Origin of the sequence: Enterococcus malodoratus ATCC 43197, assembly GCF_000407185.1 — a bacterium.
Lineage (GTDB): Bacteria > Bacillota > Bacilli > Lactobacillales > Enterococcaceae > Enterococcus_A > Enterococcus_A malodoratus.
Genome location: NZ_KE136481.1, coordinates 1911890 through 1969560, shown reverse-complemented (window position 1 = coordinate 1969560; position 57671 = coordinate 1911890). Strand labels below are relative to the sequence as shown.

Annotated in this window: 58 protein-coding genes (1 of these 58 cut by a window edge); 50 read left to right on the top strand and 8 right to left on the bottom strand. The window is 38.4% G+C overall.

Features of this window, described 5'->3' with window-relative positions; translation table 11 throughout:
- Nucleotides 1–161: 161 nt before the first annotated feature.
- From jag to rpmH, 4 genes are all read right to left on the bottom strand, one after another.
- Complete coding sequence (jag, locus tag I585_RS09675) at nt 162–908, bottom strand: RNA-binding cell elongation regulator Jag/EloR (RefSeq protein WP_010742551.1); 747 nt, start codon at nt 906–908, stop codon at nt 162–164.
- A 119-nt stretch (nt 909–1027) separates the two neighbouring features.
- Nucleotides 1028–1849, bottom strand: a complete 822-nt coding sequence (locus I585_RS09670; protein WP_010742552.1) for a YidC/Oxa1 family membrane protein insertase — start codon at nt 1847–1849, stop codon at nt 1028–1030.
- Nucleotides 1850–1866: 17 nt separating this feature from the next.
- The gene (gene rnpA / locus I585_RS09665) at nt 1867–2202 is read right to left on the bottom strand and encodes a ribonuclease P protein component (protein WP_010742553.1); all 336 of its coding nucleotides are present in this window, start codon (nt 2200–2202) and stop codon (nt 1867–1869) included.
- A gap of 137 nt (nt 2203–2339) precedes the next feature.
- Nucleotides 2340–2474 (bottom strand): 50S ribosomal protein L34, encoded by a 135-nt coding sequence (gene rpmH / locus I585_RS09660; RefSeq protein WP_010742554.1) that lies wholly within the window; start codon nt 2472–2474, stop codon nt 2340–2342.
- A 691-nt stretch (nt 2475–3165) separates the two neighbouring features.
- Here rpmH and dnaA point away from each other — a divergent pair.
- The 14 genes from dnaA (at nt 3166) to I585_RS09590 (ending at nt 19607) form a co-directional block, all read left to right on the top strand.
- Nucleotides 3166–4491, top strand: a complete 1326-nt coding sequence (gene dnaA, locus I585_RS09655) for a chromosomal replication initiator protein DnaA (protein WP_010742555.1) — start codon at nt 3166–3168, stop codon at nt 4489–4491.
- 159 nt (nt 4492–4650) lie between these two features.
- Nucleotides 4651–5781 carry a DNA polymerase III subunit beta gene (gene dnaN, locus I585_RS09650; protein WP_010742556.1) on the top strand — a complete coding sequence of 377 codons (1131 nt, stop codon included), beginning with the start codon at nt 4651–4653 and terminating at the stop codon, nt 5779–5781.
- A 233-nt stretch (nt 5782–6014) separates the two neighbouring features.
- Nucleotides 6015–6257: a S4 domain-containing protein YaaA gene (gene yaaA, locus I585_RS09645; RefSeq protein ID WP_010742557.1), complete on the top strand. Its 243-nt coding sequence runs from the start codon at nt 6015–6017 to the stop codon at nt 6255–6257.
- Nucleotides 6244–7365, top strand: coding sequence for a DNA replication/repair protein RecF (recF, locus tag I585_RS09640; protein WP_010742558.1), 1122 nt, complete (start codon nt 6244–6246; stop codon nt 7363–7365). Before yaaA ends, recF begins: the two co-directional genes overlap by 14 nt.
- Nucleotides 7362–9311, top strand: coding sequence for a DNA topoisomerase (ATP-hydrolyzing) subunit B (gene gyrB / locus I585_RS09635; RefSeq protein WP_010742559.1), 1950 nt, complete (start codon nt 7362–7364; stop codon nt 9309–9311). The genes recF and gyrB overlap by 4 nt, the downstream gene beginning before the upstream one ends.
- A gap of 14 nt (nt 9312–9325) precedes the next feature.
- Nucleotides 9326–11818 (top strand): DNA gyrase subunit A, encoded by a 2493-nt coding sequence (gyrA, locus tag I585_RS09630; RefSeq protein WP_010742560.1) that lies wholly within the window; start codon nt 9326–9328, stop codon nt 11816–11818.
- A gap of 183 nt (nt 11819–12001) precedes the next feature.
- Nucleotides 12002–12304, top strand: coding sequence for a 30S ribosomal protein S6 (rpsF, locus tag I585_RS09625; RefSeq protein WP_010742561.1), 303 nt, complete (start codon nt 12002–12004; stop codon nt 12302–12304).
- 44 nt (nt 12305–12348) lie between these two features.
- Entirely contained in the window at nt 12349–12855 is a 507-nt protein-coding gene (gene ssb, locus I585_RS09620) for a single-stranded DNA-binding protein (RefSeq protein ID WP_010742562.1), read from the top strand.
- A 23-nt stretch (nt 12856–12878) separates the two neighbouring features.
- A complete protein-coding gene (rpsR, locus tag I585_RS09615) occupies nt 12879–13112 on the top strand; it encodes a 30S ribosomal protein S18 (protein ID WP_010742563.1) in 234 nt (77 codons plus the stop codon).
- 187 nt (nt 13113–13299) lie between these two features.
- Nucleotides 13300–15264, top strand: coding sequence for a DHH family phosphoesterase (locus I585_RS09610; protein WP_010742564.1), 1965 nt, complete (start codon nt 13300–13302; stop codon nt 15262–15264).
- Complete coding sequence (gene rplI / locus I585_RS09605; protein WP_010742565.1) at nt 15261–15713, top strand: 50S ribosomal protein L9; 453 nt, start codon at nt 15261–15263, stop codon at nt 15711–15713. The genes I585_RS09610 and rplI overlap by 4 nt, the downstream gene beginning before the upstream one ends.
- A gap of 124 nt (nt 15714–15837) precedes the next feature.
- Nucleotides 15838–17199 (top strand): replicative DNA helicase, encoded by a 1362-nt coding sequence (gene dnaB / locus I585_RS09600; RefSeq protein ID WP_010742566.1) that lies wholly within the window; start codon nt 15838–15840, stop codon nt 17197–17199.
- Nucleotides 17200–17373: 174 nt separating this feature from the next.
- On the top strand, nt 17374–18666 hold the full coding sequence (locus tag I585_RS09595; RefSeq protein ID WP_010742567.1) for an adenylosuccinate synthase: 1293 nt from the start codon (nt 17374–17376) through the stop codon (nt 18664–18666).
- Nucleotides 18667–18740: 74 nt separating this feature from the next.
- A complete protein-coding gene (locus I585_RS09590) occupies nt 18741–19607 on the top strand; it encodes a DegV family protein (RefSeq protein WP_010742568.1) in 867 nt (288 codons plus the stop codon).
- A gap of 43 nt (nt 19608–19650) precedes the next feature.
- On the opposite strand, the gene I585_RS09585 is transcribed toward I585_RS09590, so the two are convergent.
- Nucleotides 19651–20544 carry a LysR family transcriptional regulator gene (locus I585_RS09585; RefSeq protein ID WP_010742569.1) on the bottom strand — a complete coding sequence of 298 codons (894 nt, stop codon included), beginning with the start codon at nt 20542–20544 and terminating at the stop codon, nt 19651–19653.
- Nucleotides 20545–20815: 271 nt separating this feature from the next.
- On the opposite strand from I585_RS09585, the gene I585_RS09580 reads away from it, so the two are divergent.
- Nucleotides 20816–21781, top strand: coding sequence for an AEC family transporter (locus I585_RS09580; protein WP_010742570.1), 966 nt, complete (start codon nt 20816–20818; stop codon nt 21779–21781).
- 85 nt (nt 21782–21866) lie between these two features.
- Here I585_RS09580 and I585_RS09575 read toward each other — a convergent pair whose 3' ends face one another.
- The gene (locus tag I585_RS09575) at nt 21867–23486 is read right to left on the bottom strand and encodes an ABC-F family ATP-binding cassette domain-containing protein (RefSeq protein WP_010742571.1); all 1620 of its coding nucleotides are present in this window, start codon (nt 23484–23486) and stop codon (nt 21867–21869) included.
- Nucleotides 23487–23626: 140 nt separating this feature from the next.
- On the opposite strand from I585_RS09575, the gene I585_RS09570 reads away from it, so the two are divergent.
- Nucleotides 23627–24004: a PTS sugar transporter subunit IIA gene (locus I585_RS09570; RefSeq protein WP_010742572.1), complete on the top strand. Its 378-nt coding sequence runs from the start codon at nt 23627–23629 to the stop codon at nt 24002–24004.
- Nucleotides 24005–24042: 38 nt separating this feature from the next.
- Here the strand turns inward: I585_RS09570 and spxB are convergent, their stop codons facing one another.
- Nucleotides 24043–25764, bottom strand: coding sequence for a pyruvate oxidase (gene spxB / locus I585_RS09565; RefSeq protein ID WP_010742573.1), 1722 nt, complete (start codon nt 25762–25764; stop codon nt 24043–24045).
- Between the two features lie 284 nt (nt 25765–26048).
- On the opposite strand from spxB, the gene I585_RS09560 reads away from it, so the two are divergent.
- Complete coding sequence (locus tag I585_RS09560; protein WP_010742574.1) at nt 26049–26867, top strand: ZIP family metal transporter; 819 nt, start codon at nt 26049–26051, stop codon at nt 26865–26867.
- Between the two features lie 48 nt (nt 26868–26915).
- Here the strand turns inward: I585_RS09560 and I585_RS09555 are convergent, their stop codons facing one another.
- On the bottom strand, nt 26916–27110 hold the full coding sequence (locus tag I585_RS09555) for a hypothetical protein (protein ID WP_010742575.1): 195 nt from the start codon (nt 27108–27110) through the stop codon (nt 26916–26918).
- A gap of 321 nt (nt 27111–27431) precedes the next feature.
- Here I585_RS09555 and I585_RS09550 point away from each other — a divergent pair, with 321 nt between their 5' ends.
- The 33 genes from I585_RS09550 to I585_RS09385 form a co-directional block, all read left to right on the top strand.
- The gene (locus tag I585_RS09550) at nt 27432–28004 is read left to right on the top strand and encodes a TMEM175 family protein (RefSeq protein ID WP_010742576.1); all 573 of its coding nucleotides are present in this window, start codon (nt 27432–27434) and stop codon (nt 28002–28004) included.
- 193 nt (nt 28005–28197) lie between these two features.
- On the top strand, nt 28198–28875 hold the full coding sequence (locus I585_RS09545; RefSeq protein WP_010742577.1) for an HAD family hydrolase: 678 nt from the start codon (nt 28198–28200) through the stop codon (nt 28873–28875).
- Entirely contained in the window at nt 28868–29269 is a 402-nt protein-coding gene (locus I585_RS09540) for a DUF4809 family protein (protein ID WP_010742578.1), read from the top strand. The genes I585_RS09545 and I585_RS09540 overlap by 8 nt, the downstream gene beginning before the upstream one ends.
- Nucleotides 29270–29719: 450 nt before the next feature.
- Complete coding sequence (locus tag I585_RS09535) at nt 29720–29953, top strand: hypothetical protein (protein WP_010742579.1); 234 nt, start codon at nt 29720–29722, stop codon at nt 29951–29953.
- A gap of 584 nt (nt 29954–30537) precedes the next feature.
- Entirely contained in the window at nt 30538–32613 is a 2076-nt protein-coding gene (locus tag I585_RS09525; protein ID WP_010742580.1) for a BglG family transcription antiterminator, read from the top strand.
- Entirely contained in the window at nt 32613–33086 is a 474-nt protein-coding gene (locus I585_RS09520) for a PTS sugar transporter subunit IIA (RefSeq protein ID WP_034708551.1), read from the top strand. The genes I585_RS09525 and I585_RS09520 overlap by 1 nt, the downstream gene beginning before the upstream one ends.
- Nucleotides 33087–33100: 14 nt before the next feature.
- Entirely contained in the window at nt 33101–33391 is a 291-nt protein-coding gene (locus tag I585_RS09515; protein ID WP_010742582.1) for a PTS sugar transporter subunit IIB, read from the top strand.
- A 27-nt stretch (nt 33392–33418) separates the two neighbouring features.
- The gene (locus I585_RS09510; RefSeq protein WP_010742583.1) at nt 33419–34687 is read left to right on the top strand and encodes a PTS galactitol transporter subunit IIC; all 1269 of its coding nucleotides are present in this window, start codon (nt 33419–33421) and stop codon (nt 34685–34687) included.
- Nucleotides 34688–34700: 13 nt separating this feature from the next.
- Nucleotides 34701–35759 carry a zinc-binding dehydrogenase gene (locus I585_RS09505; protein WP_010742584.1) on the top strand — a complete coding sequence of 353 codons (1059 nt, stop codon included), beginning with the start codon at nt 34701–34703 and terminating at the stop codon, nt 35757–35759.
- A gap of 237 nt (nt 35760–35996) precedes the next feature.
- Nucleotides 35997–38090 (top strand): BglG family transcription antiterminator, encoded by a 2094-nt coding sequence (locus I585_RS09500; RefSeq protein WP_010742585.1) that lies wholly within the window; start codon nt 35997–35999, stop codon nt 38088–38090.
- A gap of 226 nt (nt 38091–38316) precedes the next feature.
- Nucleotides 38317–38775, top strand: coding sequence for a PTS sugar transporter subunit IIA (locus I585_RS09495; protein ID WP_010742586.1), 459 nt, complete (start codon nt 38317–38319; stop codon nt 38773–38775).
- A gap of 26 nt (nt 38776–38801) precedes the next feature.
- The gene (locus I585_RS09490) at nt 38802–39104 is read left to right on the top strand and encodes a PTS sugar transporter subunit IIB (protein ID WP_010742587.1); all 303 of its coding nucleotides are present in this window, start codon (nt 38802–38804) and stop codon (nt 39102–39104) included.
- A gap of 122 nt (nt 39105–39226) precedes the next feature.
- Entirely contained in the window at nt 39227–40648 is a 1422-nt protein-coding gene (locus tag I585_RS09485; protein WP_010742588.1) for a PTS galactitol transporter subunit IIC, read from the top strand.
- Between the two features lie 21 nt (nt 40649–40669).
- Nucleotides 40670–41731 (top strand): galactitol-1-phosphate 5-dehydrogenase, encoded by a 1062-nt coding sequence (locus I585_RS09480; RefSeq protein WP_010742589.1) that lies wholly within the window; start codon nt 40670–40672, stop codon nt 41729–41731.
- Nucleotides 41732–41746: 15 nt separating this feature from the next.
- Complete coding sequence (locus tag I585_RS09475) at nt 41747–42442, top strand: L-ribulose-5-phosphate 4-epimerase (protein ID WP_010742590.1); 696 nt, start codon at nt 41747–41749, stop codon at nt 42440–42442.
- Nucleotides 42443–42464: 22 nt separating this feature from the next.
- Complete coding sequence (locus I585_RS09470) at nt 42465–42647, top strand: hypothetical protein (protein WP_010742591.1); 183 nt, start codon at nt 42465–42467, stop codon at nt 42645–42647.
- A gap of 27 nt (nt 42648–42674) precedes the next feature.
- Nucleotides 42675–43520, top strand: coding sequence for a rhamnulose-1-phosphate aldolase (gene rhaD, locus I585_RS09465; protein ID WP_010742592.1), 846 nt, complete (start codon nt 42675–42677; stop codon nt 43518–43520).
- On the top strand, nt 43513–44538 hold the full coding sequence (locus I585_RS09460; RefSeq protein ID WP_010742593.1) for an NAD(P)-dependent oxidoreductase: 1026 nt from the start codon (nt 43513–43515) through the stop codon (nt 44536–44538). The genes rhaD and I585_RS09460 overlap by 8 nt, the downstream gene beginning before the upstream one ends.
- Before the next feature lie 141 nt (nt 44539–44679).
- A complete protein-coding gene (locus I585_RS09455; protein WP_010742594.1) occupies nt 44680–45480 on the top strand; it encodes an SDR family oxidoreductase in 801 nt (266 codons plus the stop codon).
- An 18-nt stretch (nt 45481–45498) separates the two neighbouring features.
- Entirely contained in the window at nt 45499–47343 is a 1845-nt protein-coding gene (locus tag I585_RS09450) for a BglG family transcription antiterminator (protein ID WP_010742595.1), read from the top strand.
- 55 nt (nt 47344–47398) lie between these two features.
- Nucleotides 47399–47911 carry a transcriptional regulator GutM gene (locus I585_RS09445; RefSeq protein WP_010742596.1) on the top strand — a complete coding sequence of 171 codons (513 nt, stop codon included), beginning with the start codon at nt 47399–47401 and terminating at the stop codon, nt 47909–47911.
- Nucleotides 47912–47950: 39 nt separating this feature from the next.
- On the top strand, nt 47951–48511 hold the full coding sequence (srlA, locus tag I585_RS09440) for a PTS glucitol/sorbitol transporter subunit IIC (protein WP_010742597.1): 561 nt from the start codon (nt 47951–47953) through the stop codon (nt 48509–48511).
- A 20-nt stretch (nt 48512–48531) separates the two neighbouring features.
- A complete protein-coding gene (gene srlE, locus I585_RS09435) occupies nt 48532–49536 on the top strand; it encodes a PTS glucitol/sorbitol transporter subunit IIB (protein ID WP_010742598.1) in 1005 nt (334 codons plus the stop codon).
- Between the two features lie 21 nt (nt 49537–49557).
- Nucleotides 49558–49911 (top strand): PTS glucitol/sorbitol transporter subunit IIA, encoded by a 354-nt coding sequence (locus tag I585_RS09430; RefSeq protein WP_010742599.1) that lies wholly within the window; start codon nt 49558–49560, stop codon nt 49909–49911.
- A 97-nt stretch (nt 49912–50008) separates the two neighbouring features.
- On the top strand, nt 50009–51253 hold the full coding sequence (gene mtnK, locus I585_RS09425) for an S-methyl-5-thioribose kinase (RefSeq protein ID WP_010742600.1): 1245 nt from the start codon (nt 50009–50011) through the stop codon (nt 51251–51253).
- 69 nt (nt 51254–51322) lie between these two features.
- Complete coding sequence (locus I585_RS09420; RefSeq protein ID WP_010742601.1) at nt 51323–52378, top strand: s-methyl-5-thioribose-1-phosphate isomerase; 1056 nt, start codon at nt 51323–51325, stop codon at nt 52376–52378.
- A 12-nt stretch (nt 52379–52390) separates the two neighbouring features.
- Entirely contained in the window at nt 52391–53032 is a 642-nt protein-coding gene (locus I585_RS09415; RefSeq protein ID WP_010742602.1) for an L-fuculose-phosphate aldolase, read from the top strand.
- Nucleotides 53033–53560: 528 nt separating this feature from the next.
- Nucleotides 53561–54811 carry an NAD(P)H-dependent oxidoreductase gene (locus I585_RS09410; RefSeq protein WP_010742603.1) on the top strand — a complete coding sequence of 417 codons (1251 nt, stop codon included), beginning with the start codon at nt 53561–53563 and terminating at the stop codon, nt 54809–54811.
- Nucleotides 54812–54867: 56 nt separating this feature from the next.
- Nucleotides 54868–55245: a transcriptional regulator GutM gene (locus tag I585_RS09405; RefSeq protein ID WP_010742604.1), complete on the top strand. Its 378-nt coding sequence runs from the start codon at nt 54868–54870 to the stop codon at nt 55243–55245.
- An 18-nt stretch (nt 55246–55263) separates the two neighbouring features.
- The gene (gene srlA, locus I585_RS09400) at nt 55264–55797 is read left to right on the top strand and encodes a PTS glucitol/sorbitol transporter subunit IIC (RefSeq protein ID WP_010742605.1); all 534 of its coding nucleotides are present in this window, start codon (nt 55264–55266) and stop codon (nt 55795–55797) included.
- Nucleotides 55798–55810: 13 nt separating this feature from the next.
- On the top strand, nt 55811–56881 hold the full coding sequence (gene srlE, locus I585_RS09395) for a PTS glucitol/sorbitol transporter subunit IIB (RefSeq protein WP_010742606.1): 1071 nt from the start codon (nt 55811–55813) through the stop codon (nt 56879–56881).
- Between the two features lie 27 nt (nt 56882–56908).
- Nucleotides 56909–57262, top strand: a complete 354-nt coding sequence (locus I585_RS09390) for a PTS glucitol/sorbitol transporter subunit IIA (RefSeq protein ID WP_010742607.1) — start codon at nt 56909–56911, stop codon at nt 57260–57262.
- A 330-nt stretch (nt 57263–57592) separates the two neighbouring features.
- Nucleotides 57593–57671: the 5' end (the start) of a sugar-binding transcriptional regulator gene (locus I585_RS09385; protein ID WP_034708740.1), read on the top strand. It continues 884 nt past the right edge of the window; 79 of the gene's 963 nt are visible here — the first part of the coding sequence; its start codon is at nt 57593–57595; its stop codon lies off the right edge, out of view.

The window sequence follows — 57671 nt, the reverse complement described above, 5'->3', positions numbered from 1 at the left end:
ACAAAGGAGTAGATGAGCACTTTGACTGCTTTTTCTACAAAATTCTGGTGTAAGATTAGCATATTTTTTTTGACAATTCAAGCTTCCTTTTCGAAATAGCTGCATTTCTCAAGTTTTAGTAAAGAAAAAGCTACACCAAATCATTTGGCGCAGCTCTTTCACTAAAAATATTTTTTTGCCGGTTCAACAACCAGATAGCGATATGGATCCTCACCTTCAGAATGAGTTTTGATATACCCATCTTTACTTAAAGCAGAATGAATCATTTTACGCTCAAACGCGGGCATTGGTTCCAAAAAGACTGGTCGTCCCGTTTCTTTGACTTTTTCCGCAGTTCGTTGAGCTAAGCGCGTCAATACTTCTTCACGTTTTTGGCGATAATTACCAACATTCACAACCACAGATAGCTTTTCTTTTGCAACACGGTGTAAGAAAACTTGAGCCAAATATTGAAGGGCATTCAATATCTTACCATGTTTCCCAATCAACATTCCTTGTTTTCCAGTCTCTAAATTCATAACAATCATACCGTTAGACTCATGTTGAATCTTCACTAACGCTGGCACACCCATATCATTAGTAATGTTAGTCAAGTAAATAGCCAATTCTTTGACTGCTTCCTCTTCATCCAATTCAACTAAGTGACTGGTCAATTGAACTGATTCCCTAGGTTCCTGCACTTTAGATACTTGTTTAGACGAATGTTCTTCTGCTAGTTCAGTAGTATCTGCAGGTTCTTCAATAGTAACGGGTTCGATAGAGACACGAGCGTTCTTCTTCCCCATTCCGAGAAAACCTTTTTTTGCATCCGTTAAAATTTCAATATCAACGGCTTCTTTCTCTAATCCTAAAGCATGCAAGCCTTGCGCAATTGCTTCATCAATTGTTGGTCCTTCATAAACAGGCATTTTTTTAACCTCCTTATTTTTAAGTAATGTATTAATTTATCTCATAAAAATTTAAGTGGATTCAAATACCGTATACCCTTAATTAGACGGTAAAAAGTAATGAAAGACAATCTAAAAACCTATTTTTTGCGTTTTTTCTTAGGTCGTTTGGCCTTTTCAAGTGCCCGTTCTCTTTCTCGTATCTGACGCGCCACTTCTTCTCTTTCACGACGAATTTTGAATGGGTTATTAATCAATAATGTTTGAAGTACTTGGAAAGCATTTGAAATCACCCAATATAATGATAGCCCACTCGCCAAATTTAATGCCATCACAAAAATCATTACTGGCATGGCAAAGTTCATAATTTTTAATGATGCATTAGACTCAATTTGACTCATACTTGATAGATAACTACTTGCAAAAGTAAAAACAGCTGCAAGAATCGGTAAAATAAAGTATGGATCCGATTGACTCAAGTTCAACCACATAAAATGTCCTGATCGCAATTCAGGAATTCGTAAAATTGCTTGATACAAAGCCATCATAACCGGCATTTGAACTAACATTGGCAAGCATCCTGAGTAAGGGCTCACATTATTTTCTGCGTAAAGCTTTTTTGTTTCTGATTGTAATTTCTGTTGCGTTTCTTGGTCACGAGAGCTGTACTTCTCTTGCAACGCTTTTATTTTAGGTTGCAAGTCTTGCGTTTTTCGCATGCTCTTCGTTTGATAATGCATCAATGGTAACAAAATAATTCGAATGACTATTGTGAATAAAATGATACCGATACCTACATTACCAAAAGAAAGTCCTTTAATCGCTTGACCAAAGTAATAGACCACGTAGCGATCCCACATACCACTACTTTGTGAACTGACTTCTCCAGTTCCACAAGCAGATAACAAGAAGACTAAACTCAGCAATCCTGTCATTAATAATATTTTTTTATATTTCTTCACCTAAATCTGATTCCTTCCTAACTTAATATTTTTGCTAATTTCAAAACATGTATAAGATTTGAACGCATTTCATCATGTGGTAAATCTTTCGTGGTTGGTCGAGCAATAACAATAAAGTCTATTGGTGGTAATTCATCTTTCAATTCTTGCAAGACTGCTCTAATGTGACGTTTCACTTGATTTCGCGTTACAGCATTCCCGACTTTTTTTCCAACGGACAGACCTACTCGAAAATGTTTTTGACCAGAAGGCTCTAGACGATAAACTACGAATTTTCGATTCGCAAAAGAAGCACCCTCTTGAAATACTTTTTGAAATTCACGTTCTTTTTTGACCCGATATTTTTTTTTCATCTAGCTTCCTTCGTTTCTTTTAAATCTATACCTGACAATAATACCATACTTCAAATTAAGGAATCATCCTTATTTAACAGAAAAATTCCTTAAGAATCACATTTTGAGTACAAAAAAAACCACTGACCGGCAGTGGCTTAAGCAGCAATTACTTTTCTTCCCTTACGACGACGACTTGCTAATACACGACGACCGTTTTTAGTGCTCATTCGTTTACGGAAACCATGAACTTTTTGACGTTTACGTTTATTTGGTTGATAAGTTCTTTTCATTTAAATACACCTCCATAGCTAACTTTACATAGACATACCCGAATATTATAACGACACTTAACCCATTTTGTCAATCATGAAATAGAAAAAGGCTTTTCTAGCTTATTATCCGTTGGTCTATGATTAGCATTCATTGTAGTTTAATAAGATAAATCAATTCAGGTATTTCAAAATAAGGAACTAATATAATTATCAAACTACTACTTCATAAGTTCGTTAAACTTCGTAGTTTTCCACGCAATTAAAAAGCTGATCTTAAACAAATATCTCTCTTTTTATCCTAAAAAAATTATCCACAATTTCTGGGGATAATCCATTCTTTTCTGTGCAAAAGATTTTCTTGAAAAAAAATTACTGTAAATTTTCTAAATGACTTTTCCCCAAATCTTTTTAGTTTTAATAACTTATGCACAAGGTGGATAAGTTTTGTGGATAAGCTCTTCTATGGTTTAGATATCACCTCCTCTTTCTTTTACTTTTTGTGGAATAAACAGTGGAAAATGATAATTTTTTACTGTTTTAAACAGCTTGTGTATATATTTTTTGCAAAGTAGTGAATAACCTTTTTGTATTTTTATTCATTTTGTGGAAAAGAAAAAGTTGCTCTATTTTGTCTTTGGTTGTGGAAAACTTTTAAAAAAAATGATAAAGTAAGTCTATCTGAATTTTATTATAAAAGGAGGCAACTTAATTGACCTCATTGGACAATTTCTGGCAGGAATTGAAGGACAGCTACAAGCATGACCTCAATCCTGCCAGTTATGATGCCTGGGTAGGCACAGCAAAACCCTTGTCTTTAATCCATAACCAGTTGACTATAGAAGTCACAAGCGATTTACATAAACGCTATTGGGAAAAACATTTAGCGGCAAAAATTGTCGAAATCGGGTTTAAAGTAACTGGGGATGAGATCATGCCACAGTTTGTAACACCGGATGAAGCTCCTCCCATCAGCATTGTAGAAAAAGAAGAACCGATCAAAATAGATACAACAAAACGTGCAATGCTCAATCCAAAATATACATTTGATACATTTGTCATAGGAAAAGGAAATCAAATGGCGCACGCTGCTGCTTTGGTAGTTGCGGAAGAACCAGGGTCAATCTATAATCCTCTTTTCTTTTATGGAGGAGTGGGGCTAGGGAAAACCCACTTGATGCATGCAATCGGGCATCAAATGTTAGCTATCAATCCCCAAGCAAAGGTCAAATATGTATCTAGTGAGACTTTCGCGAACGATTTTATCAACTCAATCAAAAATAAAACATCGGAAGATTTTCGCCAGGAATATCGCAAAGTGGATTTATTATTAGTAGATGATATTCAATTTTTTGCAGACAAAGAAGCAACTCAAGAAGAATTCTTTCATACTTTTGAAAATCTCTACAATGACAATAAACAAATTGTACTAACCAGTGATCGTCTACCAAATGAGATTCCTAAATTACAAGAGCGCTTGGTTTCTCGCTTTGCTTGGGGATTATCAGTAGATATCACTCCACCAGATTTAGAGACTCGTACAGCTATCTTGCGAAAAAAAGCTCAGGCTGAAAATCTTGAGATTCCAGACGATACTTTAAGCTATATCGCTGGACAAATAGATTCAAATATTCGTGAACTTGAAGGGGCATTGGTCCGTGTTCAAGCTTTTGCTACCATGAATAGTGCAGATATTACCACTAGCATTGCAGCGGACGCCTTGAAAAGTTTGAAGGGAACAAGCAACGCTCAGCTTTCTATCAGCAAGATTCAAGATGAAGTTGCAAAATTCTATCATCTTCAGGTAAAAGAATTAAAAGGAAAAAAACGCGTTAAAACAATTGTTGTCCCACGCCAAATTGCTATGTATTTAGCTCGTGAAATGACTGAAAGCTCTTTACCCAAAATTGGTGCTGAGTTTGGTGGGAAAGACCATACTACTGTTATCCATGCTCATGAAAAAATCCGTCAGTTAATAAAAAACGACAGTAGCATGCAGCAAGAAATTGCAGAGATCAAGAATTTACTACTTGGTTAGCTTGTGGAAAATTGGAAAAGAAATATCGTCTTTTTCCACAGCTTTTCCACAAGTTAAAAAGCTATCATATCACTATTTTTTCTTTCTTTTCCACATGATCAACAGGACCTACTACTTTTATTACTTATAATTACTAAATAAATAAAAAGGAGTTTCATTATGAAATTTACGATTAATCGTGCTCGCTTCATTCAAGAATTACAAACTGTTCAACGTGCAATTTCTACTAAAACAACTATTCCAATTTTAACAGGAGTAAAAATGGAATTAAATAATGATGGTTTGAACTTAACAGGAAGTAACGCTGATATCTCGATCGAAACTTTTTTAGTTGCGGATGATGAAAAAGCAGAACTACAAATAATTAAAACAGGAACGATTGTTTTACAGGCTCGTTTCTTTAGTGAAATTATTCGTCGATTGCCGGAGAAAACTTTTACGTTGGAAGTTCAAGAAAATCTTCAAGTATTGATTACTTCGGGAGCAGCTCAATTTACTGTTAATGGATTAGATGCAGATAATTATCCACATCTACCAATCGTTGAAGAACAGAACCAATTAAAGTTACCTGTCCACATGTTGACAAAACTAATTGGTGAAACTGTCTTCTCTGTTTCCCAACATGAAAGTCGTCCGATCTTGACCGGTGTACATTTTACTATGTCAAACGGAGAACTATTGGCTGTGGCTACGGATTCACATAGACTGAGTCAGAGGGTTGTACCTGTGGAAAACGCGAATAAAGATTTTGATATCGTTATTCCGGGTAAAAGCCTTGTTGAACTTTCACGGTCACTTTCGGATGAAGAAGCAGAAGTTGAAATCAGTATCATGGAAAACCAAGTGATGTTTAAAACACCTACAATGTATTTTTACTCTCGTTTACTTGAAGGGAACTACCCTGATACTAATCGTTTAATTCCAACTAGCTTCAATACTGAGATTACTTTCTCTGTACCTACATTATTATCTGCAATTGAGCGTGCATCCCTACTTTCACATGAAGGACGCAATAATATCGTTCGTTTAGCTATTGGTGACAATTCAGTTATTCTTTACGGAAACTCCCCAGAAATCGGTAAAGTAGAAGAAGAATTGGTTTATGAGAAAGTCAATGGGGATCCATTGGAGATATCATTCAATCCAGATTACATGAAAGACGCATTACGTGCTTTTGGTGATATGAGCATAAAAGTTCAATTTATTTCAGCCATTCGTCCCTTTACTTTAGAGCCAAGTGAAGGAGAGGTTTCCTTTATTCAACTTATTACCCCAGTACGTACGAATTAAAAAAATTAGTGAGTTTCACAAATTTTTTGAAAAATATGAAAAAATTATGCAAAAAGCGTAATTACAGAAAAAGGTCTTAAAATCGATTTTAAGACCTTTTTCTTTTTTTTGAGTGAATTAATTAAAAGAGCTTAGATCTTCTTAAATCGAAAAATACAACGAGTTAATTTGTTTTATCTCTTAAAAAAGGGTATAATGAAGAGGTGTTTCTAGCATGAAAATGAGGGATGAATGTGAAACAAAAAATTTTTTTAGAAACAGAGTTCATGACACTTGGTCAGTTATTAAAAGAGATTAATGTGATCTCTAGCGGTGGACAAGCCAAGTGGTTTTTAGCCGAAGAAACAGTATTTGTAGATGGAGATTTGGAAAATCGCCGAGGCCGAAAGCTCTACCCGGGAATGATGATTGAAATTCCTGAGGTGGGAACTTTTTTTATGGTCAAAAATAAGGAAGAACAAGATGCGGCTGAATAGGCTTGAGCTAAGAAATTATCGCAACTATCAGGATCTCATTTTGAAGTTTCCTAATCGCTTGAATATTTTTCTAGGAGAGAATGCACAAGGAAAAACCAATCTCTTGGAAAGTATTTATGTACTAGCTTTGACCCGTAGCCACCGAACCAGCAGTGAACAAGAATTAATAGGTTGGCAGGATGATTTTGCTCAAATTAAAGGTCGGATCGATCGAGGGACTAGTGAATTGGAGTTAGAACTGCTGCTGACCAAAAAAGGCCGTAAATCAAAAATAAATCATATTGAACAAAAAAAATTAAGTAGTTATATTGGTCAATTGAATGTTATTTTGTTTGCGCCAGAAGATCTTTCTTTAGTGAAAGGTAGTCCGCAAATCAGAAGACGCTTTATAGATATGGAATTAGGTCAAATTAATCCGGTTTATCTATATGACTTAGCACAATATCAACAAACTTTAAAACAACGTAATCTGTATTTGAAACAATTATCGGAGAAGAAACAAACGGATGAAATTTATTTAGATATTTTAACAGAGCAACTGGCTGATTTCGGTAGCAAAGTTTTAGCTAATCGCCTAAAGTTTGTTAAAAAATTAGAGTTTTGGTCCAATGACCTTCACCGTAAGATTACAAATCAAAAAGAAGAGCTGGAGATCAAGTATGAAGCTAGCATTCCGTTGGAAAGTGAAGATATTGAGGATATTCGGATCATTTTTCTGAATGAACTGAAGAAAAATCGTAAACGAGAGATATTTAAAGGTAATACGTTTTTAGGACCTCATCGAGATGATTTAATTTTTCAGGTTAATCAACAAAATGTACAGACCTATGGATCGCAGGGTCAACAACGAACTACCGCACTAAGTGTCAAATTGGCTGAGATCGATTTGATGAAAGAAGAAACAGGGGAATATCCGATTTTACTTTTGGATGATGTTATGAGCGAGCTTGACGATAATCGTCAGATTCATTTATTAGAGACGATAGAAAATAAAGTTCAAACGTTTTTGACTACAACGACGTTGAATCACGTCAAAGGCAAAATGACGGTCCATCCGGATATTTTTTATGTCCATCAAGGGCAGATAGAAAGGACAGAAACTGAATGACAGAAGAGGAAAAGAGTTTACTAGAACGTGCTAAAGAGTATGATGCCAGTCAGATCCAGGTATTAGAAGGACTAGAAGCTGTTCGGAAACGACCTGGAATGTATATTGGTTCCACTAGTACGGAAGGTCTACATCACCTTGTTTGGGAAATCGTGGACAACTCTATTGATGAGGCTCTAGCAGGATTTGCGTCCCATATCCATGTAGTGATTGAAGAGGACAATAGTATCACCGTCAGTGATGACGGACGTGGGATACCGGTTGATATCCAGGCGAAGACCGGACGACCTGCACTTGAGACAGTTTATACAATCTTACATGCGGGCGGAAAATTTGGTGGCGGTGGATATAAAGTATCTGGTGGACTTCACGGTGTGGGAGCATCTGTTGTTAATGCTTTATCGGCTTCACTAGACGTACGTGTATTTAAAAATGGTAAGGTTTATTTCCAAGAGTATCGTCGCGGTGCTGTTGTAGATGATCTAAAAGTGATTGGCGAAACTGAGAAGCATGGAACAACTGTTCATTTTATACCAGATTCAGAGATTTTTACTGAATCAACGACCTTCAATTTTGATAAATTGGCGACACGTGTTCGGGAATTAGCCTTTTTAAATCGTGGATTGAAAATCTCGATTGAAGACAAGCGTGAAGAACAACCTGTCTTACGAGAGTACCATTACGAAGGCGGAATCAAGAGTTACGTTGAGCATTTGAATCATAATAAAGCAGTCATTTTTGAAGAGCCAGTCTATGTAGAAGGTGAGCAACAAGATATCACGGTTGAAGTCGCAATGCAGTATACAGATGGATATCATACTAATATCTTGAGTTTTGCTAACAATATTCATACGTATGAGGGTGGGACACACGAGTTCGGATTTAAAACTGCTCTGACACGTGTGATTAATGACTATGCTCGTAAACAAAAAATTATGAAAGACAATGATGAAAATCTTTCTGGGGAAGATGTGCGTGAAGGATTAACTGCTGTTATTTCTATTAAGCATCCAGAGCCACAGTTTGAAGGCCAAACTAAAACAAAACTTGGTAATTCTGAAGTTCGTACAGTAACAGATCGTTTGTTCTCAGAGAATTTTCTGAAATTTTTGATGGAAAATCCTTCAGTAGGCCGTCGTATCGTGGAAAAAGGCATACTTGCTGCTAAAGCTCGTTTAGCAGCTAAGCGTGCTCGTGAAGTAACACGACGCAAAGGCGCATTAGAAATTAGCAACTTGCCAGGTAAATTGGCCGATTGTTCAAGTAATGATCCGGAAAAATGTGAATTATTTATCGTCGAAGGGGATTCTGCGGGCGGTTCAGCTAAACAGGGACGCAGCCGGGAATTTCAAGCGATTTTACCGATTCGTGGTAAAATATTAAACGTTGAAAAAGCATCAATGGATAGAATTTTGGCTAACGAAGAAATACGGTCATTATTTACAGCAATGGGAACAGGTTTTGGTGCAGACTTTGATGTCTCCAAAGCACGTTACCATAAATTAGTTATTATGACAGATGCCGATGTCGATGGAGCCCATATTCGAACACTTTTACTAACGTTATTTTACCGCTATATGCGTCCAATTGTGGAAGCTGGATATGTTTATATTGCGCAACCGCCATTGTATGGAATTAAGCAAGGTAAAAATATTACGTATATTCAACCAAGTAAAAATGCCGAAGAAGAATTGGCGCAAAAAATGGCGGAACTACCTGCTTCGCCAAAACCAAATGTCCAACGTTACAAAGGGCTGGGTGAAATGGACGATCATCAATTGTGGGAAACTACAATGGATCCAGAAAATCGTTTGATGCTGCAAGTCAGTGTTGACGATGCCATCGAAGCGGACCAAGTTTTTGAAATGTTGATGGGGGATCGCGTAGAGCCACGTCGAGCGTTTATCGAAGAAAATGCGCATTATGTTAAGAACTTGGATATTTAGTGAGGAGGATCGATTTGGAAGATAGAAGAGAAAATATACAAGCCGTCAATCTAACCAGTGAAATGAAAGATTCCTTCATTGATTATGCGATGAGTGTCATTGTGGCAAGGGCTTTACCAGATGTGCGTGATGGATTGAAACCTGTTCACCGTCGAATTTTGTATGGAATGAATGAACTAGGGGTTACACCAGATAAACCTCATAAAAAATCTGCTCGGATCGTTGGAGATGTTATGGGGAAATACCATCCTCATGGGGACAGTGCCATCTATGAATCAATGGTGCGTATGGCGCAGTCTTTTAGCTATCGTAATATGCTAGTGGATGGTCATGGGAACTTTGGTTCTGTCGATGGCGATGGTGCAGCAGCGATGCGTTATACCGAAGCACGATTAAGTAAGATTGCAATGGAAATGTTACGAGATATCAATAAGGATACTGTCGATTTCCATGGAAACTATGATGATAGTGAGCAAGAACCCGATGTATTACCTGCGCGTTTTCCGAATCTATTAGTTAACGGAGCCACTGGGATTGCGGTTGGTATGGCGACAAATATACCACCTCATAATCTACGTGAAGTGACAGCAGGCATCGAATTATTGATGGAAAATCCAGATGCTACAACTCAAGAATTAATGGAATTAATTCCTGGACCAGATTTTCCAACAGGTGGTTTGGTTATGGGAAAATCAGGTATTCGTCGTGCATATGAGACGGGTAAAGGCTCAATCACTGTACGTGCGAAAATCGAAATTGAGGAACAAAAAAATGGTAAAGAACGGATATTAGTTACCGAATTACCATATATGGTAAATAAAGCAAAACTGATTGAACGAATTTCTGAATTGCATCGAGACAAGCGCTTAGAAGGCATCACCGATTTACGGGATGAATCCTCTCGTGAGGGCATGCGGATCGTTATTGAAGTTCGTCGCGATGTTAGTGCTTCTGTCATATTGAATAATCTGTATAAGATGACTTCATTACAGACTTCTTTCAGTTTCAATATGTTGGCAATCGAAAAAGGTGTTCCGAAGATTTTGAACTTGAAACAAATCTTGGAGAACTATATCGAGCATCAAAAAAATGTTATTATCCGCCGAACAATTTTTGACAAGAAAAAAGCTGAAGCACGTGCACATATCCTAGAAGGTTTACGCATTGCGCTGGATCACATTGACGAAATTATTGCGACAATCCGGAATTCGGCTTCAGATGATATCGCAAAAGCAACTTTGATCGAACGTTTTGAACTCTCTGATCGTCAAGCACAAGCAATCCTAGATATGCGTTTGCGTCGTTTGACGGGCTTAGAACGCGAGAAAATTGAAAATGAGTATCAAGAACTCTTGAAAACAATTGGCGATTTAGAAGATATTCTGGCTCGACCTGAACGCGTTGTAGAAATTATCCGGACAGAATTAGCAGAAATTGCTGGTAAATTTGGAGATGAACGCCGGACAGAGCTTCTAGTTGGCGAAGTCTTGAGTTTAGAAGATGAAGACTTGATTGAAGAAGAGGACGTAGTGATAACTCTTACTAATAATGGTTATATCAAACGCATTGCGTCTACAGAATTCCGTTCACAACGTCGTGGTGGACGCGGTGTCCAAGGGATGGGAATCCATAATGATGATTTTGTGAAGACATTAATCTCTTGTTCGACACATGATACGCTACTATTCTTTACTAATAGCGGGCGTGTTTATCGAGCGAAAGGGTATGAAGTTCCCGAATACGGCCGAACAGCCAAAGGAATCCCTATTATCAACTTGTTAGGTATTGATTCAAGTGAAACAATTCAAGCGGTGATTTCGGTCAACGGTCAAGCGGAAGATGGTCATTTCTTATTCTTTGTCACGAAGAAAGGGACTGTTAAGCGAACAAGTGTCACTGCCTTTTCAAATATTCGTGCCAATGGTTTGATTGCGATTGGCTTGCGTGAAGGCGACGAATTGGTGAATGTCATGTCTACTGAAGGTGATGAGACCATTATTATTGGTACTCACAACGGGTATTCTGTAACCTTTAAAGAAGGCGCTGTGCGTGATATGGGTCGAACAGCAAGTGGTGTTCGCGGTATTCGTTTACGAGATGAAGACTATGTGATCGGCTCAGCTGTGCTGAAAGAAGATCGAGAAGTCTTAGTCATCACTGAAAAGGGATATGGAAAACGTACAAAAGCCTCTGAATATCCAATCAAAGGACGTGGCGGTAAAGGAATTAAGACTGCCAATGTCAAAGATAAGAACGGTCCGTTGGCCGGTTTATCTGCCGTAACTGGCGATGAAGATATTTTGTTGATCACAGATAAAGGCGTGATTATTCGTTTTAATGTTGCCAGTGTTTCTCAAACTGGCCGTGCTACATTAGGCGTACGTCTAATGAAGATGGAAGAAAACACGAAAGTTGTTACAATGGCAATTGTTGAAAAAGAAGTCGAAGAAACTGAAGTATTAGATATTATTGAAGGTTCTGAAGAAACAACAAACTCAGAAGAATAAAAAGTTAAAAAGGCTAGGAGCAATCCTGGCTTTTTTTCGTACCTTTAGGTAAATAAACATTTGATTTTTGCAGGATGATTATGTATAATGAATATTTGTGAGTAGTCTAGATAAAATTTAGATCGCTCTCCTTGCTCTTAAAACAATTTAAGAGCCTTATAGTCCATAGGGAGGTGAAAATCAATGAGTCAAAACACGAAGTATGAAATCACATACATCATTCGTCCGAACATTGATGAGGAAGCAAAAACTGCTTTAGTAGAACGTTTCGATACAATCTTAAAAGATAATGGAGCAGAAATTATCGATTCAAAGGATTGGGAAAAACGCCGTTTTGCTTACGAAATGAATGGATTCCGTGAAGGTATCTACCATATCGTCAATGCAACTGCACCAACAACAGCTAGTGCAGTTAACGAATTCGATCGTCTTGCAAAAATCAATGACGATATTATTCGTCACATGATCGTTAAGATTGAAGAATAATTGTTTCACGTGAAACAATTGACGAGAAGGGAGCTGGCTTTACTTTGATTAATAATGTTGTACTAGTTGGTCGTTTAACGAAGGATCCTGATTTACGCTATACAGCAAATGGTACGGGTGTAGCAACGTTTACTTTGGCAGTGAATCGTAATTTTACGAATCAAAGCGGAAATCGCGAAGCGGACTTTATCAATTGTGTTATTTGGCGGAAATCGGCAGAAACTTTAGCAAATTATGCGCGAAAAGGAACTCTATTAGGAGTGACTGGGCGTATCCAAACAAGAAATTATGAAAATCAGCAAGGTCAACGTGTCTATGTGACGGAAGTCGTTGCTGAAAACTTCCAGTTATTGGAATCTCGTTCCGCAAATGAACAACGTCAACAGAACCCAGGTTCTAACGATAATTTCCAAGGTGATTCAAATAATTCCAACAACAATTATAATCAATCCTCTCAGTCAGCTAAGAACACTATGCCTGACTTCGATAGAGATTCAGATCCATTTAGTGGATCCTCGATCGACATTTCAGATGATGATTTACCATTCTAGCAATCGAATAGGAGGGAAACAGAATGGCACAACAAAGAAGAGGTCGCAAACGTCGTAAAGTAGACTATATTGCTGCTAATCATATTGAGTATATCGATTATAAAGATATCGAATTGCTAAAGCGTTTCATTAGCGAACGCGGAAAAATTTTGCCGCGTCGTGTAACTGGGACAAGCGCCAAAAATCAACGTAAATTGACAATCGCTATCAAACGAGCACGTATTATGGGCTTATTAGCATTTGTTTCTGAAGAATAAAGAGATGATTTTAAAAAGAAGACTTCATTATTGAGGTCTTCTTTTTTTGTTTCACGTGAAACATTCAATAAAGTCGCTTGCTAAAGAAGATTGTGATAAAATTACAATATTAGAAGATGCCAGTGCTGTTTTGTTGGGGGTTTTCTTTTAGTAAAATAAAACGGTAGAACGAAATAGGAGGTCATAGATGAAAAAGAATCCTCGCTTAAAGTGGTCTTTTTTTCTATTCTGTTTACTACTGATTCAATTAGCTGCAATATTCTTGTTGCCATTTTCTTTTTTAACGGCAGGCATTGTTATAATAATCGATCTTTTGTTGTGGGGCTATACAATTATTTTGCGTAATCGAATTGAGATTACCAATCAACAAAAAATTCAGTATGCTTCTCGACGAGCCCAAGAGGCCTTAGATTATGTGTCTGATGACATGCCCGTAGGCATTATTACATGGGATGATTCTAATACATTTGTTTGGACGAATCCTGCAATAACAGGAAAAATACAGGATTTATCAAAAGAAGATCAACAAGATATGATCAATGAGTTATTGCAACGTGCAGAAAAAGGGAAGAGTCTTTATAAAATAGACAATATACTTTATCATTTTGATTTGGATAGAGAAAAGCGTGTAGTGTATTTGATTGATATAACTAAAGAATATGCGTTAGAAAATAAGGAGAGACAACAACAAGCGGTTGTTGGAATTCTTTCGGTCGATAATTATGATGACGTGATTGATCGTCGTGATGACAAAGAAATATCAAATTTAAATTCTTTTATTACAACAATTATTTCTGATTGGATGGATTCCTATCATATTTTTTATAAACGAGTGAATGCAGAACGTTTCTTTCTCTTTGCTAGATATGATGATTTGGAGAAAATGATTGAAAATAATTTTGATTTATTAGAACACATACGTGTATCTGCTGAGAAGCAAGATATGTTGATTACTGTCAGTATGGGAATTAGCTATGGCAAAGAGAATTTAGAAGTAATCGGTGATGATGCACAGAATAATCTGGATATTGCTTTGGTTCGCGGTGGAGATCAAGTAGTAGTCAAAAATGCGACTGAGGGACAAAAGCCAGTTTTTTATGGTGGCAATTCGGCAAGTGCAGCTAAACGTACAAGAGTCCGATCAAGAGCGATGTCAACGGCATTAAAAAACGTCTTCAATCAAACAGGGAATGTATTTGTAATGGGACATCGGTTTCCAGATATGGATGCTATTGGTTCAGCATTTGGAGTTGCTTGTTTAGCACGTTTTCATGATAAAAGAGTTCATGTCGTGATCAATGAAAATGAGACCATACCTGATGTTGAACGGTGTTTAGAAGAGATACACGAGAATGGTGAACTAGAGAGTCTTTTGATTTCTCCTGATGCTGCAAAGAAGCAACGTAAAGCAGGGGATTTATTGGTAATGGTAGATTACCATCGACCATCTTTATCTATTGATCAAGAGTTGTATGATCAGTTTGAAAATATAGTCATCATTGATCATCATCGAAGGGGTGAGGAATTCCCAGAAAAATCTTTGTTAACTTACATCGAATCCTCTGCTTCATCAGCTTCGGAATTGGTGACCGAACTGATCCAGTTTGAAAGTAACGAACGTCAACGAATGAGCAAGATGGAAGCGACGCTCCTATTGGCGGGGATGACCGTTGATACAAAAAACTTTGCAGTTAGAACAACGGCCAGAACTTTTGATGTAGCCAGTTATTTAAAGACTTGTGGAGCAGATGCTTCTTTAGTACAATACTTATTGAGTACGGATATTCAATCTTATCTGGAAATCAGTAAATTGGTAGGTGAAAGTGATTATGTCAGAGATGATATAGTTGTTACTACTGGAACCGATAAACAAGAGTACGACAGTGTGACCGCGGCTAAAACTGCCGATACACTGTTGTCAATGGTAGATATCAATGCAGCTTTTGTAATTATTAAAAGAACTGATGGTGTAATTGCTATTAGTGCTCGTAGTTCTGGGACGATTAACGTCCAGACAGTTATGGAAGCTTTGGGCGGAGGGGGGCATTTCACTAATGCCGCTACTCAATTGTCTAATAGTACAATCGCTCAAGCGAAGGAACAATTGCTGGATGCTATCAATAAACAATTAACGGAGGGGACCGAAGAATGAAAGTAATCTTTTTGCAAGATGTTAAAGGTAAGGGAAAAAAGGGCGATATTAAGGAAGTCCCAACAGGCTATGCACAAAATTATTTATTAAAAAATAATTTGGCTAGAGAAGCAAATAAAAGTAGCATCTCCGAATTAAGCGGTCAAAAGAAAGCACAAGCTAAGAAAGCGGCAGAAGTATTAGCCGAGGCTAAAAAATTAGCTGATTTTTTGGCGAAAGAAGAAACTGTAGTAGAGATCAAAGCTAAGGGTGGAGAGGATGGACGTTTGTTTGGATCAATTCCATCCAAACAAATCGCTGAAGGATTAAAGAGACAGTACGACTTAAAGATAGATAAACGGAAAATTGAATTAGAAAATCCGATTCGCACGCTGGGATATACAAAGGTTCCTGTTAAGCTTCATACGGATGTTGAAGGAATCATTAAAGTTCATGTAGTGGAAGAATAAAGGTTAAACGAAGTATTACAAGAGAGTATGGGAGTTCTTGAAATTAAGAGGATTTCCCGTACTCTTTATTGTATTTAACGGATAGATTTTGTAAAATAGATGGACAAGAGGAGCGTAAACAAACATGAGCGAAATGTTACAAGATCGTGTGCCACCCCAAAGTATCGAAGCTGAGCAAGCTACTCTAGGTTCCATTTTTTTGGAGACCGATGCTTTGATCACAGCCATGGAGTACATAGTTCCAGAAGACTTTTATCGTCGCGGTCATCAATTGATTTTTCGTGGAATGATCCAATTAAATGATCGCAATGAAGCAATTGATGTGGTGACGGTTAAGGAATTGCTGGAACAACAAAATCAGTTGGAAGATGCAGGTGGATTAAGTTATTTATCTGAACTTGCTTTGAGTGTTCCAACTGCTGCTAACGTTGGTTATTATGCTAAGATCGTGGAAGAAAAATCCTTGTTGCGAAATCTGATTCAAACCGCTACGAATATTGTGACTCAGGGTTTTGAGCAAGGAGACGACGTTCAGACGATTTTAGATGCTGCCGAACGTAATATTATGGAAGTATCCGAACGACGTAATAAGAGCGGTTTTTTAACCATTAGCGAGGTGTTAAATACCGCTATTGAAAATATTGATCGATTGGCACGAAATGATGAAGAGATTACTGGTTTACCAACAGGATATGCAGCGTTGGATAAGATGACAGCGGGATTACAAGCCGAAGAATTAATTATCTTAGCAGCACGTCCTGCAGTTGGGAAAACGGCATTTGCTCTTAATATTGCCCAAAATGTCGGGACTAAGACAGATAAAGCAGTGGCCATTTTCAGTTTGGAAATGGGGGCAGAATCACTCGTTAACCGGATGTTGTGTTCAGAAGGGTCAATCGAAGCGAGTCATTTGAGAACTGGACAATTGTCTGAGGAAGAATGGCAGAATTTGATCGTTGCTATGGGAAGTCTCTCGCGGGCAAATATATATGTCGATGATACCCCAGGGATTAAAGTTTCCGAGATCAGAGCAAAATGTCATAAGTTGGCAAAAGAAAAGGGCAACCTTGGTTTGATATTGATTGATTACTTGCAGTTGATTGAAGGGACTGGCCGAGAGAATCGTCAACAAGAAGTTTCTGAGATTTCACGACAATTAAAGAAACTTGCCAAAGAATTGAAAGTACCAATTATTGCTTTATCACAGCTTTCTCGTGGTGTTGAGCAACGGCAAGATAAACGTCCAGTGTTAAGCGATATTCGTGAATCAGGATCAATTGAGCAAGATGCTGATATCGTAGCCTTCTTATATCGTGATGACTATTATGACCGTGAAGGTGAAGAAGAGGAAGAATCATTAGCCAACCGGAACGTGATCGAAGTGATCATTGAGAAAAACCGGAGCGGGGCGCGAGGAACTGTTGAACTGCTCTTTATCAAGGAATACAATAAATTTTCTTCATTATCACCTAGGGAAGATTTTTAGCGCAAGTTTTGAACTTGCGCTTTTTTTTGTATTTTCTTTGTTATTCGAAAATAATGTTCGTGATTTCCCTTCTTTTTTTCTCCGTTATCCTTTAATATTCGAATTTTCATTGAAGTGTGACGCTTTTCTTGATACAATGATTCAGGATTAAATAAAATAAAATGAGGTGTTCAGATGTCATCTGTAGTAGTTGTAGGGACGCAGTGGGGCGATGAAGGTAAAGGAAAGATCACGGATTTTTTGAGTGAAAATGCGGAAGTCATTGCTCGTTACCAAGGTGGAGACAATGCAGGTCATACAATCAAATTTGACAATGAAACATATAAATTACACTTGATTCCTTCTGGTATTTTCTACAAAGAAAAAACTAGTGTCATCGGGAATGGCGTAGTGGTCAATCCAAAATCATTAGTTACGGAATTGGCTTACTTACATGAACGTGGGATCACAACGGATAACTTACGTATCTCGGATCGAGCTCACGTAATTTTGCCATACCATATCAAGTTAGACCAGTTGCAAGAAGATGCAAAAGGTGAAAATAAAATTGGTACTACTATCAAAGGTATTGGACCTGCTTACATGGATAAAGCAGCTCGTGTAGGTATTCGCGTGGCAGATTTATTGGATAAAGAAATTTTCGAAGAACGTTTGAAGATCAATTTAGAAGAAAAAAATCGTCAATTCGTTAAAATGTTTGATGATGAGGCGATGGACTTCGAGGATATCTTTGAAGAATATTATGAATATGGACAACAAATCAAACAATACGTAACGGATACATCAGTTATCTTGAATGATGCTTTGGATGAAGGGAAACGTGTTCTCTTTGAAGGCGCACAAGGTGTTATGTTGGATATAGACCAAGGTACATATCCTTTCGTTACTTCATCCAACCCTGTTGCTGGTGGTGTGACAATTGGTAGTGGCGTAGGACCGGCGAAGATCGACAAAGTAGTTGGCGTATGTAAGGCATACACTTCACGTGTCGGTGATGGTCCTTTCCCAACGGAGTTATTTGATGAAGTTGGAAATCAAATACGTGAAGTTGGACGTGAATACGGTACAACAACTGGTCGCCCACGTCGTGTTGGCTGGTTTGATTCTGTTGTAATGCGTCATTCTAAACGTGTTTCAGGGATCACTAATCTATCTTTGAATTCAATCGATGTTTTAAGCGGATTAAAGACAGTTAAAATCTGTACTGCTTACGAATTGGATGGAGAACTGATTTATCATTATCCAGCAAGCCTTAAAGAACTGAACCGTTGTAAACCAGTCTATGAAGAACTGCCGGGATGGAGCGAGGATATCACAGGATGCCGCGATTTAGCGGACTTGCCAGAAAATGCGCGTAACTATGTTCGGCGCGTTTCTGAACTTGTCGGTGTAAGAATCTCAACGTTCTCTGTAGGTCCGGATCGGACTCAAACAAATATTATGGAGAGTGTTTGGGCACAGATCTAACATATTATGAGACAAGCAGCCAATTATCGAGTAAAATAGATTTACTATTAAGTGGGTGTTTGGAGGATTTTAGAATGTATCAGATTCTGACAGATTCATGTTGCGATGTGCCTTATGAATTACTAGAAGAAAATAACGTTGATTTTATTTCGATGTATGTCTCAATAGACGGAACAGAATTCGCGGATGACTTGGGGCGCAGTTTTAAGATCGATGATTTTTATCAAAAAATCAAAGACGGAGCGATGCCAACGACGTCGCAGGTTAATGTTGGTCGTTATGTGGAATTTTTCCGTAGCTACGCTGAAAAGAATGTCCCTATTTTGTATATTTGTTTTTCATCCGGAATGAGTGGATCTTATCAAAGTGCGATGCAGGCTGTTGAAATCTTAAAAGAAGACTTACCAGATGCAGAGGTCTACGTGGTGGATTCTTTAGCCGCTAGTGGCGGTGAAGGACTGATGGTTTATGAAGCTGCTAAGAAACAACAAGCAGGTATGACAATAAACGATTTGTATCAGTGGTTGGAAGATAATAAGTTGACTTACCATCATTGGGTAACAGTAGATGATTTAAACCATTTGCAACGCGGTGGACGAATCTCTAAGACGAGTGCGGCAATTGGTGGTTTAATGAATATCAAACCAATTATTACAGTCGATGTTGAAGGCAAATTACAAAATGTTGAAAAAGTACGGGGACGTAAAAAAGCGTTACAGTTAGTTGCTGACAAAATTGCTGATGCAACAACTGACCCAGTGAATCAAACGATTTTTATTACTACTAGTGCTGATCAAGTAGGTGCGGAAGAAGTAAAACGTCATTTGGAAGAAAGTATCCATCCGAAGGAAATTCGTATTTTCCCATTGGGGACAACGATTGCTAGTCATACTGGCCTTGGTTGTATTGCAGTCTTCACTCGTGGTGAAAAGAGAGATTAATAAACGAGCAAAAAAGAGGAAATCTATTTGATTTCTTCTTTTTTTATTGCCCTTTTTGCTGACTGAAGTTGCGAATTAAGTCAATCAATTGACCACGAATCATTGAATTCAAAATTTGTTCTCGTTGAACGAGTGAGATCATAAAAGTAGGTTGAGGTTCATCAGTAATAGGGATCTTAATCAAATTATCTTCTGGAGAAACAGCGAGTTCGGCTAAAAAACCAATGCCGATTTGCTCACGAATCATCCCTTTTAAGATATTCAAATTACTATTTTGGTAAATAATTTCTGGTTCAAAATGGGCTTGCTGCGCCATTTTTTTAAATGCTGTTGGATGAACGTAGTGTTCATTCAATAAGACAAAAGGTTCTTCTTTCAGCTCGGAGAAGGCCAATTCTTTCCTTTTAGCCAATGGATGATTTGGGCTTACTACGATCATGAATCTTTTTTCAATCAGAAGTTCACTAGTCAATTCATCATCACGGATGGGCTGCGTCGAACCAAGAAGGGCAAGATCAATTTTTCCACGGCGTAATAGACTATAAAGATCTCGCGAACCGCCGTCTACCAGATGGATGTGGCGCATCAAATTATTTTTGAATAGGTAGGAAGACAGTTTTGGAAAATAGAAGTTTCCAATAATCGGCGGTAGACCAAAATCTAATGTCTCTTCTTTTAAACGATCAATTTCAGTAATAGCAATTGTGACTTCTTTTAAAATATTCGAAATATGGCGAGAAAGAATCATTCCAGCTTGTGTGATGATCAATTGTTTATGAGATTGATCACGATAGACGAGCTGTGTGCCTAACTCTTCTTCCAGTCTTTTAACAGCATAAGTGATAGTTGGTTGGCTGACATGAAAGGCATTCGCAACCTTGGTAAAATTTTTTTCTCGAACTAAACGTTGGAAGTATTCTAGATCTTTAAAATTCATAATAAGCTCCTTTTTGTGAAATTAGACTATCATATAAATAAAATTTATCCTAGGCTTTTGTTTTGACTATAGTTTGTGAGAACGTGTATCGTCTTACTTGTATTCATCGAAGACGTAAAAAAATGAAAGAAATAGCGTTCATAGATAAAGAAACCATTTTTGTGAAGGAATCAGCTGAGGTCGTTACAAAAGAGAAGAAGTTAAAACAAATGAAATGATCTCAGAGCAGTAACTGTTTGAAAAAAACAGTTGGTAGAAAGGTGGAAAAAAAATGATTTTCTTTCAATCAATTCAAAGTGTTTTAAGTATCATTATAATGATTGCTTTAGGATATATATTGAAACGACAAGGCTGGTTTGACGAAAGTTTTGGCAAGAGTATTTCGTCCTTAATCACACGTGTAGCATTGCCGGCCTCCATCTTTGTTTCCGTTTTAAAGAATTTAACAAGAGAAAGTTTATTTCAATTATCAGGAAGCTTAATTTATCCAGTTGGTGCGGTTATTATTTCCTATATTTTAGCGTATGCGTTAGTTAAACTTCTAAAGGTTCGTCCAGGTCGTCGCGGTATTTTTATGAATGCTATTGTAAATGCAAATACGATCTTTATTGGTTTGCCTTTGAATATCGCATTATTCGGTGAAAAGGCATTACCGTATTTCTTGGTTTATTATGTGACCAACACCGTGTCTACTTGGGCTTTTGGAGTGTTCTTGATCTCAAACGATGATCCAACCAAAGTCAAAGGTGAAAACAAAGCCAAGTTGAATTGGAAGAAACTATTGCCACCGCCACTACTAGGCTTCATCGTAGCGATCATTTTCCTATTAGTAGGGATTCCTGTACCAAGCTTTATCAATGCAACGCTTGGTTATGTAGGCAGCATTGTTACACCGCTATCTTTACTTTATATCGGGATTGTTTTGCATGATGCAGGTTTGAAGAGTATACGATTTGATCGTGATACAGTCGTAGCTTTACTGGGACGTTTCGTTTTAGCACCTGCTGTATTGATCGCCTTGATCGCTCTTGGGTCGAATGCTTTTGGGGCTAGTCTAGCACCTCTTTTGAAACAAACGTTGATTGTACAATCTGCTACACCGATGTTGGCTGTATTGCCAATTTTAGCAAATGAAGCTCATGGTGATGTTAAATATGCTACAAATTTAGTAACAACCAGTACCATATTATTTGTGGTCGTTGTTCCGATCTTGATGGAACTTGTTCAATTTATTTAGTTTCACAACACAAAAACCATTTGCGAAAAATCGCAAATGGTTTTTGTGTTGTGAAACTGTTTCCAAATATTTAGTCGATTTCTTATTAAGATAATTGACTCATTTGTTTTTGGACTTCTGGATTTTCTAAAAATTCATCATAAGTTGTTTCTGCACGATCAACGACGCCATTTTCAGAAACCGCAATAATACGGTTAGCGATCGTTTGGATGAACTGATGGTCATGAGAGGCGAATAGAAGCGAACCTTTATACGCAATTAAACCATCATTCAATGCGGAGATTGATTCTAAATCCAAATGGTTGGTCGGATCGTCTAAAACCAAAACGTTTGATTTTGACAACATTAATTTCGACAACATACAACGAACCTTTTCTCCACCAGACAAGACGTTGACAGGCTTCATGACTTCATCGCCTGAGAATAACATCCGACCTAAGAAACTACGCAAGAAAGTATTGTCATCTTCTTCTTTGCTGGCATATTGACGTAACCAATCAAGAATCGGCATAGAACTGTCAAATTCCTTTGTAGTATCTTTTGGTAAATAAGCCTGACTAGTCGTTACACCCCAACGGATAGTCCCTGAGTCCGGTTCAAGATCACCCATAATAACTTTGAATAATGTGGTCGTTATTAAGTCATTTTCAGCGATGAAAGCGACTTTATCATCACGGTTCAAAGTAAAAGAGATATTATCTAAAATCTTTTTGCCGTCGATCGTTACGCTAATATTATCAAGTTGTAACAAGTCATTACCGATTTCTCGTTCTGGTTTGAATTGTACAAATGGATAGCGGCGCGAAGATGGTTGAATGTCATCTAACGTAATTTTATCCAACATTTTCTTTCGGGAGGTCGCTTGTTTTGATTTCGATGCATTGGCGCTGAAACGAGCAATAAAATCTTGTAACTCTTTGATTTGTTCCTCTTTTTTAGCATTTTGTTGTGATTGTAATTTCGTTGCTAACTGGCTTGATTCTAACCAAAAATCGTAGTTTCCGACATACAATTTGATTTTACCGAAGTCTAGGTCAGCCATGTGAGTACATACTTTGTTTAAGAAGTGACGGTCATGGGATACGACGATTACGGTGTTCTCAAAGTTGATTAAGAATTCTTCTAACCAGTCAATTGATTGGATATCTAATCCATTCGTTGGTTCGTCCAGTAATAGAACATCGGGTTTACCAAAAAGCGATTGAGCCAATAAGACTTTGATTTTTTGTCCGGCTGTCAATTCACTCATTTTTTGTTGGTGCAAGCTTTCAGGAATATTTAACCCCTGCAATAAAACAGCAGCTTCTGGTTCGGCTTCCCAGCCGTCAAGTTCGGCAAATTCACCCTCCAGTTCGGCTGCACGAATACCGTCTTCATCAGTGAAATCTTCCTTCATATAAACGGCATCTTTTTCTTGCATAACTTGGTATAAGCGTTCGTGTCCCATAATGACTGTCTCAAGAACAGTATACTCTTCAAAGTCAAAATGATTTTGTTTTAGAACAGCCATCCGTTCATTAGGACCTAAAGTAACAGAACCAGTAGAAGGCTGAATATCGCCTGCTAAAATCTTAAGAAAGGTTGATTTTCCGGCGCCATTCGCACCAATCAACCCGTAACAATTGCCGGGAGTGAATTTAATATTTACGTCATCAAATAATTTACGATCAGGAAATTGTAAACTAACGTCATTTACTGTAATCAATGATTTTCCTCGCTTTATCAGTATTGGCGCAAGGCCTCTTTGCATTATATCGAGGAACATCTGAAGTTTCAAGTCAACCTTTAAGAATTTACTTGCCGATTAAAATAAGATAGACTGAAGAACTGAAGGGATGTGTCAGTATGATCGGGATAATTATCGCGACCCACGACCATTTAGCGGATAGTCTATTGAAAACGGCTGAATCCATTTTAGGTGAGCAGGACTGTGTAGAAACACTAAATATAGAACCAGGTGCTACAGGACTACAAGAAAAAATCGATGATTTCGCTAAAGATTTATTGACGAAAGTTGATGAACTTGTTTGGTTAGTCGATATGTTTGGCGGCACACCATTTCGCTATGCTAGTTTTTGCGTAGTGAATGATCCACGCCAATCTTTAGTGACAGGAGTAAACTTACCGATGGTCTTGCAAGCTTTGGTGAATCGAGAAATACCAGCAGATGAATTAACGAAACAATTAGAAGTAGAAGCAAAACAGACGATTCGAAGAATGTAAAAGGTTGTGCCTAAATTATCAGGCACAACCTTTTCATTTTATTTCAATAGTTCACGTAGGGTGGGCATATCATGAACTTGATATTTTTCTTTGAAGGCATTGATTTGTTCCGCTGAGAATTTTTCTGGTTCTAATTCTAGCGCTTCGACTGGTAAAGGTCGTTCGTCCTTGATCTTGATATCGATCACGACAGGACGTTTGCTGGCTTTCGCTGCTGTGAAAGCAGGTTCTAATTGACTGTATTCAGTAATCGTGAAGCCATCAGCACCGAGCGCTTCTCCAACTTTGCCGAAGTCAGCACCTTCTAAGAAGACACCGAATTTTTGTTGTTCTGTATCTTCTTGTTCCGCTTCAATGAAGCCAAAGGCATTATTAGAAAAGACTACATTGATGATCGGTAAATTATATTTTACTTGAGTGATGATATCTTGCATTTGCATTGCAAAGCCGCCATCGCCACTGAAAGTAAAGACTTGTTTGTCGGGATAAGTTAATTGTGCTGCAATCCCGCCAGGTACACCATTTCCCATCGTTGCGAACCAACCAGAAGTTGTGAATTGTTGATCGCCATTCATTTCTAAGTGGCGAATCGCATTCAATGTAACATTCCCAACATCGGCAACATAAACGGTATCTTGTTCCGCAATCCGATTAACTTCTTTGAAAACAGGTTCTGCGCGGAGTGGTGTGGAATCATCGTCGTAGAAGCTCTTGCGCCAAGCATGCCAATTACGAATATTTTCTTGATTAGCTTTCAGCCATGCATCTGCAGGGCGCTCTTTTCCAAGCTCAGTCCATCGGCGAAGAGCTGTTGCACCGTCACCTAAAATGGATTGATCTACAGGATGACGACGCCCAAATTTAGTTGCGTCAATATCAACTTGAATAAATCTTGCATCCGGATTGAAGAAATAACGACCAAACGGGAAATCGCTACCGACAAATACAATCAAATCAGCATCGGCTAAAGCTTCATTCGCTGGCTTGGTTGCCACACGAGCGGCAAAGCCTAAGAAGTTCTCATATAGATCAGGAACAATTCCTTTAGCTAAAACAGCTGCAGCGACGGGCATTGAGAAATGTTCAGCGAAGGTTTTAATAGCATCGAAGCCACCACGTACACCTTGCCCAACATAAAGAACGGGTTGTTTCGCTACTTCAATTAAAGGTAAAGCAGCCTTCAGATCAGTTTCATCAGGAAGCAAAACGCCAGTTTTATGATTTTTCGCAGTTGCGATTTCTTCTTCCTCGATTTCTGCAAAACCAAAATCTACAGGGATTGTAACAACAGCGACACCTTTTTGTTGATACGCCGCTTTAATAGCTTCATCTATCACGTGAGGCAAGCTTTCGGGAGTCATCACGGTTCGATTGTAGACACTGACATCTGCAAACATGGGATTTTCATTTAATTCTTGGAAAGAATTATAATTCATGGCAGTTGAAGCAACCTGTCCTAACAAAGCTAGAACAGGAACATGGTCCATTTGTGCGTCATAGAGACCGTTGATTAAGTGACTAGCTCCAGGACCGGCAGAACCAAAAACAGCACCGATTTTACCAGTTAATTTTGCATCAGCAGCAGCTGCTAAAGCACCGGCTTCTTCGTGTCGAACTTGGATGTATTTTACTGATTCACGTTCATGGTACAACGCGTCCATCGTCGAGTTGAATGAACCGCCGGGAATTCCATAGATATGATCAATTTTCCAAGCCTCTAAAACATTGACCATAGCAACGCCTGCATTAATTTTAGACATCTTCTTCACTCACTTTCTTTTTGTAAGTTTCCTACTAAAAAAGTATAACGCGTCTTAAAAAAACCAGCAAAGAAAGTGTTTCCAAAGAAGTTTACAGGCACACCTAAAACATGATAAGGTTATATCAAACAAACGTTTTCAGGATACCAGTTTAGATTTGTCGGTTATACCCAGTAATTTCAATTAAAATAGGATGTAGGGGCAAAGTATTCGATTAGTTTATATCCGAATAATCGACTGATCTTCTGAAAAAAGTATATATTAATGGGAAGTAGGAGGTTCTTATGATTGGATGGCTACTTAATTTAGCAGCCTGGCAGCAAGCATTAGTGGGCACACTATTTACTTGGGGAATGACAGCTTTAGGTGCTGCATTAGTTTTTTTCTTCAAAAATATCAATCGTAATGTATTGAACCTAATGTTGGGATTTGCTTCTGGTGTAATGATTGCGGCGAGTTTTTGGTCGCTGTTAGACCCAGCAATAGAGGCTGCAGAGGAGAACGGATCGATTCCTTGGCTAGTAGTGAGTCTCGGTTTTGGTCTGGGAGGGCTATTTCTTTATATAGCAGACAAAACAATCCCTCATATGCATTTTGGACCGAATAAAGAAAAAGAAGGATTACCCAGTCATTTAAAGCGGACAATTTTGCTAGTATTTTCGATTACTTTGCATAACATTCCGGAAGGTTTGGCAGTTGGAGTTGCTTTTGGAGCAGCCAATGAAGCGGCGAATCCGGCAGCTGCAGTTTTAGCTGCAATTTCTGTATCATTAGGGATCGGGATTCAAAATTTTCCAGAAGGTGCAGCAGTCTCGATTCCCTTGCGACAGGAAGGGCTGAGTCGAACGAAGTCATTCCTTTACGGACAAGCATCAGGCCTCGTAGAACCGATCGCAGCTGTCATAGGAGCGATCCTAGTAACGAGTGTTCAGCCTCTGTTGCCATACGCCCTATCTTTTGCGGCCGGAGCTATGATTTATGTAGTAGTAGAGGAATTGATCCCAGAAGCCCAAGCAACGACGGATAGTAAGCATCATTTTGGAGTATTTGGCGCGATGGCAGGATTTATTATTATGATGATCTTGGATGTGGCGTTGGGATAAAAAATCGTAGAACAGTGGTTAGGAAACGACCATTGTTCTACGATTTTTTTAATATGTCCGTCCACGACGTTTGGTTAACCAATTGACTAAGAAATAAGCAATTGCTAATGGGATTGCGATTCTAAAGAATAAACCGATCAGACCTGAAAGGAGCGGGCCTACAATACTTAAAATCAAACTAGCAACTAAGAAAAAGCCGACAACAGCTAAAATTCGAACAACCATAGGATAATTTTTCATCATTTTGAATTCCTTCTTTCCATTTGTTTTAACTTAAACCTAGTTTAGCAAATTATATTCTTGCTTACGTCCAACTTAAGACGTATTTCTCGTAAGAATTTTTGTGCTGTTAAATTTAATAATGAAGAAAAAGCACAGGTCCCAATTACCATATATTTGTAAAAAAGAGCATCTAAATAGCGATTAAGATAACGAGAAATAACGAGCGGATCAAATTAATGAAGCAGAATGACATTATTCTTGATATTTTAGGCTTTTTTTTGTTTAATAGTATCCATAGTAATTTATCTTATTTTTAGTTAGCAATGACTGTTAGGAGAAAAAATGCCAAAATCACGAATTGAAGCTTTTACAGATGCGGTCATTGCAATCATCATGACCCTTTTAGTTTTAGAATTACATGAACCGGGTGCGCCTACTTGGTCTGCCTTTTTACAAATGGAACACAAATTTATTGTGTACTTGATCAGTTTTATCAGCTTGGCCATCTATTGGAATAATCACCATCATCTTTTTCAACTAGTGCGGAAAGTAGATGGCAGGGTTCTATGGGCTAATAACTTTTTGATTTTGATGATGACGCTCTTTCCGTATGTCACTGCTTGGGTAGGGGATTATCCGTTTGACTGGCCGCCGCAAGCTTTATATGGATTGGTCACGTTAGGAACCGACTTAGCGTATTATTTATTAGTACAGGCATTGATACGAGCTAATGGGAAAGATTCGAAGATCGGACAAATGTTTAAACATTATCCAAAATCATATTTGTCGATTGGACTTGCACTATTGGCTTTGATCCTAGGAAAGTTAATTGCACCAATCGCGGTATTGATTGTTAATGTTCTGATTCTATTGATGTGGTTTATTCCTGAAAAAGCTATCGAAAAGACGTTATAGAAAGCGCAGCCTTGAGCTGTGCTTTTTTTTATAGTAATAAATTGTTAACTGTTACTGTTGTTGAAAACGGCAAGTTTTTATATCCATCCTATTCTTGATTATTCACTATTATGAGTTCGTAGTTTTTAGGAAATACTATATTCCTTTTATTATCTGTGGTAGAGTTTAAGCAAATGTTTTTATGGAGGTATCTATGTTAGAAGCAGTTATTTTTGATATGGATGGTGTCTTGGTTGATTCCGAGTATATCTATTTTCAAAGTAAATCACAGATTCTTAAAGAAGCGGGACACGAAGTTAAGGAGAGCTACCATTACCAATTCATGGGAACTACAGGCGATTATATGTGGGAACAGATGAAGCAGGAATTTTCATTACCATTATCGGTACCAGAGTACGTTCGACAGATGAACGATTTGCGAAAAGAAATGACCAAACATGATGGAATTAAAGTGATCCCTCATGCACAGGGGTTTGTAAAGCGCTTGTACGAGGGAGGGTTAAAACTAGCGGTGGCTTCCTCCTCTTCGTTGGCAGAAATTAAAGATAATTTAGTGGAGATTGGATTGTCCGATTATTTTTCAGAAGTAGTCAGCACGGAAGAAGTGGAACATTCAAAACCAGCACCCGATGTCTATTTAGCAGCAGCAAATCGTTTAGGTGTTAAACCTGAGAATTGTTTAGGAATCGAAGATACAAAGAATGGTACGGGTGCGGTTCGCAATGCTGGATTGGTCGGCATAGGCTTTGCAAACCCCTCTTTTCCGAAACAAGATTTGGCATTTGCCGATGTCGTAGTATCCACTTTTTCTGATTTAGATGCCAAAACACTGGCTAAAATTTATCAAGAAGTGAGGGAGCAGCGTGTCTAAAGCGATCATTTCCAGTAAAGCTTTTTTGGTTGAAGGTGGATGTAATGCTTGCGGACTTCAAAGTACCGAGACTTTTACAATTCATTTTGCTGATCAACGTTCGGAAATATTAGATAGTTTTGACGTTTCTTCACTTGTTCAAACAATTGCACAAAAGAATGGTTGGCGTGAAACAGCTATTCCGGTAGGCATTAGCGAGGAAAAGATTGTTTTAAAAAAAGGTTTAGAGATTGTCAGTCCGAAATATTTAGGTGAACAAATAGTTTATCAAAGAGATAACCAGCGAATTCAAACTAAGCGAACATTCGAAGATACGGCCGAATTGTTTGATAAGGTCAATCAAATTTTGGTACAGCTTTTTGAAATTGAGCCCTATGAGATAGAAAGAAACTAAAAGATTTAATTAGTAAGGGGCGTGGAGAGCCACACGGATAAGATCTGTGATGTTCTCCACTTTTTTGTTGTTCATTTAAAATAATTATCCGCATAAATACACACTTTTTTTCTTAGAAAGATATTTCGCTAATTGAGTCGAGTGAAAATTCTCCGGGAAAGAATTTATTTAATTAGGCAATGATTTAATAGAAGAAGACAATGTAAATAAGTAGTGTTTGGTAAATTTATTTTTGAAAATTAGTGTTCTTTTTTCTAGAGATTTGATTAAAGGATAACTATTAAATATATTTATTAAAACGTTTCAACAGAGCTTGAGCTACAATTGATTTTTACTCAAAATAACTTTAAATAATGCATATAAATGAATCCGTCTGTGAGATGTTATTTTTAGACATCCATAGATTACTGAGTATACTAAATGGCATGAAAGTGAAGAAGGTAGTTTGAAATGAAAGTAAAATACTATTTTTATAAAACGATAGATGGTCCACCCATGAAGGGTGTGCAAATAAAAATTCAAGAAAATCCACCAGAAACAGGGGATGAGATTATCTTGAAAAGAAAAAAGATTCCGTATGTTTTCATTGCATTTGAAGTAACAAAACACATTATCGGATATGGTCAGACGAAACAAACCATTGTTAAAGTTAAATGTATTCAAAAGGATTTGCTGAAACCATAAAGAGAAAAATAGTTGAGTTGACGAGCTCAAAGAGATGATAATGAGGACGAAGAGAGAACTTAATTTAAAAAGAAAAAAAGCGAATAGGTTCCATCTATTTATATTGGGAGAAATTTTTTTGGTTTATCTTTCCACTGTTAGTTAAGAACTATGTTTGTATAATAGAGGATCTTTTTCGGAGTTTAATTGTAAGAAAAAGAAGTTGGAAATTATTTCATATGCTAAAAAACGTACGCGTGAACAACTAAATGAGAAAAATTTAGTCTGGCAAATTAATGTGCCAGGCTTTTTTCTTCAAATTCCTGCAAAGTCTAGCTTACATAAAAAACAGACAAATAATGAGACTCTTGATAGAATGAGGAAAGATTCAGAGTACCAAGTTGCATAATGTGTAACAAAAAACAGAAACGTAAGCATTGAATTCCACCTATATTTAGGCATTCTTTGTTCTTACAAATATTTTTTTGTGAAACAAATATTTTTTAAGCACCAAGTTGCATAAAAAACACCGAACTATTTGGGAACAAATAAGATGGAAATGTAAGCGGTTTTAGATTAAATTGAGGATGTAAAGAGGGATGACAATGAATTTAGAAGAGCGAACCAATCAGATTTTTGTTGAGTTAGTCAACAACCCTCAAATCACTAGTAAAGCGCTATGTGAAAAATTTGATTTAACGCGAGGGCAATTGAATTACGCGTTGAAAAAAATAAATGATTCTTTATTAGATGAAAATCTGGGTGAGATTAAACGAACAAAAAATGGTCACTTTCTCATTGCAAATGAGATTCTTTCAACTTATAAGGGTGGTGATGACCAACTCGGAGTGTCAACTGAGAGTTACGTTTTTTCAGGTAAAGAAAGAGCGGCCATAATCGAGTTGATGTTGTTGAGTAAAGAAGATTATCTTTCATTAAATCATTTCATTGATGAACTGAAAGTTAGTCGGAATACAGTGTTAAGAGATCTGAAAGAAGTTGATCACGAGTTACAGCAAAATGAATTGTCACTGAAGTATACCCGATTAAAGGGATACTTCATCCAAGGCGATGAATGGAACAAGCGGAATTTACTTTCTGACCTACTGGATAATCTAGCGATGATGCATAACGGAGTTAATTTTATTATACATTTTGCTAATATCGATCCTAAACAAATTGAAGCCTTTCGAACGCGAGTAGAACTGGTAGAAGAAGAGTTGGAAGTTCAATTCACAGATGAACGCCTAAAAACATTACCTTTACTAATCATATTAATGATTCGGCGGGCACAAAAAGGCAAACTGATTTCGTATAGTTTCAAGATCAATTATCGAGAATTGGCGGATACGAAAGAATATTTAGCCGCGGATCGAGTAATTTGGGATGTTGATGGGTTGAGTGAAAATGAACGCGTTTACTTAACGATGCTTTTATTGACTACCAACCTTTCGCGTGGCGATATCTTATCTGTTAAAGAGCTGACTAAAATGAAGGAAGCTTTGGAAAAGGTTATTGCCAATTTTGAACGAATTGCAGGTGTAACGTTAGAAGACAAAGAAAAGCTGCTAGATCGACTTTTGGTACATATGAGACCAGCTTATTATCGGATCAAATATCATTTAAATCTGCAAACACGGTTTTACCAAGAAAATAAGGATGCCAATTTATTCTCTTTGTTTTACTTAGTCAAGGAAGCTAGTGGCCCATTAGAAACATATTTTGAACAGCCGATTCCTGATGCCGAATTGTTTTTCATTTCTTTATTCATCGGCAGCCATATTGTAGAAAGTTCCGAGATCGTCCATCCAGAAAATCGGAAACGAGCAGTTATCGTTTGTCCTAACGGCATTTCAATAGCAGCCTTGTTGGAAAATACACTGCGAAATTTATTACCCGAAATTGATTTTGTTACAACTATGTCCGCACGGGAGTTTTATCGAACCAATTATGATGTAGACTTTATTTTTTCAGCAGTTCCGCTAAAAACGGAAAAAAAAGTTTTCGTAGTTGATAGCTTTTTACCTGAGAAAGAAAAACGGCAATTAAGGGAGCGAGTGCTGCGAGCAACTGCAATTATCCAAACAGAGATTGTGACGCCGGAAAAGATCTTAACTGTCGTTAAAAAACATGCGGAAATACTAGATGAAACTAGCCTTTATGAAGAGCTATTAGGTTTGTTCGTACCAAAGGAATCGAGAATTTTAGAAAAAAAACGGCCGCATTTAGTTGATTTACTAAAAGGAGAAATGCTTCAAATATTTGAAGAAGAAGTCAGTTGGTCGGAAGTATTAACTGCGTTAGGGGAACCTTTAGAGCGGCAAAAAATTATCACACCAGAGTATATCAAAGCTCTAAAAAAAGAAATGCCAATCTTACCAGCGTATACGGTTTTACGTCATAAAATCGCGTTGCCTCATACAGTCAAAGAAGCGGGGGCAATCGGTGTAGGAATTAGTTTGGGAATTGTAAAAAAAGGAATCGTTACAGAAGATGGGAAAAAAATTCATACGGTCATCTTGTTAGCTTCAAACGACAAAGAAGAACATCTAGATTTGATCTTCGAAATGATGAGTTTAGCAGGGGCGGATCAATTGGCAAGACTAGAAAAGGCAACAACGAAAGAAGAAGTACGTGAGACGTTGATAGATTTCAACGATGAGTATTGGAGGGCAAAATGATGACAGAAACGACACTGAGTTCCTATGTGAAAGATCCATTAGTTTTGGCACAAGAAAATTTCTCTTCTCGAGAGGAACTATTTGAACAAGTTGCGCAGAAAGCATCTGATCTTGGTTGGGTACGGGAAGATTTTTTGGATCGAATAAAAACACGGGAAGAAACGTTTCCAACAGGGATTCAACTAATGAGTATGGGGGCAGCGATTCCGCATACGGATGCTGAATGTATCTTGGAAGAATTTGTCGCGGTGATAACATTGCAAGATTCCGTTGTTTTTCAAAGTATGGAGGACAACAACCAGCAAGTTAAAGCACAGATCGTCTTTGTCCTAGGTTTAAACCAACCCCATGCACAACTAGAAATGCTGCAATCGTTAATGGGATTACTGCAAAATGAATCTGCTTTATCGGAACTTTTATTGGCAAATACAGCAACTGAATTAGTCAGTGCGATTAAAAAAAATAATTTATAAGGGAGAGTATTAAAATGAAAAAAATTCGTGTATTAGTAGCGTGTGGCGCAGGTATTGCAACATCAACAGTGGTTATGAAAAAGGTTGAGGATTTGTTTGCTAAGAACAATATGCCGGTGGAAATTACGCAAATTAAAATTTCAGAAGCGGCATCTAAACAAGATGGAGCGGATATGTTAGTCACTACGACTATGTTGCCGACAGAGTATAAGATTCCGGCAATTAAAGCGATGGCATTTTTAACAGGGATTGGAACAGAAAAAGTTGAAAATGAAATCATCGAGGCAGCAAAAGGGATTCAATAATTTATTATATATAGGAGGAATGAATCAATGGATGGTTTAATGGATGTGGTACAAAGTATTTTAGGTGCCGGGCCAAGTGTCATGTTGCCGATCATCATTTTTATTGTTGGAATTATTTTTAGAGTTCCAGTGAAGAAAGCAATTATTTCAGGAATAACTGTTGGTATTGGGATGATCGGAATTAATTTGGTGATTACGGTTTTAACAACCAACGTTGGTCCGGCGGCGCAGGCGATGGTTGAACGGTTCGGTTTGAACCTGACGATCATTGATGCGGGCTGGCCAGCAGTCTCAGCCGGGACATGGGCGCAACCAATCGCGGCTGTAATGATTCCAGTGATCTTAATCGTAAATTTAATCATGTTGGCATTAAATCGAACCAAAACACTGAACATCGATATCTGGAACTACTGGCATGTTAGTTCTGTGGCAGCAACTGGTTATATTGTAACAAAAAGTTTTTTCTTTGGCATCCTGTGTGGAATTTTGTTTACGATTATTATTCAGATTATTGCCGATAAAACTGCACCAAAAGTACAAGAGTATTACGGATTAGAAGGAATTAGTATTACTACGGGCTCGGCCCAAGGATATGCCATTTTGGCCTTACCGGTTGGCTGGTTAGTGGATAAGATTCCTGGCATTAACAAATTAGATGTAAAACCAGAAACGATTCAAAAACGTTTCGGAATTTTCGGAGAGCCCATGATCATGGGGATTATTATTGGGATGTTCTTAGGATTACTTGGTGGATACGACTTTATTGGTATCTTGAAAATCGGAATGAACATGGGTGGTGTTATGTTCTTAATGCCGCGAATGGTAAAAATTCTGATGGAAGGGCTAATTCCAATTCAAGAAGGAGCCCAAAAACTATTGCAAAGTCGTTATGGTGACCGTGAAATCTATCTAGGGATGGATGCGGCCTTAGCTACAGGTTCGCCTGCTGCTTTGTCCACTGGTCTTTTGATGGTGCCGATCACATTGTTCTTAGCTGTAATCTTACCAGGAAACCGTGTATTACCCTTTGGAGATTTAGCTACTATACCTTTCTTTGCAGCACTAGTTGTACCAAGCCGTAAAGGAAATATTTTACACTCAGTTATTTCGTTAACAGTGGTTATGGCCGCAGCTTTATTGATGGCTACAAACTTTGCACCGGTTATTACTCAAATGGCGCAAGGAATTGTGAAATTCCCGGATGGGGCAGCTCAAATCACTAATTTAGATACAGGCGGAAACTTCTTAAAATGGATATTCTTGAAACTTTCAGAAGTTGTCGCTTCAATTATGTAGGGGGCCTATTGAAATGAGTAAAATGATGAAGGGTGTTTCAAAACAAGCGCCTGGTTACGATCAAATGGAATTTATTGACTTGCCAGTACCTGAGGCAAGTGAAGATAAAGTACTAATAAAAGTAGCTTATACTGGGATTTGCGGGTCAGATATTCATACCTTTAAAGGGGAATATAAAAATCCTACAACACCCGTAGTTCTAGGTCATGAGTTTGCTGGTCAAGTTGTTGAAGTTGGTGACAAAGTGACAAAAGTCAAAGTTGGCGATCGTGTAACAAGCGAAACAACTTTTTATGTCTGCGGCAAATGTGATTACTGTAAAGAAAAACAATACAACTTATGCCCTTATCGCAAAGGGATCGGGACTCAGCAAAATGGTTCGATGGCAAATTATGTATTAGCGCGCGAAGAAAGTATTCATATTTTACCCGATCATTTAAGCTATGAAGGAGCTGCAATGAGTGAACCGCTAGCTTGTTGTGTTCATGCGATGTATCAAAAGAGTCAACTAGAATTAAAAGATAAAATCATCATCATGGGCCCTGGTCCAATCGGTTTATTCTTATTGCAAATCGCTAAAGAAATTGGTGCATTTGTTATTATGACCGGGATCACAAAAGATGCTCACCGCTTAGCTTTAGCAAAAAAACTTGGTGCGGATATTGTTGTAGATACTATGAAAGAAGACTTAGCTACTATCGTTAACGACGAGACAGATGGTTATGGTGTTGATAAGGTGTACGACGCTTCAGGCGCTGCGCCAGCTGTAAATGCCAGTTTACCATTGCTTCGCAAACGTGGGCAATTTATCCAAGTTGGACTTTTCGCAAATAAGATGGTTGAACTAGACACCGAATCAATCATCCAACGTGAAATTCAATATATTGGTAGTCGGTCACAAAATCCTTATGATTGGCCAATTGCTATTCATTTATTAGCTAAAGGCGCCATCAATATTGATGAAATGATTACAAAAAAATATCCACTAACTCAATGGCGTGAAGCTTTTGAAAAAGTTATGGAAGGTAATGAGATCAAAGTGATGATCGAATCTAATCCAGGAGAATTCTAATAAAGTTGAGAAAGTTGTGCCAGAATTTTTGGCACAATTTTTTTTTTGGGTTTTGGTAAGGTAGAACTACTTTAGCGTGTTAACTCAAGCAGTTCAAAATGGACGTTTGTGCTATATCATAGCATCTTGAAAATTCTGATATTCTGTTATTTTTATCTGATTTCACAAAAGAAAACGTTTACTATTTTTTTCATTCAAGCTAGACTAAGGTAAAAAATGGAGGCAGGAGGGAATCGGATGGATCTAGACAATCGGAGTGTACAGATCTTACAGATAGTCGCTTCTACGGTAAAAATTTCTTCAAAAGAGATTATGGAAAAATATGATCTGACCCGCAATCAGTTAGATTACGCATTGAAAAAAATCAATGACTATCTAGGAGAAAATGACTATCGTAAGATTATTCGATCACGAAATGGCAGTTTTGTGGTAGATACAAAGGTAGTGGATGCATTCTCTGGAATCATGAATAGCGAAAGTCAATTGAAGGCAGATGAGAATAGTTTTTTAGATGAAGATCATCGTCTGCTGGTTATTTTATTAGTGGTTTTTTCAGCAGACTATCTTTCTCTTTATCACTTTTCAGAGAGTTTGGAAGTTAGTAAGAATACGATCGTTTCGGATATCAAGAAATTGAAGAAACAATTGAAAAAGCATAAATTGACGATCGATTATTCCAGAAAAGGCGGATACTATTTCCGCGGGGATGAAGAGGCTATCCGCGGGTTGATTCTTGTAGTAACAGATCAAGTAATGGATTCAATTTACAATCGATTAATTTTTGAAAAATACTTAGAGATCCAACCAGCGGAAATTGATGCTCAACGGAAAATGCTGCGTTTGGCCGAGGAAGAATTACAAGTTCAATACACGGATAATCGAATACAAACAGCACCTTATTTCTTGGTACTTTTGAATCGCAGAGTTAAAAACGAACACTTTATAGAACAGCGGTTTGGCTTGTTGGCAAAAGAGATTATGGATACTAACGAGTATGGAGCAATCGTAAAGGTATTAGCGGGTCAGGAGATGCTGCCTAAATCGTATACAGAACATCTGTATCTTTGTCTTTATATCCTTTCACTGAAAATAACGGATCTGAGTAATATTTTTTCCCTGAACAAAGACGCGTTGCGAACACATATCGAAACATTTATCGCTGTGTTAGAAAAAAACACGATCATTCAGCTTAACGATAAAGCACAATTAATTGAGAATTTGACACTCCATCTGACACCAGCTTACTATCGGATCCGTTATGGACTGACATCGGACTATACTCTTACAGATATTGTCAAAAATCAATTGGATCCTTTATTCTTTATCGTAAAATCTTCTATAGCGCCGCTAGAAGAATTTTTTGAAGAACGGATTCCCAATGATGAGATTTATCTGATTACCATGTTTATCGGTGCCTATATGCATAAAGAAAAACCGATTAATCTTGACAATACAATCGTCAAAGCAGCGGTCGTTTGTCCGAATGGTATTATTAGTTCAAAACTTTTGGAAAAGACTCTCGATAATTGGTTTCCCATGATCCATTTTGTCAGTTCATTTTCAATTCGCGAATTTTATGAGAAAGAAGATATGTTAGATGTCCAATTGATTTTTTCAACCAATCCATTGACTACGGAATTACCGGTTATCGTCGTTGGAAATGATTTGTCTGCTATGAATAAGACCTTGATCGTCAATGAAGTGATTCAGCTGATTTATAAAATTGATAGCTATAAGCTGCAGCCGGATCATATTTTATCGATTGTTAAAAAGCATCTACCCATGACTGCTGAAGCAGAAGGCAAGATTCGTAAAGAGCTGATGATTTCTTATAATTCGATATTCCAAATTCAAGATCAAGAGATTTTAACCAATGAAACGAAATTGAACTTGAGTGATTTGATTACGAAAGAAAGTATTATTATTTTAGAAAATGAACTAAATTGGTTGGAGGTCCTACAAGCGGCAACGCAAAATCTGATTGATCGAGAAATCGTTGAGCCGAGTTATTTAAAGCACTTAAAAGAACAGTTTCCCGAAGTTACACCGAGTATCTTGCTAGGAAATCAAATCGTTATTCCTCATACGGTTCCTGAAAATGGAGCTCTTGAATTAGGTATGTGTTTGGCAAAAGTAAAACAGGGATTCTTTAGTCAGAATCAAACGTATCGCTATGTTGTTGTCATTTCAGCGATTGATAAAAAAATGCACATCCAGCCTATGATGCAGCTATTAAAAATCGCTAGTGATCCGAAGGTGATTCAACGATTGGATCAAGCACAAGACAAGGAAGCTCTTTTAACTATCATCCAAGAATTCAAAAAAGCATAAGCGCTGTAGTCCATTCTTTTCAAGAGTGGGCTTTTTATGACCTTTCTGATTTTTAATGAACAAGTGACGATAAAAGGCGCTTGTGAAATCAACGTTTTCAGCAAGTCATACCAATATTAAGGAATAGGTTCAGTAAAAAATGAGTTCAAAAGAAATTCAAAAGAAAGCGGTTCCGTGCTATCTTTTGGGTAAGCAAGAAGCAAAAAAACAGAATAGGAGGGATCGAGTGATCAAACGAGAGTTGCTTTTTAGCAAAATGAAGCCGCACGATTATGCAGAGATAATTACATTTTTGGGGCAAAAAATGGAGGAACAAGGGTATGTTAAACCGACCTATGTTCCAGCCGTTTTGGAAAGAGAGAAAGGTTTTCCTACAGGGCTGCAGATGGGAGACTATGGTATTGCGATTCCCCATACCGATCGTGTGCATGTGCATCAATCGGCTCTAGCCATTGCAACTTTGAAAGAACCGATCGAAGTTTGTTCAATGATTAATCCGGAAGAAAAAGTTCATGTCTCATTAGTCATTTTAATGGCAGTGGAAGATCCTGATGGACAGGTCAAGATGCTGAGTAAACTGATGGGACTATTCCAAGACGTTGAGACATTGAAACGTTTAGAGAGAGTATCGTCTACAGAAGAAATGTATGACATCATAGCAAAAATGGAATTAGAAATCGCGTAAAGCACAAAGAATAAGGAGGAACAGTAATGAAAAGATACAATGTGTTATCCGTTTGCGGATCAGGAACAGTGACATCATCGATGGTAGCAGAAAAATTAAGAGAAACATTGGAAGAAAAAGGCTACATCGTTGATACGACAGAGGCGAATCCAAATGAGGCGTTGTCTTTAGCGAAAACAGGCAAGTTTGATTTTATTACGTATACGAGTCCATTGCCCGATGGTGACTACGGGATTCCTGTGGTGAATGCGATTGGTTTTCTAACTGGTTTTGGGGAAGATGAGTTTTTGGAAGAAGTCGATGGGGTTTTGCTAGCTTTAGAAAAATAGTTTTTTGAACAAAGGTTGTTTTTGGTTTCTTGCGAAAGAATAATGGCGAAGGATTGGTTTTTGCTGAAATTTTTAGTAAAGCTAAAAAATAAAATACATTAAACTAAAAAAGGAGTAATGAGATGTTAGAAACATTAAAGAGCGTTTTTGATACGTTTGGATCGGCAGTTTTTGTTCCCGTGATGATTTTTGTAGTTGCTAAGGTATTAAAAGTAAAGACTCAAAAAGCATTTTTATCTGGATTGTACGCAGGTGTAGGATTGATGGGCTTCACCTTGATTTTGAACTCATATACCCCGATTATTTCGAAAGTCGTTCAACAGATGGTTGATCAAACTGGAATCAACCTTCCGGCATTTGATGTCGGCTGGCAAGCAACCGCGTTAGTGGCCTATTCAACAGAAGCCGGTATGATCTACCTAGTGATCGCCTTAGTTTTACAAACGGTACTTTTCTTAGTGAAGTGGACGAATGTGTTTCAGCCTTCGGATTTATGGAATAACTATTCCTACATGGTTTGGGGTTCAATGGTTTACCTAGCTACAAGAAATATGATTTTAGCGGTTGTCTTGATGTGTCTGTTAAATATGTATAGCCTGTTGCTGTCGGAAATGCTAGCAAGAAGATGGTCTAGTTATTATCATTATCCAAACTGTACGATTATTGCAATGCACAATATTGAACCTGGAATTTTTGCCTTATTGATGGATCCGATTTGGAACATGATTGGTCTGCATAAAGTACGTTTAAATCCTCAAGGGTTGCAGAAAAAACTAGGTTTCTTGGGCGAACCGATTTCATTAGGATTGTTCTTAGGTCTATTCTTAGGGATTTTAGGAAATATCAGTAATTTAGCAGAATTATCTTCTTGGGGGCAAATTACAGAAGTGGCGATCGCAACGAGTGCTGTAATGGCAATCTTCCCGAAAGTCGCTGGGATTTTTTCACAAGCATTTAACCCAATCTCACAAGCGGCTAGTAAAAATGTCCGCGGCAACAATGAAGGACGTGAATGGTATCTAGGTGTAAATGATGCGACTGGTTATGGAGAACCTGCAACGTTAATCTCAGGAATTCTTTTGATTCCAATCATGGTATTTATCGCAATGATCTTACCTGGAAATCAGACACTGCCGGTAGTTGATTTATTGGCAATCCCATATATGGTTCAAGCATTGGTATGTTTATCAAATGGGAATATCGCAAAAACTTTAATCAATGGTGTTATCTGGTTCAGTTTAGGACTATATATGTGTTCATATACTGCACCAATGTTTACAGAAATCGCGCAAACGGTGGGTGTCACATTGCCAGCTGGTGCATTGATGGTAACAAGCTTCAATATTTTAGGAAAACCAATTTTTGGTCTGATTTTCTTAGCCTTTCTGAGTCAGAATCCACTGTGGATCGGCCTGACGATCGTCGCTTACTTTGTTATTTACTTCTTGTTCCGGAAAAATAAGGAAGCATTTTATGGATATGTTGAACGGGCTGCGGCGAAAAATAATGGTGAGATTCCAGAAGCCAAAACGAAGGTAGCTTAATAGAGAAGGATGAAGGATAGCATGACAAAAAAAATGAAAGCAAGTGTATTAGTAAAACCTGGTGTATTGGAAGTTCAAGAGGTGGATGTTCCAGAGATAGGTGAAGATGAAGTATTAGTCAAAGTCGCTTACGCGGGGATCTGCGGCTCAGATGTACCCCGCGCAAACTTAGAAGATGGTGCAAGAATGTATCCGCTCATTTTAGGACATGAATTTAGCGGGACTGTGGATCGGGTAGGATCCCAAGTCACAAAAGTTCATGTTGGAGACAAGATCGCTGTCGCACCACTGATTCCAGATCCCAATTCTGAATATACAAAAGAAGGATCTTATGGACTCAGTGATAATTATAACATAATCGGTACAGGCAGTAATGGCGCTTTTGCCGAATACGTGAAGGTTCCAGAAGAGCACTGTGTAACGATGCCAGAGGATTTGGATTTGCTGTCAGCAGCTGGGGTAGAACCAGCAACGATCAGTTGGCATGCAATGCAACGCTCAAATATGAAGGTCGGCGATACCGTAGCGGTACTTGGCTGTGGTCCAATCGGACAATTTGCGATTCAGATCGCAAAAATATTTGGTGCGAAAAAAGTGATTGCTGTCGATATTTTTGATGAAAAATTAGCTTTGGCAAAACAGCTTGGTGCAGACGTAACCATTAACAGTAAAGAGCAAGATTTAGAAGAAGCAATCAAGGCGGAAACAGGTTTAGGTGTACACGTTGTGATTGAAACCGCCGGCAGTAAGTTTACTCAGAAGCAGGCACTTTTAATTACTCGTAAGCATGGAACTGTGGTATTGGTAGGAATCTCACATCAGGATCTGCCGTTATCTGAACATGAGGCAGAACGCATTATGCGAGCAGAGTTGACGATCACAGGTTCATGGAATTCATATACCGCTCCTTATCCTGGTCGTGCTTGGGAGGCGACACTGGAGGAAATGTCCAAGCAGCGAATCAAATTCAAAGAAATGGTGAGTGATGAGATTGCTTTAGCAGATCTATCCGATGTACTGCCTAAAATGTTTAAGCGTGAGCTTGCTTACAACAAAATCGTTGTTGCAGTCAATCCAGAATAAGAGGGGACCGAATCGATGTTAGAAAAATTAAAACAAGAAGTATTTCAGGCAAATTTGGCGTTACCTAAACATGGCTTAATTAAGTATACATGGGGAAATGTTAGTGCCTATGATCCTGAAACAAAATATTTTGTGATCAAACCTAGCGGCGTTGGCTATGAAGAAATGAAGGCTGATGATATGGTCGTCGTTGATTTGGATAATAAGGTAATTGAAGGTGAAATGAACCCTTCATCTGATACACCGACTCATGCAGTATTATACAAAGCCTTTCCAGAAATTGGCGGAATCGTCCATACTCATTCGACATGGGCAGCGGCCTGGGCACAATCAGGCCTAGATGTTCCGGCGATGGGAACAACGCATGCCGATACGTTTTATGGATCAGTTCCTTGCGCACGCTTTTTGTCACAATATGAAATTGATGAAGGCTATGAGCACGAAACAGGAAATGTGATTATCGAAACTTTCAAGCAGCGTGAACTTAAACCTTTAGAGGTGCCGGGAGTCTTACTTCACGGACATGGTCCCTTTACTTGGGGGAAAGATGCGCACAGCGCAGTAATGAATGCGGTGGTGTTAGAAGAAGTCTGTAAAATGAACCTATTAACACGGCAATTGAATACCTTCGCAGAGGAGTTGCCGCAACGAGTGTTGGATAAGCATTATTTACGTAAGCATGGTGCAAATGCCTATTATGGACAGAATTAACTAGTAGTTTAGGAGGATTAAGATGATTAGCGAATTGTTTATTTTGATTGGACTGGCCTTTTTTATCAAAGTCTTTTTTGATGGCGCTAAAAAACTTGTCATTGGAGCCAATGGAGATGTAGTAAAGAGTAAGACATATTGGATTCATGGTCTGTTAGGTGTGGCCTTTATGATCGTAGCGCGACTAATTACGATCCTCCTTTAAAACATGTAATCAATGGAGGATGATGAAATGGCACTTCATGAAATCAGTCAAGCTCCTTTTATTCAAGAAATGTGCGAGGCGACCAGTCAGTTATGGGCTTATGGTTGGGCGGAGCGAAATGGCGGCAATATTAGTTATCGTTTGCCGCAAGAAGAAGTACAGTATTATCTCGATATTAATCAAGTGAAAACGAAAGCTGCATTAGAATTTGCTGTTGAAAGTTTGGCGGGTGAGATATTTCTCGTATCTGGTTCAGGAAAATATTTCAAAAATGTTCAAAAGAATCCCGCTGATAGTTTGGCTATCATTCGGATTGGTGCGGAAGGGAATACCTATGAACTTCTATGGGGATTAGAAAGCGGTGCTCTGCCGACCAGTGAGTTGGCCTCACATTTGCAATGTCATGCAGTTCGTATGACCCAAGATCCAAAACATCGAGTCATTTTGCATACACATGCAACCGCGATATCTGCGATGACTTTTATACATGAGTTGGATGAAAAGAAGTTTACAAAAACGTTATGGCAAATGATTACAGAGTGTTTAGTGGTCTTTCCAGATGGAGTGTCAGTTCTTCCGTGGATGGTTGCGGGAACCAGTCAGCTGGGGGCAGCATCAGCAGAAAAAATGTATGATTCAAGGATCGTAATCTGGCCGCATCATGGGATTATGGGGGCAGGTCAAACGATGGATGATGCCTTTGGTCTAGTTGAAACAGCGGAAAAGGCCGCACAAATTTATTTACAAATTTGTTCAACAAGACAAGAGATTAAGCAGCAAATCACTGATCAGCAACTCTTAGATTTGGCTGTAAAGTTTCACGTGAAACCTAAAATAGGGGTACTAACGGAAGTGGGCAAACAGGATGTCTAATGTAGTCGTGATTGGTGATCCATTTGTTCCAGCGGATAATTTGGCGGATGCAGCAAAAGGTCTAAAGATCGAATCCCCGATTACGATTCAAGCATTTGAATGGCATGCAGATAAATCTCGTTCAGAATTTCGCGAAATTATCAAAATACTTGAGCGAGAGGGTCCGAATGAATTCGAACTGTCTTCAGAGATACTGGCGGCAGTGGAGACGGCCGAATATCTACTGGTTCATCTGGCGCCGGTTTCTCGGAAGTTATTGACGCATGCGAAAAATTTAAAAGTTATTGGGACTTGCCGCGGCGGATTAGAACATATTGATTTAGCAGCAGTAAAGAAATTAGCTGGACTTTCAGTGATCAATGTCATTCGTAATGCTGAGCCTGTTGCAGATTTTACAATTGGATTAATGTACGCTACTGTACGTAATATCGCATCCTCAGCTATTCAAGTAAAGAGCGGTCACTGGCCCCAAACCTTTTCTAATGATATCTATAAAACCTCATTTTCCAATTTAAAAGTTGGATTAGTCGGTCTAGGACATATCGGAAAAATTGTTGCAAAGCGTTTAACTGCTTTAGGAATGGAAGTCAGCGCATATGATGCTTTTGCAGATCAGACTACTTTAGATCAAGAAGGCTATCAAATCGAGTTAAAAAGTCTGCAGGAAATTTTTAGTCATTCCGACGTAGTGTCCTTGCATTTGCGAGTAGTACCCGAAACAGAGAATCTGATCAATCACTCTTTATTAAAATTAATGAAACCCAGCGCGTATTTAATAAACACGGCTCGACCAGATATTGTTAATCAATCAGATTTGATTGAGTGCTTACAACAAAAACGGATCGCTGGTGCCGGTATTGATGTACTATGGAAAGAGCCAATTGATCCGAACGAACCATTATTGGCATTAGACAATGTTGTGATCACCTCACATATTGCGGGTGATACGATCGACGCAATTGAGCGCTCTCCACAATTGCTACAAGCAGAAATGAATAGAGTATTGCAAAAAGCTTGAGTAGATTCGTCTACTTAGGCTTTTTTGTTCATTTTTCACAAATTAGTGCACCTTTTTTTCTAAACTAAAAAAAAAGAGCGTATTAATCATTTGTGGAAAGCGCTTTATACTTGGCCTGTAATTAAGAGGAGGGAACACGAAATGTCAGATTGGTTAGACGTTGCAGGAAAAAAAGTGATCGTAACAGGAGGTTCTTCAGGAATTGGGGCAAGTATTATTGATGAATTACTAGGTCAAGGAGTAGTTGTTGCAAATTTCGATCTTCAACCAGGAAAGGTTGTTCACGAGAATCTGTATTATTTTCAAACGGATATTTCAAACCGACAGCAAGTGGAAGAAAACATCACGAAGGTTGTCGAAGAGTTAGGACAAATCGATGGATTAGTAAACAATGCAGGGATTAATGTTCCTCGTTTGTTAGTAGATGAGGTAGATCCACATGGGCAGTTTGAGTTATCAGATACTGTCTTTGACAAAATGATGGCGATTAACCAAAAAGGGTTGTTTTTAATGACACAAGCAGTGGCACGGACAATGATGAAAAGACATGAAGGTGTGATCATCAACATGTCTTCGGAATGTGGTCTGGAAGGATCGGAAGGACAAAGTCCATACGCCGCAACGAAAGCAGCAGTCAATAGTTTCACGCGTTCATGGTCTAAAGAACTAGGAAAACAGGGAATTCGGGTAGTAGGAGTTGCACCAGGAATTATGGAAGAAACTGGATTACGAACTGAAGCGTATGAAACAGCCTTAGCTTATACAAGAGGAATCTCGGTTGAAGAGCTTCGAAAAAACTATGATAAAACCACGACAATTCCCTTGGGACGGAGCGGGAAGCTCAGTGAAGTCGCCGATTTAGTATGCTATTATTTATCTGACCGGTCTAGTTATATTACAGGTGTTACGACCAATGTTGCTGGAGGAAAGACACGAGGATAAAGAAGGTGGGGTAATAAGATGGCATTGATCAATCGCTGGTATCAATTATTGCAGCATTTTATTACTCATGATCGTTTGAGTTTGAATGAGTTGCAAAAAATAACCGATACAAGCGCACAAACCACCAAAAAAGCGATTCAATTGCTGAATGATCAGATGGAACGCGTTGCAGTAATTGAAGAAAGGGAAAATATTTATTCGTTAAAAGTGATGGATTCTCAACAATTCTCAGAGATTATGAATGGCAGTTTAAAACAACAAACAGATTTCAATTCCAGTACAAAGCGAATCGCGGTTTTAATCGATTGCTTTATGAAGCAGGAAGGCTATATCGTAATCGATGATCTGTCGGAAGTACTAGGAGTCAGTCGTTCAACGGTCAATAAAGATTTGCGGAATTTGAAACAAATAATGAGTGGGTATCAAATCTCCCTAATTGGTACACCTAACAAAGGATTGAAAATCTCTGGGAAAGAATCACAATTGCGACTGCTTTATCTGCATCACACCTATGATTATCTGGAGCAGCCTACATTAAGTGATGAGTTATTGCAGCGGATTGATGAAATCGCATTAAGTAAAAAATTAGATTTTCGGACGTTGGGATTATTAAAAAAGACGATTATTTTAACGATCCAACGAATTCAAGCCGGAAAGTCGTTAACACAAGCAGTGCCTTATTATGTTAATTATTTTGCGGATGATCAATTATTAGAAGAATTATTTGTTAATTTAGCAACGGATTATAGTTTGACAATTAGTAAATTGGATTTTGACTTTCTTTGTTTCCCGTTAAATATTTTCAACAATAATTTGGTTTCAGAGGATCAAGCGGATAATGCAGAAGTAAAAATCCTGTTTAACTATATGATGGATCAAATCAACGAAGCGGTGATCATTAATTTGGATCAAGAAAGATTGTTCCAAAATATTCGAGCCCATTTTATGTTTTTGATCAATCGAATCATCTTTCAGGTTGAAACCTACGATATTTTTCGCGAGGAGTTTAAGCAAAAGCATGCTTTTGCACATGAGCTAGCGGAAATAGGTATCTCTGCATTAGCCGATTTCTTAAAGAAACCAAATCAACAAGCAGAGCTATCTTACTTAGCGATTTATTTTGAATTAGCATTAAAATCGGATGCTCAACCAAAGATGAAAGAAATTGCTGTGGTTTGTAATACGGGCAAAGGGACGGCGCTAATGATTAAGCGTCAGCTAGCAACGGTTTTGGGTCCTAATATTAGAATTGCACATTATTCCGAAGAAGAATATGAGACAAAGGATTTGGATCGCTATTTCGCAGTATTTACGACGGTTCCGTTGAAGCATACGAAGACAACTACCGCGGTAATAAAGTTAACGGATCTATTTAATGAGAATTGGCTTTTAAGTGAGTGGAAGCGGATCGTCGCTTCAAAGGCTGCATCGTTTGAGCATATTCGATTTTCTTTTGAACAACTGGACAAACAGCAGGCCTATGAAGAAAATCTAGTCGTTTTATTAGAAAAATTAGGTGCTAAGCAATTAATTGATGATTCTTTTAAGACTTACATTTTGGCCAAAGCACAGGAAGAATCGGCAGTGATCGATAATGGCATTGCTTTTCCTCACGGAATCAATCATCAAAGTGAAGAAATTCTGGTAACGATCGGAATCTATCCAGAGGGACCATCGTTGGAAGAGATTGAACTGATTTTTCTGGTGGCTATTCCAGAAAATCTAACGTTAGCAATGGAGGATGAGTTATTGAGTTTTTACGATACGATTTTTGTAATCTCTTCTAATGAAGCATTACGAGAACAAGTCAAGCAGATCAGCAGTAAGGAGGAGTACCGTCGGTTGTTGGTAAAAGGTTACTAAGAATGCAGGTGTTACAAAGAGCCATTTCTTTGTACTGGAAAGGAGCGAATATCGCATGAATATCTTTTTTTTAGGAGCTGTTGCAATTATTGCTTATATTCTCCAAATCTTTTTAGGAATGAAGCAAATCAAGAATTTTAATTCTGTCTATATTCGAATGAAACGCAAAGGGAAAGTTGCAATCGGCCGCCGTCCGGGCAGAATCGCTTCAGGTACGATTCTATTATTAGGAGTTGATAGTACGGGAATTATTCAAGAGGCAGAGATGATGCAAGGAACATCGATATTGGCTCGCTTCAAACCGCGTCCGCAATTCACAGGTATTGATATCCACCAATTAACAGACTCTTCCATACTAACAAATGAAAATAAATTGACCCGGAAAGCAGCTGCTAATGCACAAAAGATTTATTTAGAAGTAGAAAAAGGCAATCATCAGGATAAGGCACCAGTATCACCAATTTTCAATTTAGGAAATCAATTGTCATTAATGAAACTTTCGATTCAAGAAAAACTATCAAAAAAGGATGAGAACTCCGCATTTCGCAGTTCCTATCATGAAAAGTGAAATATAAAGCTTCAATAATATAAAAAGGAGTGTTTAAGAATGGATTATATTACAAAATTTGCAGAAGGCTTCATGAGCCTTTTCCAAACAGGTGCAGAAACATTTATTAGTTGGATGACGGGTATTGTACCAGTTGTTTTGATGTTGATGGTAGCGATGAATACGCTGATTGCCTTTTTAGGAGAAGAGCGAGTAACGAAAGTCGCAAAAGTATCCTCAAGAAATCCGTTTACCCGTTACTTAGTATTACCCTTTGTTTCTGCATTTATGTTAGGCAATCCGATGTCATTTACGATGGCGCGTTTTTTACCGGAGTTCTATAAACCAAGTTATTATGCATCTAATGCGCAATTTTGTCATACCAGCAATGGCGTTTTTCCTCACATCAATCCAGGTGAACTATTTGTATGGATGGGAATCGCTCAAGGGATCACTCAGTTGGGATTGAATTCGATGGAATTAGCAATTCGTTATATGTTTGTCGGGTTAGTTATGAACTTTATCGGTGGTTGGACAACGGACTTCACTACAGCGTTTGTCTGCAAACAACAAGGGATTCAGTTGAGTAAAGAAGTCGATGAAGTCGCAGTGACAGAATAGGATTGAGGAGGAAATAAGAAATGGCTTATAATAGTATCAAAATCGTAAAAGGTTCTGGCGGATATGGTGGACCACTAGTCATTACACCAACCGATGAAAAACATAAATTTGTTTATGTGACTGGCGGCGGAGACAAACCTAGTATTGTGGGTAAAATCGAAGAGTTATCTGGCATGAAATCGGTCAATGGGTTCAAGACTTCCATACCGGACAATGAAATCGCTTTAGCAATTATTGACTGCGGCGGGACATTGCGCTGCGGGATTTACCCGAAAAAAAATATTCCCACGGTCAACATTGTACCAACAGGAAAGAGCGGTCCTTTAGCACAGTACATTCATGAAGCTATCTATGTTTCAGCAGTAGGTGAGAATCAAATTATGTTGGCGGACGCGGAAGAGACTGCTGGAAAGCCGGCCTTTGTTACTGAAGAAAAGCCGGAGCGTGAATTTAAATATTCAACCGATAAAAAAATCACTGAACAAAAAGCGGAACAAAAAAGTTTTATCGCTAAAATAGGGATGGGTGCCGGGAAAGTCGTAGCGACGTTCAATCAATCAGCTCGTGAAGGTGTGCAGACGATGATCAATACCGTCATCCCTTTTATGGCTTTCGTATCATTGTTAATCGGAATCATTCAAGGCTCTGGAATCGGAACCGTTTTTGCCAATTTGATGAAACCATTAGCGGGGAATGTTTTCGGATTGATCATTATCGGTTTTATCTGTTCATTGCCATTCTTATCACCGTTATTGGGACCTGGGGCAGTCATCAGTCAGATTTTGGGAACCTTGATCGGGGTAGAAATCGGTAAAGGAAATATCCCGCCGCAATTAGCATTACCGGCTTTATTTGCCATCAATACACAAAATGCTTGTGACTTCATCCCGGTCGGATTAGGTTTAGAAGAGGCTGAAGCAGAAACGGTGGAGGTTGGTGTACCATCCGTGCTATATTCACGTTTCTTGAATGGTGTTCCTCGGGTGATTGTTGCATGGTTAGCTAGTTTTGGATTATACAGTTAAAAATGTTTGGAGAGATGAAAGATGATTTTTGAGACGCAAGTTACCAATATTGGCCCGGAAGCAGAGATGTTTCAACAAGAGAAGATGCTGATTTTTTTCGGCAATGATGCGCCGGAGACGTTAGCAGATTACTGTTATAACATCCACTTGACCCCATCTACAGCCGAAATTATGGCGGGAATGAACTTTTCATTTGATGATCAGACCTACAAAATTACAGCAGTAGGCGATGTAGTAAAGAAGAATCTCGATGATCTAGGGCATATTACCCTGCGTTTCGATGGTTCGGAAACGGCGGATCTCCCAGGAACACTTTATGTGGAGGACAAAGCAATGCCGACAATCACTGTTGGAACAAAAATTGCGATTAATTAAGAACTGCTCATCTAGGAGTTGCATTTAGCTAGTTTAAATGTACACTTTTAGATGAGTGTTTTTTTGTCCTGAGAATTTAAATGAATGAGGCGATAATATGAAACTTACACCGAGGAAATTGCCGGCGTATCAGGAACATTTTTTAATGGATATACAGACGGTCAAACAATATATCGTGGAGGAGTTAGCTGCTTTCCCTGCTAATGCGCCGATAACAGTGACGGAGATCGGTGATGGCAATATCAATTATGTTTTTCGTGTAGTGAATGAAGCCACACATGAAAGTTTGATAATCAAGCAAGCAGATGTAAGGCTGCGTTCTTCTGGTCGATTGTTGGCTATTGATCGTAATCGAATCGAAGCGGAAATTTTACGTTTACAAAATGAGTTGGCCCCAAAGTTTGTACCGAAAGTTTATTATTATGATCAAAAGATGTATGCTTTGACGATGGAAGATATCTCGGACTATCAAAACATGCGTTACGAATTGATTGAGAAGAAAATTTTTCCTGATTTTAGTGAGAAAATCACGGAATATTTGGTTCGCACATTGCTTTTAACTAGTGATATTGTTTTAGATCGTGATGTGAAAAAACAGCGAGTTAAGGATTTTATTAATCCCGAAATGTGCGATATCAGCGAAGATCTGGTTTTTACTGAGCCTTATGACGATTACAAACAGCGAAATATTTTGACCTCTGGCAATGAACAGTTCGTCAAAGAAAATTTATACGAAAATACCCCGTTAAAAGCAGAAGTTGCGCTGCTGCGCAATAATTTTATGAACAATGCCCAATCGTTATTACATGGGGATCTTCATACTGGTTCTATCTTTGTCAATCAAACCGGATTAAAAGTGATTGATCCTGAGTTTGCCTTTTATGGTCCAGCGGGTTATGACATCGGCAACGTTTTAGCACATTTATATTTTCCATTGGTTAAAAATCTGTTTGATTCGACAGTTGATCAAGTGTTTCACCAGTGGAGTAAAGACACGATTGCTGCAGTTTACGATCAGGTGAAAGAAAAACTCGAAACCTACTACGACCAAGCAGTAACCTTTCCATTGTATCGCAACAGCGCCTTTAAAGAGACCATGCTACAAGAAATTTTGGCGGATGCTGTTGGTTATGCCGGAACAGAGATTATTCGTAGAGTTGTAGGTGATTCGAAGGTCAAAGAATTGTCACTTATTTCTTCTGAGAAAAAAATTACGGCTGAACGAATGCTGCTAAAACTAGGTATCCAATTAATTATCAATCGTCAACATATTACCAGCGGCAGCCAGCTAGTCAATGGCATGAATGAGCTAGATATTCACTCAGACTTATCTAATGAATAGATTGAATAAAGCAAAACAGCATTAGAATATTTAAATAAGTATCTTAAAACAAATTAGAAGGTGAATAAGTTGGAAAGACAAGATTATACGATGCCAACATTATTGCAATATGAAAATGTTGCTTGGTACGAAAACGGAAAAGTTCGCATTCTAGATCGCCGAATATATCCGACTCGAGTGGAATTTGTCGAATGTGAGAACCATCAAGCCGTGGCACAAGCGATCACTGATATGGTGACTCAAAGTGCCGGACCTTACACCGCAGCGGGAATGGGTATGGCGTTAGCGGCGGAAGAAAGCAAGAATTTAGCGCGGGTTGAACAGATCGCGTATCTGAAAGAAGCATCCCACACGATCGCTAATGCTCGACCAACCACTGCCAATCGAATGTCATTAATCACTGAAAAGTGTGTGGCAGTCGCAGAGCTTGCGTTGGAAATGGGACAAGATCCAACGGAGGCTATTAAACAAAACACGATCGATTCCTTGAATCGACGTTACTACACCATGGATCAAGTGGCAAAATATTTGATCGAAAAAATTCCTGATAACGGTACGGTTTTAACGCAATGCTTTGGAGAAACGATTATCGGAATGCTGCTGCGGGAAGCAATCGAACAGAAAAAGACGCTGCGCTTCTTTTGTGCAGAGACTCGTCCGTATTTACAAGGTGCACGTTTGACTGCCAGCTGTTGCGCGGAGATGGGATTTGATACGACCGTTGTTTCTGATAATATGATTGCTTATTTGATGGAACACGAAAAAATCGATCTATTTACATCGGCAGCCGATACGATTGCTCAAGACGGCTATATTGCTAATAAAGTTGGGACGTATCAAATTGCGATCTTAGCTCAGCGTTTTGGAGTTCCTTATTTTGTGACAGGTATTCCTGATACGGATAAAATCAGTCACGAAAGTATCAAGATCGAGATGCGAGATCCGGAACAAGTTATGGAATTAAATGGGATCAAACATACTTTAGATGGAGTCAAAGCGATCTATCCGTCCTTTGATATCACTCCGCCTGAATTAATCGGCGCAGTCGTGACTGATCGCGGAATTTTTTCACCTTACGATTTGAAACGCTATTTAATAGAGCAGCCTGAAAATAATTTTTATTGATTGGAGTAGAAAATGAAACATCAAAAAGAACGTGAAATGATTGTTGAATATGGCAAAAAACTTATCACCGAAAAATTAACTACAGGTACGGGCGGTAATATCAGTATTTATCTACCTGAGGAGCAGGCTATGCTGATCAGTCCTAGTGGAATTCCTTATTTTGAGACGGAGCCAGAAGATATTGTCTTGATGGATCTTCATGGTAAAGTTTTAGAAGGAGCCCGCAAACCTTCAAGTGAATATGATCTTCATAGTATTTTTTATGTGAATCGTCCAGATGTACGATCAGTGGTTCATACGCATTCAGAATATGCGACAACCTTTGCTTGTCTGCAGCAAGAGATCGAGCCGCTGCATTACATTATCGGCTCTGTCGGTGAAAAGGTTCGCTGTTGTGATTATAAAACTTTTGGAACCCGTGAACTAGCTGAAGAGGCCTTTAATTTTATCCACGAAGACAATGGGATTTTATTAGGGAATCATGGGGTTCTTACAATCGGACCTGATTTGTCCAGCGCTTTCGGTGTAGCTAAAGACATTGAATTTTTAGCGAAGCTAGACTACCGTGCACGATGTATCGGAACTCCCAAATTATTGAACCAAGAGCAAATGAAAGAGGTTTTGGAGAAATTCGCAACCTATGGACAACAATAAGAAAAAGCGCCGCTTTGACAAAAGTTAAAGCGGCGTTTTTGTTTTTTCTCTACTGTCGAACAGAGTCATCTTACGCAAAGATATCATCGTGTGTTTTTTCACAATTGAAGGGTAAATGGGACCTGTTCAAATTGGTCTAATATATTTTTTTGATTTTTTTACTATCTTAATAAGATCGTATATACTTCTATGATTGTGAATAGATAATCAATTAAAACCTTTTTTTCATTTTTAATCCAGGATTACCACAATGTCAACGCATTGGTTTTTAAGTTATTTTAAGAATGTGCAAATTAGGCTATTCTTTTTTTAAAACCATTTTAATTTAGTAAGGAATATTGGTTGGTTGTTGAAATATCACGTTTTTTACGGTACAAATCACTTTTGTAACATATGTTCCATTTAATACAAAATGATAGTTTGTGAAAAGAAAGCGTTGACATAGTTTCGACCGGTGTTATACTAAAGTTGTCTTAAGGCATATGTCAAAAGCATTGTCATATGTCAAAAAAGTATGGAGGGGTAATAATGACACTTTATGGGAAGCTTTTGGAAAGAGAAAAAAATGGCGCACCAATCAAAGTTGGGGTAATTGGTGCAGGTCAAATGGGTTTTGGGATGATTGCTCAGATTTCAACGATTCCGGGAATGGCAGTAACAGGGATCAGTGATATCAATAAGGATGCTGCACAACGTGCCGCGGATGCTTACAATGCAAGTGCAGAGAAGAAAGTGGATATCTTAGTTAGCTCAGATTTTAAAGAAATTATTCATTCGGATAAGGTAGAAGTTATTGTTGATGCGACGGGAGTTCCCGAAGTTGGTGCACAAATTTCGTTAGAGACACTGTTGGCGAAAAAACACATTGTTTTGCTGAACGTGGAAGTGGATATCACAATTGGCCCATTGATGAAGAAAATGTATGATTCTGCGGACTTAGTTTATACGGGTTCCGACGGTGATGAGCCTGCTGCAACGACTGAATTATTTGAGTTTGCGAAAAGCATGGGTATGGAAGTTTTAGTTGCAGGTAAAGGTAAGAACAATAAGTTAAAGGTTGGAGCCAACCCCGATACAGCCCAAGCAGAAGCGGACTCTAAACAAATGTCTAGTCATATGTTGGCGGCTTTCCAAGATGGAACGAAGACTATGGCTGAGATGAATTTATTATCAAATGCCATCGGTTTTATTCCTGACAAAGTAGGAATGCACGGGATTAGCGGAGACGTTGATTCAGTAGTCAAAGATTTAGATTTAAAAGAAAACGGCGGAGTCTTAGATAAGTACGGCGTAGTGGAATACGTTGACGGTTTAGCGCCAGGGGTCTTCGTGATTGTTAAAGGACAAAATGATGGGGCTCGTCATGAATTAAGCTATTTGATGAAAAAAGGCGACCGTGACCATCACATCTTATATCGGCCATATCACTTAGCTAGCTTAGAAACACCGATTACGATTGCGAAAGCAGTCTTAAATCATGATCATGCGATTGTTCCATTAGGCGCTCCAATTTCTGAAACAGTTGCGGTAGCGAAAAAGGACATCAAAGCAGGAGAAAAAATCGATGGTATCGGCGGCTATTGTGTCCGCGGTGTGTTAGAAACGCACGCTGATTTAGTTAAAAACAACAATGTACCAATCGGTTTAGTTGGTGGTTCTTCCGTTGCGAAACGCGACATCAAAGATGGAACATTCTTGACGTATGATGACATCGAGATCGATGAATCGACAACAGTCTATCGTTTGCGGAAACTTCAAGATTCAACGTTTGGCGATTAAGGCAAAGGTAAAGCAGATGAGGGATTCCTCATCTGCTTTTGGAGAGGATGGAGCTTATGAGTGGATTAGTTATTGTTGTGATCATTTTAATGCTTTGTCAAAGTCTTTTTAGTCTTGTTCAGGTGAAGTACTATCAAAGTTTCATCAAGAAAATCACGACTGAACAAGCGGGTAGCGAGTATGAATTTTATACCGAAGTCGTTAAAGGAAAAATTTTGCGAGTAATCGTCGCAGTTGTTGTCGATGCTGACGGAAAGATCATTCAATGTTATATCTGTAAGGGATTGACGATTTTTGCACGTTTCAAAGAGGAACCATCCTTCAAGGGGGCGCAATTAGTCAACTACAGTACAGCATTACAACAAAAAAGAGCACCTCAGATTGAAAAGGCACTATCGCAAATTTATACACGCAAATTGGAAGCGGTTACCTAGAAAAGGAGGAATTTTATAATGAAATATATCGAATGGGCAGGAAAAAACTTTATTGGTATGTTTGAAGCCGGCGGCGAACAGTTTATGGGGTACATGACCGGAATCGTCCCATTATTAATTGTACTTTTAACATTTACTTATTCAGTTATCTCATTTATTGGTGAAGAACGTGTCGACAGAGCAATCCGCTATTGTTCAAAATATATGATTTTACGCTATTCATTGATGCCGATTTTGGCAGTTCTGATGTTAACGAACCCCATGGCTTACACTTTTGGGAAATTCGTACGAGAAGAAGAAAAACCAGCTTTTTATGATGCGGCGGTCTCTTTTGTCCATCCGGTAACAGGTTTGTTCCCTTACGCTAACGCAGGTGAATTATTTGTTTATCTAGGAATCGCGAACGGTGTTACGAAGGCCGGTTTTAGTCAATCAAGCTTGGCAGTTCGCTACTTTTTAGTAGGGGTTGTCGTGATTTTGATGCGTGGGATCGTAACTGAAAAATTGACGAAATTCATGATGGCTAGAGAAGCGAAGAAAGCAGCCGCGTAAAGGAGGAAGCATAATGTACAAAACAGTATTTGTAAAACCTGGAAATAAAGGTTGGGGTGTTGGTCTGACATTAACGCCTACTGAGCAAAAAAATAAAGTTGTTTCTGTTACTGGTGGCGGAATTCACCCCGTAGCGCAGCAAATCGCTGATTTGACTGGTTGTATTCCTTGTGATGGATTTAAAAATTCGATTCCAGAAGAAGAAACGTTATGTGCTGTAATTGACTGCGGCGGAACGGCTCGAATCGGTGTTTATCCGATGAAACGAATTCCAACGGTTGATGTATTGCCATCATCACCTTCAGGTCCGTTGTCCAAACACATTACGGAAGATATTTTTGTTTCAGGTGTTCGTCCCGAAGATGTTGAGCTAGTTGAAAATGCAGATCTTGAAGAACGGCAAATGGCAGCAATCAATCATGCTCATAAGACAGATGCCGAGTCGGCAGCCGCAACAGAAAAAATCGTGACTAAACAAGAAGGCAGAGAGTCTGACGAAGAATTTAAAGAACGCTATTCGAAAATTAAAGAAGATCATGCAGAAGAACAAGCGAAAAAAGACAGTTTCTTAGTCCGCTTCTCTCGTGCCATTGGTGGTGTTATGAGTACCTTCTATCAATCTGGACGTGATGCTGTGGACATGCTATTGAAAAATATTATTCCATTTATGGCCTTTATCAGTATGATCGTAGGGATTATCAATTATACTGGAATTGGTGATTGGTTAGCAAAAGTGCTTTCTCCTCTAGCCGGTTCATTACCAGGAATGATCGTCTTAGCTTTGATTTGTAGCATCCCTGTATTGTCTCCGATTCTTGGTCCTGGCGCGGTAATCTCTCAGGTTATCGGGGTATTGATTGGAACACAGATTGCTAATGGATCGATTCCGGTTCAATATGCATTGCCAGCATTATTTGCTATCAGTGCTCATGCCGGATGTGACTTTATTCCTGTGGGCTTGTCATTAGGAGAAGCAAAACCAGAAACGGTATCGATCGGTGTACCAGCGATTCTTTACAGCCGGATGTTAACTGGTTTCACGGCTGTAATCTTGGCATGGTTAGCTAGTTTCGGAATGTATTAAAATAGTTTGAATGGAGCGAATGGACGGATGGTAAAATCTAAAATTATAGAAATCGGCAGCATGGTGCCAGCATTTGAAGAAGAACGATTGATTATTTTGTTTGGTCCTTCTGCCACGGCAGAATTGAGAGATATTTGTGTGATTCATGAGTTTGAGGATCGCCCAAGTGATGCCTTAAAAGTTGGTGGAAAAGTCAAATTTGGCGATCAGGAGTTTACGATCGAAGAAGTCGGCTCACAGGCAAATGCGAATTTTGAAGAATTAGGCCATATCTCGATTTATTTTCGTAACGCAATTGGAGAAATCTTACCAGGAGCGATTATTGTCAGTCCAGGTATTTTTCCAGAATTTGAAGTCGGCGGCGTGATCGAAATTATTTAATCCGAAGGTCGAGGATGTGCCAGAATTTGGTGCATCCTCATTTGTCGATTCTGCTCTTAGTAATAGTTATATCTCGAGTTTATGTATGATGAATTCTACTAATTAAGCAGAGGGATAAGTCTACGAAGGTACAATTATTCATTAAGAGTTTTACTTTTTGCAAGATACGACGATTTGAATTATTTTTAAGCTTAATGATGGTTAGGAGACCGTTGAGTTGCGAATACAATAAACAAAGCAGCTTCGGTCATGACTTTTTCCTACTTGCGTGAGATTGGAATCAACCGTATAGTGAATGAGATCAAAAGTTGTTCAGGGGATGGGATCATAATGGCTATAAAACATAATCGCGACATCGTAAAAGTAGCTACGATGTATTATAAAAAAAATTTGAAACAGTCGGAGATCG

Excerpts from the sequence above, each read along its gene's own strand:
- jag (WP_010742551.1), bottom strand. The coding sequence starts at position 908 with ATGCCTGTTTATGAAGGACCAACAATTGATGAAGCAATTGCGCAAGGC.
- rnpA (WP_010742553.1), bottom strand. The coding sequence starts at position 2,202 with ATGAAAAAAAAATATCGGGTCAAAAAAGAACGTGAATTTCAAAAAGTA.
- rpmH (WP_010742554.1), bottom strand. The coding sequence starts at position 2,474 with ATGAAAAGAACTTATCAACCAAATAAACGTAAACGTCAAAAAGTTCAT.
- dnaN (WP_010742556.1), top strand. The coding sequence starts at position 4,651 with ATGAAATTTACGATTAATCGTGCTCGCTTCATTCAAGAATTACAAACT.
- recF (WP_010742558.1), top strand. The coding sequence starts at position 6,244 with ATGCGGCTGAATAGGCTTGAGCTAAGAAATTATCGCAACTATCAGGAT.
- gyrB (WP_010742559.1), top strand. The coding sequence starts at position 7,362 with ATGACAGAAGAGGAAAAGAGTTTACTAGAACGTGCTAAAGAGTATGAT.
- rpsF (WP_010742561.1), top strand. The coding sequence starts at position 12,002 with ATGAGTCAAAACACGAAGTATGAAATCACATACATCATTCGTCCGAAC.
- rpsR (WP_010742563.1), top strand. The coding sequence starts at position 12,879 with ATGGCACAACAAAGAAGAGGTCGCAAACGTCGTAAAGTAGACTATATT.
- I585_RS09610 (WP_010742564.1), top strand. The coding sequence starts at position 13,300 with ATGAAAAAGAATCCTCGCTTAAAGTGGTCTTTTTTTCTATTCTGTTTA.
- rplI (WP_010742565.1), top strand. The coding sequence starts at position 15,261 with ATGAAAGTAATCTTTTTGCAAGATGTTAAAGGTAAGGGAAAAAAGGGC.
- dnaB (WP_010742566.1), top strand. The coding sequence starts at position 15,838 with ATGAGCGAAATGTTACAAGATCGTGTGCCACCCCAAAGTATCGAAGCT.
- I585_RS09595 (WP_010742567.1), top strand. The coding sequence starts at position 17,374 with ATGTCATCTGTAGTAGTTGTAGGGACGCAGTGGGGCGATGAAGGTAAA.
- I585_RS09590 (WP_010742568.1), top strand. The coding sequence starts at position 18,741 with ATGTATCAGATTCTGACAGATTCATGTTGCGATGTGCCTTATGAATTA.
- I585_RS09585 (WP_010742569.1), bottom strand. The coding sequence starts at position 20,544 with ATGAATTTTAAAGATCTAGAATACTTCCAACGTTTAGTTCGAGAAAAA.
- I585_RS09580 (WP_010742570.1), top strand. The coding sequence starts at position 20,816 with ATGATTTTCTTTCAATCAATTCAAAGTGTTTTAAGTATCATTATAATG.
- I585_RS09570 (WP_010742572.1), top strand. The coding sequence starts at position 23,627 with ATGATCGGGATAATTATCGCGACCCACGACCATTTAGCGGATAGTCTA.
- spxB (WP_010742573.1), bottom strand. The coding sequence starts at position 25,764 with ATGTCTAAAATTAATGCAGGCGTTGCTATGGTCAATGTTTTAGAGGCT.
- I585_RS09560 (WP_010742574.1), top strand. The coding sequence starts at position 26,049 with ATGATTGGATGGCTACTTAATTTAGCAGCCTGGCAGCAAGCATTAGTG.
- I585_RS09555 (WP_010742575.1), bottom strand. The coding sequence starts at position 27,110 with ATGATGAAAAATTATCCTATGGTTGTTCGAATTTTAGCTGTTGTCGGC.
- I585_RS09550 (WP_010742576.1), top strand. The coding sequence starts at position 27,432 with ATGCCAAAATCACGAATTGAAGCTTTTACAGATGCGGTCATTGCAATC.
- I585_RS09545 (WP_010742577.1), top strand. The coding sequence starts at position 28,198 with ATGTTAGAAGCAGTTATTTTTGATATGGATGGTGTCTTGGTTGATTCC.
- I585_RS09535 (WP_010742579.1), top strand. The coding sequence starts at position 29,720 with ATGAAAGTAAAATACTATTTTTATAAAACGATAGATGGTCCACCCATG.
- I585_RS09525 (WP_010742580.1), top strand. The coding sequence starts at position 30,538 with ATGAATTTAGAAGAGCGAACCAATCAGATTTTTGTTGAGTTAGTCAAC.
- I585_RS09520 (WP_034708551.1), top strand. The coding sequence starts at position 32,613 with ATGACAGAAACGACACTGAGTTCCTATGTGAAAGATCCATTAGTTTTG.
- I585_RS09515 (WP_010742582.1), top strand. The coding sequence starts at position 33,101 with ATGAAAAAAATTCGTGTATTAGTAGCGTGTGGCGCAGGTATTGCAACA.
- I585_RS09510 (WP_010742583.1), top strand. The coding sequence starts at position 33,419 with ATGGATGGTTTAATGGATGTGGTACAAAGTATTTTAGGTGCCGGGCCA.
- I585_RS09505 (WP_010742584.1), top strand. The coding sequence starts at position 34,701 with ATGAGTAAAATGATGAAGGGTGTTTCAAAACAAGCGCCTGGTTACGAT.
- I585_RS09500 (WP_010742585.1), top strand. The coding sequence starts at position 35,997 with ATGGATCTAGACAATCGGAGTGTACAGATCTTACAGATAGTCGCTTCT.
- I585_RS09490 (WP_010742587.1), top strand. The coding sequence starts at position 38,802 with ATGAAAAGATACAATGTGTTATCCGTTTGCGGATCAGGAACAGTGACA.
- I585_RS09485 (WP_010742588.1), top strand. The coding sequence starts at position 39,227 with ATGTTAGAAACATTAAAGAGCGTTTTTGATACGTTTGGATCGGCAGTT.
- I585_RS09480 (WP_010742589.1), top strand. The coding sequence starts at position 40,670 with ATGACAAAAAAAATGAAAGCAAGTGTATTAGTAAAACCTGGTGTATTG.
- I585_RS09475 (WP_010742590.1), top strand. The coding sequence starts at position 41,747 with ATGTTAGAAAAATTAAAACAAGAAGTATTTCAGGCAAATTTGGCGTTA.
- I585_RS09470 (WP_010742591.1), top strand. The coding sequence starts at position 42,465 with ATGATTAGCGAATTGTTTATTTTGATTGGACTGGCCTTTTTTATCAAA.
- rhaD (WP_010742592.1), top strand. The coding sequence starts at position 42,675 with ATGGCACTTCATGAAATCAGTCAAGCTCCTTTTATTCAAGAAATGTGC.
- I585_RS09460 (WP_010742593.1), top strand. The coding sequence starts at position 43,513 with ATGTCTAATGTAGTCGTGATTGGTGATCCATTTGTTCCAGCGGATAAT.
- I585_RS09455 (WP_010742594.1), top strand. The coding sequence starts at position 44,680 with ATGTCAGATTGGTTAGACGTTGCAGGAAAAAAAGTGATCGTAACAGGA.
- I585_RS09450 (WP_010742595.1), top strand. The coding sequence starts at position 45,499 with ATGGCATTGATCAATCGCTGGTATCAATTATTGCAGCATTTTATTACT.
- I585_RS09445 (WP_010742596.1), top strand. The coding sequence starts at position 47,399 with ATGAATATCTTTTTTTTAGGAGCTGTTGCAATTATTGCTTATATTCTC.
- srlA (WP_010742597.1), top strand. The coding sequence starts at position 47,951 with ATGGATTATATTACAAAATTTGCAGAAGGCTTCATGAGCCTTTTCCAA.
- srlE (WP_010742598.1), top strand. The coding sequence starts at position 48,532 with ATGGCTTATAATAGTATCAAAATCGTAAAAGGTTCTGGCGGATATGGT.
- I585_RS09430 (WP_010742599.1), top strand. The coding sequence starts at position 49,558 with ATGATTTTTGAGACGCAAGTTACCAATATTGGCCCGGAAGCAGAGATG.
- mtnK (WP_010742600.1), top strand. The coding sequence starts at position 50,009 with ATGAAACTTACACCGAGGAAATTGCCGGCGTATCAGGAACATTTTTTA.
- I585_RS09415 (WP_010742602.1), top strand. The coding sequence starts at position 52,391 with ATGAAACATCAAAAAGAACGTGAAATGATTGTTGAATATGGCAAAAAA.
- I585_RS09410 (WP_010742603.1), top strand. The coding sequence starts at position 53,561 with ATGACACTTTATGGGAAGCTTTTGGAAAGAGAAAAAAATGGCGCACCA.
- I585_RS09405 (WP_010742604.1), top strand. The coding sequence starts at position 54,868 with ATGAGTGGATTAGTTATTGTTGTGATCATTTTAATGCTTTGTCAAAGT.
- srlA (WP_010742605.1), top strand. The coding sequence starts at position 55,264 with ATGAAATATATCGAATGGGCAGGAAAAAACTTTATTGGTATGTTTGAA.
- srlE (WP_010742606.1), top strand. The coding sequence starts at position 55,811 with ATGTACAAAACAGTATTTGTAAAACCTGGAAATAAAGGTTGGGGTGTT.
- I585_RS09390 (WP_010742607.1), top strand. The coding sequence starts at position 56,909 with ATGGTAAAATCTAAAATTATAGAAATCGGCAGCATGGTGCCAGCATTT.